Genomic DNA, 40,758 nt, shown 5'->3' with positions numbered 1-40,758 from the left:
AGTTTTGTGAGTTTTGTGAGTTTTAACACGAATTTATAAAAACAATTCTTTGATTGAGCTACAGTGAAAAACTTAGTAAATAGGGCAATATTGATCAGTTAAGAATTCTCATATTAATCTTCTTTACTTTTGAGCTATGTGCCTCACTGTTCCAAAGCCCAATCGGGGGAGAGATGATGTGTTATTAAGAATGTTGGTTACTGTGAAGAAAGAGAATAAAAAATAATAGGGTTTTAACGTTTGAGGGTCAGGCTTTGTTTAGAAAGCACTAACGAGTGCGATATTGTTCAAATAGCTTTAGTTCAAGTTCGAAGTTGAATACCGGGTTTGCTTAACTGGGAGGAAATCATGCTTGGGACGAAGTTTACCAAGGAAGAAATTTTCCTTATTGAAAAGGAGTTTCCGCCATGCGTAAGGCGAATTCAGCAATGGGAAAAATGGTTCTATAAAACAAATCATGACTGAGTTATGAGCAGACATGGAGATGAGCTTTATTATCTTGGAAGCGTGCTGAAAAACTAAGGACGAGAAAGAGAGCTACTAAAATGAAGTTGCTGTATATCTGTAGCAGTGATGAGGGTATAAAAAGTTTTGTGGGATTGATTGCATTGAATCCCACAAAAGATCACATTTATTCAGTCTAAATGCATTAAAGAAATGTAAAGCAAAGCAAGCCAATTAACGCTGAAGCTGCTAGGACATACATGACTTTAAGCTCAAAATAGAACAGTCCAATCAGGGCTGCAAATGCAATTAGTGCAGCAACAACATCAAAAGAGCCGTTAAATCCTGTTGGCCAAAGTACATGATAAGCAAAAAATAGGGCAAGGTTTAGAATCACACCAACCACAGCCGCTGTAATTGCAGTTAACGGGGCTGTAAATTTAAGCTCATTATGTGTTGATTCGATAATCGGTGCCCCAGCCAAGATAAAAACAAAAGAAAAAAGGAAAGTAAACCAAGTGACAAGCGTTGCTCCAATAGCTCCTGCTAAGAATAGATGATCTGAGCCTAAGAGTGCTTGGTTAAATGCTCCCAAAAAGCCAACAAATGCGACAACCATAATTAAAGGACCTGGCGTACTTTCACCTAGTGCTAAACCATCTATCATTTGAGTCGGACTTAACCAGCTGTAATAGCTCACAGCACCCTGATAAACATAAGGCAATACTGCATAGGCACCACCAAAGGTGAGCAGAGCTGCTTTAGTGAAGAACCAAGCCATTTGGGTGTAAGTATGATCCCATCCCAGCGTTAAGCTTAGGCTCAGGATTGGAATAAACCACAGTAGACCACCAATGAGCAGAATACTGCCCAAACGTTTCCAGCTAAAGATTGCATGTTCAGGTGTAGGAGTATCATCATCAATTAAAGCACGACCATAATCTTTTTTACTCTGCTGGTGTGCGTTTCCACTAGAAAATAGGTTTGGATATTTTTTACTGGTTAGATAACCAATGATTGCGGCAGAGAGCACAATTAAAGGAAAGGGTAAGTTGAAGAAAAATATAGCAATAAATGAAAGAGCTGCAATCAGCCATAAGAATTTATTTTTAAGTGATCGGCTGCCGATTCGATGCGTCGCATGAAAAACAATAGCAACAACAGCAGGTTTAATGCCGTAAAAGAGGCCAGCAATAATGGGTACATCACCAAATTTTACATAAACCCATGAAAGACCAATTAAAATAAATAGCGATGGTAGTACAAAAAGAATCCCAGCAACTAAACCACCGACGGTTCTATGCATTAACCAACCGATATAAGTTGCTAATTGTTGTGCTTCAGGGCCTGGTAAGAGCATACAATAGTTAAGTGCATGCAAAAATCGCTTCTCTGAAATCCAACGCTTTTGTTCAACCAGTTCTTGGTGCATGACCGCGATTTGACCTGCGGGTCCCCCAAAACTAATAAACCCCAATTTAAGCCAAAACAGAAAGGCTTGCCAAAATGAAACAGTTTGGATGTCTGTTTCTGGGGAGGGAATCTGTTCGTGTTGCATGATTATTCTCTGGATAGGTTGGCGTATAAGCCATCAAATATATGATTAGATAATTCAAATAGTTGGTCATCATTGTTTATTTGGCTTCGAAGACCTTGCATGACTTTTTCAATCCCTATTGCTTCAGGCGGTTCAATCCCACCCACATCAAGGTAATGCACAATTTCAGCAATTTTTTGGAGTGCTGGTGTTTCTAAATTAAAACTATGTAAAAGCACTTCAAAGGTGACCCAGTGATTGATGTGGCTGAATCTTGCGCCATCAAAATCGAATCCTAATGCGTGTTCTGGGCAGTCAGTTGGATGCTCTAACCAAATAAATGTAGGTGTGGCGTCAATAAAAGTCTTAATTAGCCATGCAGAAGCTAAGCGATCAATCCAAGGTCTTTGTCGGGTTGCCCAACATTGATTCTGATAGTTCGCTTTGTTTAAGACTTGAATGTAGGCTTGTCTTGCTTTGGGTTCATTGACTTCACCTAGACGTGCAATTGCGAGTTCCAATAATGAAAGTTCATTGAGGACCTGTGCTTGAGTCTCATCTGGATAATAGTCAATATCTACAAGTGCATTGATCCCTTTTCTGAGTTTACGAACTTGCTTGAGTAACTCTTTCTTTTCATCTTGAGTTAAGCGATCTTTTAACTCTATTAATTGTTTATAAAGAGCATCATATTCTTCTTTTCGACTGAAAATAGTCACAATATCCAAATTTGCAACCGATTCAGCGTTAAATACATAGGCCGTTCCTTGCTCTGAAACAACATCATGAACGATAGGATCAAATTTTTCGCTATGAGTCATAGGGAGGATATAGACGCCATCTCTAAGGGTTGCGGCCCCACTTGCCTTCAGCGATCGCCATACTCTCATGCGTGTGGTTGTGTTCTGTGTGGGAAGTGAGGATATGAGTAAGGATATTTTCATGTTATATACTCAACATATTTTGTTAAGTATATTATATTTTTTGATTGTTTAGATCATAATTTCTGCAAAGAATATCTATAAAACGAATATAGCCTTGTTTTGTTGCACAAATATTTACAAGCCACTGGTGGAGCTAACATATTCAAATTTAACTGACAAAATGGGATTTATTTCAGGTAAATGAGAGATAGCAACACAGAGCTCGTAATGGCTGATGAAGTTTTGATGCTTATAGACGATCGGTTTACAATCCAAGGTTTGATTCATTTCATTTGGTTGTTTAAACCTAAATGGTGATGTAAACGATCAGCTATCATTCAAGTTTTTCATGCTAATTGCATGATCACATTTGAGTTGTTCATTTTATTGTTCAGTAAATTTTCATCTTATTCTAAGACAGCACCTTCTTTTTTGATGAAATTAATAGACTAAATTTTAAAGGCTATACGCCATAGGATTTCGCTACGTGATTGAGCACTGTGTTTCTATTGGAATTGGAGGCTGTAAGAGCATATCTTCAAGTACTTGAGTGTTACTCGTCTTATCAGTTTGATATTCTTTAAATTTTGAATCTAAGCCTTTGTTATAAATACGCAAAACCGCAAGTGAATAGGGAAATGAAGGGAAATATCTTCCCCTTCATTTTAGTAATATTTATTGTTCAACTGTTTCAAGCAAAGGGACTGCATCTAGTTTTGGCATTGTGCGCTGCCAAGCTGAACCATAACGGGTATATTGAGAGGGAACTGTAATTGCAGTTTTTAGATCGTCTGCGGCTGTACGTGCCCAGAACGGGTCTTTTAACATCTCACGACCAACCAGAACAATATCAGCACGACCATTTTGTAAAATTTCTTCAGCCTGGCGCCCTGTTTCAATCAAACCCACAGCACCCGTCATGATCTGAAGTTCTTTACGCAATAATTCAGCCGCAGGCACTTGATAATTCGGGTAAGTATTGACTGGAATCATCGCAATACCACCTGACGAACAATCAATTAAATCAATATCCTGTTCTTTCATCCATTGACCATAAATTAGAAAATCTTGGGGTGTATTGCCACCTTCAACATAGTCGGTTGAAGAAATTCGTAAGAATAACGGGCCATCCCATTCACTACGAACCGCATCAATTACTTCTCGAACGATACGATAGCGGTTTTCATGACTACCACCGTAAAGATCAGTACGTTTATTCGCAAGTGGCGATAAAAATTCATTGAGTAAATAACCATGTGCGCAGTGAATTTCAATGACATCAAAGCCAGCTTTTTTTGCTCTTGCTGCACCTAAACGAAATGCTTCAACCACTTCTTTGATTTGTTCAATACTCATCTCATGTGGAACACGCGATTCAGGAGTAAACGGAATTGCAGAAGGGGCAATTGAGGGTAAATCAATCCCCAGTTGACGACCTGCATGACCGAGTTGCGCACCTGCTTTAGCACCAAAGCGGTGAATCACATCGACCACCCGAGCTAAACTGTCAATATGGCTATCCTTCCAGATGCCTAAATCGCCAGGGCCGATCGGACCATTTGGCAGTACAGAAGCAGTTTCTAGCATGATTAGCCCTGCACCACCTAAAGCACGTGCGCCATAATGCACGATATGAAAATCAGTGCTATGCCCATCAGCTGTAGCAGAGTGCATACACATTGGAGACATGGCAATACGGTTTTTAAATTCAGTATTGCGGATAGTAATCGGTTGGAATAACAGTGCGGACATCGTCCTCTCCAAGAATCAGTTTTACTTTGATGAGGTGATGATACATACTGTTTTTTAGTGTTTATACGCTAAAAAAATTCCTATACTTACTAAAAGGTAACTGTAAGCTGCTATGAAAAAACTGCGTAATTATGATTCTGCTCCGGGCTGTTCGATGGAAGCAGCACTGCATATTCTGGGTGGAAAGTGGAAGGGCGTAATTTTATTTCATCTGTTTAAGGATGGAACTTTACGCTTTAGCGAGTTGCAGCGTCATTTGGTGAGTATAAATCAGCGCTTACTGACCAAACAATTACGTGAACTTGAAGAAGATGGACTAGTGATCCGCCACGTTTATCCTGTTGTTCCTCCAAAAGTTGAATATTCATTAAGTGATGAAGGGAAAGAATTACAGCATTTAATTATGGAACTGAGCCTTTGGGGTAGAAAATGGCTAGAAAGGCGAGGCATGAAAACGGCGATTGATGAAGATTTGGATGCGCTAAAAGAGATGTTTGCCAAAACTGAAGTTTTGGATGAATTGGGTAAGTAAACACAGGCTTTGATGAAGATTTGGGCCAGTATATTGAAGTAAATACGGCTCAATACTCAATCCCTAGTTTTTTTAATTTTGAAATCAGTGTGGTGGGATTAATGCCTAAGCGTTTAGCTGCACCCTCATCACCAAAAATTTTACCTTCACATTGTTTGATTGCCAGTTGAAGGTTTGTCATTTCTAACTGTTTAAGCTGTTGTATTGTCAGGACTTGTTCGATTGCTGCGGCTTGATTGTGCTGTACGGTCTGAGATGGCTCTTGTTCAAGCAGATATTGAAAAGAAACAGCCCCGTGTTTGGCAGTGATTAATGCACGTTCTAATACATTCTGTAATTCACGAATATTACCCGGCCAGTCATAGCGTTGTAGTTCGAGGATATGTTTTTGTGAAAAAGGTAAATAAGGCACTTTACGATTTTCACTGATCAATTTCGTAAAGTGCGAGACCAGTAAAGGAATGTCCTGTTTACGTTCGCGTAATGCAGGAGAATGAATTGGGAATACATTCAGACGGAAATATAAGTCTTCACGGAAGTTTTTAAGCTTCACTTCTTCTTTTAATTTTCGATTGGTGGCGGCAATAATTCTGACATCAACGTGCCGTGTTTTCTCTTCGCCAATTCTTTCAAAAGTCCCTTCCTGCAAGACTCGGAGTAATTTGCTTTGTAATTCAAGTGGGATTTCACCAATCTCATCTAAAAATAAAGTCCCTTGATCGGCGAGTTCAAAGCGTCCAGCCCGATCACGAACTGCGCCTGTAAAAGCCCCTTTTACATGTCCGAAAAATTCACTTTCAAATAATTCAGAGGGGATTGCTGCACAGTTCACACGAATGAGTGGATGCTGTTTACGGTGACTGGATTGGTGGATAGCACGTGCAATCAGCTCTTTGCCTGTTCCTGATTCTCCGTAGATCATGACATTGGCATCAGTGGGCGCAACCACCTTTATTTTTTCAATAATCTGTAGAATAGCAGGGCTATTGCCTACAATTTCATGATATTGATTTTCTTGTAAAATCTCTTCTTGTAGATATTCATTTTGTTGCTCTAGGCGGCTTTTTAAATCTTGTAATTCCTCTAGCGCATGGGTGAGCTGTTTTTCAGTATTTAAACGATCGCTAATATCTCGGAAAACCACCACAGCACCAATGATTTCACTATCACGGATAATCGGTGTACTGGTAAATTCGACTGGAAAATAGCTACCATCACGTCGCCAGAAAACCTCTTGAATGCCTTCATGAACAATACCATCATGTACCGCAGCATAAATTGGACAATTTTCAACAGGGTAGTGTGTTCCATTTTCATGGGTATGATGATGAACTTTATGAATATTTTTACCAAGAACATCTTCGGGTTGTAAGCCAAGCATTTTTGCGCCGACGGGATTAATAAAGGTACATAGTCCTTGCTTGTTAATACTGTAAATACCATCACCCACGGAACTGAGTAATAAATGTTTGCCTGTATCTGAGTCAATAAACAGCTCTTGTAAGGCTTGCCATTCTTTTAGCCCTGCACGAATGACCTTGTCCGCATTTTTGTTAAATTGGCGTAATTCTAGATCTTTGACATCGACCAATGACCAAATGAGTAGATTTTTATTTTTATAAGGCAGGCGAATGGCGGTGACATCGAGTTGTATTTTTTCATGTTCTTTATCAAAAGCATATAGCTCATTGTTCCAAGCATAACCTTTACTGAGTGCTTCATCTGTAAATGCCATCAGATGTGGCAATTGATGGATGTGCCCAAAAACAGAAGTAACTGTTTTTGCAATCAATTCATGTCGTTCATAGCGTAATAATTGAGACGCGCTAATATTTAGATCAATAAAGCGATTTTGATGTGGGTCGATCACGATTAATGCTTGAGATGTATGTTCAAAAGCAAGCGGACGAATCGAATCTTCAGAAGACGCCCAATCAGAAATAAAGTCGATATTATTCATGCTATGAAAAATCGTAATCTTAACTATGAGTTTTCATAATACTATGAAAAACCGTAGTTGTTCAACACATTCTTATTTTTATAAAACCACTAAAAATAAATAATAAAATTATATTTTTCAATAATATATAAATTTAAAAACAGCATTTTAATCATGTTGGCATGGCTCTCGCAATAACACGGATAGACCAAAACAGTTGGTTGAATTGAAACCGTAGATATGAGGAACGGCTATGCCTAAAGTAGATATTGAACAATACAAAGATGGTGATTTTCTTGTCGATTATGAAGAAAAGGTATTTGAGGATGTAAAAGCTCAGCCGGGTGAAAAAGCATTGGTGACGTTTCACACCGTTGCCTTTGAAGGTTCTATTGGCTTGGTCAATGTCTTACAAGCAAAACGATTATTACGCAAAGGTTTTGAAACCAAAATTTTGCTTTACGGTCCGGGTGTTCAGTTGGGGGTACAACGTGGTTTTCCAACATTGGGTGCAGAAGCATTCCCAGGACATTTGGCGGTCAATAATCAATTAAAAGCATTCATGGCAGAAGGCGGTGAAGTCTATGCCTGTCGTTTCGCCTTGCAAGCACTTTATGGACAAACTGAAAAAGCTTTAATGGAGGGAATTCGTCCGATTAATCCTCTCGATGTGATGGATCTCAAACTTTTGATGCGCCGTGACAATGCATTAATTATTGATACGTGGACTGTTTAAGTATTTAAGAAAAAAGGGGAATAAGTCATGAACCAAATCATTAAAGCGGCGGCAGTTCAATGTAGCCCTGTGTTGTATAGCCAAGCGGGTACAGTCAAGAAAATCTGTGACACGATTTTGGAGTTGGGGCAGCAAGGTGTGCAATTTGCCGTATTTCCTGAAACTGTTGTGCCTTATTACCCTTATTTTTCTTTTGTGCAACCACCGTTTGCCATGGGTAAAGAACATTTAAAGCTATTGCATGAATCGGTTGTCGTGCCATCGGCAGCAACAACTTTAATTGGACAGGCATGCAAAGAAGCGAACATGGTGGTTTCTATTGGTATTAATGAGCGTGCAGGCGGCACGATTTATAACGCTCAATTGTTGTTTGATGCGGATGGTTCGATTATTCAGCATCGCCGTAAAATTACCCCAACGTATCATGAACGTATGGTGTGGGGGCAAGGCGATGGCAGTGGTTTACGTGCGATAGATTCTGCTGTAGGACGTATTGGGTCGCTGGCATGTTGGGAGCATTACAACCCTTTGGCTCGGTTTGCTTTGATGGCGGATGGTGAGCAAATTCATGCGGCGATGTTTCCGGGATCACTCGTGGGGCAGATTTTTGCAGATCAGATCAGTGCCACCATTCAGCACCATGCTTTGGAGTCGGGTTGTTTTGTGGTGAATGCCACAGCATGGCTTTACCCAGAGCAACAACAACAAATTATGCAAGACACTGGTTGTGAACTGGGTCCAATTTCTGGGGGATGTTTTACGGCCATTGTTTCTCCAGAAGGCAAATTTTTGTCTGAACCAATCACACAAGGCGAAGGTTATGTGATTGCAGATTTAGACTTTTCCTTAATCGAAAAACGTAAACGGATGATGGATTCTGTTGGGCATTATAGCCGTCCAGAATTACTCAGTTTATTGATTGATCGTCGTCCTACCTCAGTTTTGCATGAGTTAAAACTAGAGAATCCATCGAATAACAGCATCGAAAAAGTGTCTGAATTTGCCGAAGTACAAGCATAGACACCCCGTTTAAAAAAATAACAGGAGAAGATCATGTCTGCGATTGAATTACTCAGTGATTTGCAATGTAACGGGCTGAAATGGGAAGGTGAGGTTGGACTTTCTCGCAAAGGTGGCGCAGGTCCAAGCGATCATAAAGCCATGACCTTGGGTGGTCAGACGCTCATGATTCCAGTGTTAAACCTTGCTTCACAGGATTCTCCTTATACGGGTAAAAAAGATACTGCAACAGGTGAGGTGATTGTCTTTAAAAACCGCATACCTGTTGCAACGCTCACTTCGCCAACACGACCACGATTTTATGATTTAAGCACAGCAGAGGGCATTCCGTATGAACAGATTGCCACGCTGCATAGCCATGATGTGTTGGCAACAACGGTGTTGCAACATTGTATTCGCATGAATGATAAAGCAACGGCATGTCAGTTTTGTTCGATTGATCAGTCTTTAAAAGATGGGCGCGCCATTATACGTAAGCGTCCAGATCAATTGGCTGAAGTGGCGAAGGCAGCGGTAGAACTGGATGGGGTGACTCAGATGGTGCTGACCACAGGAACACCGAATACGCCTGATCGCGGTGCAGCCATTTTATACGACTCAGTTGTTGCGATTAAGGCACAAGTCGATTTACCGATTCAAGTGCAGTGTGAACCACCTGATGATTTCGCTTGGTTTCAAAAATTAAAAGATGCAGGCGCAGTATCCATCGGGATGCATTTAGAAGCCGTAAGCGATCGGGTGCGTAAGCAAATTATGCCGGGTAAAGCAGAAGTATCCCTTGCGTTCTATTTTTCTGCTTTTGAAGCAGCAGTGAAGGTCTTTGGACGAGGGCAAGTCAGTACTTATATCTTGGCTGGTTTAGGTGATACCGAACAAGAAATTATCAGCATGACGGAACGTCTAGCAAAAATAGGGGTTTATCCCTTTGTAGTTCCTTTTGTGCCGATACAGGGAACGGCTCTAGAGCATCACCCCAAACCTGATTCAGCATTTATGCAAATGCTTTATCCCCAAATTGGCACACAGCTTCGCCAGTATGGTTTGAATTCACAGGACACACAGGCAGGTTGTGCAAAATGTGGGGCTTGTTCTTCCCTCAGAGCTTATGAATAAGGAGTTGATGATGAAATTATCTAACTATGCATGGTTGATTGAGCTCAATGAAGAGCTGAAGCAATTTGTCACGGATGACATCATTATCAAAGTTGTAGCAGAAGATTGGGAGCGTCGCCAATATTATCAATTGCGTGAAGCAACCTTTCGTGATGAGCAGAAAATTTTAAAAGAAGATCGTGATGAACATGATTTCAAAGCTCTAGCGATTGTGGCGATTGGACAAATATTTGGGGAACATGATCGTGTCATTGGTGCAGTTCGTATTTTCCCCGAAGCTGAACAGACATGGTGGGGCGGGCGTTTGTGTGTTGATCCTATATACCGTCATCAACATGCAATTGGTAAAGCATTGATTAATGCAGCCGTATCCACTGCCAAAAATTTAGGCTGCACCACATTCCTTGCAACGGTTCAGCAACAGAATGAACGCTATTTTCAAAAGTTGTGTTGGGACACTGTACATGAGCTGAATGTTGCAAATCTTCCGCATGTGCTTATGCAGGCACAAGTTGAAAATTACCCATTACAACATGTGGTGATGCAAGCTTATAGCTATAAGGAGATCTGCTGATGAGACTTTCAGAACTACTCCCACAACTGCAAATCACGTCGGCAATGCAGTCTAAGCAAGATATTCATGCGATTAAATCGCAGTTGAATCTGAACATTCAAACTCTACAAGATTTATATGCATTGCCTGCGGATGATGCTGCTGCGACGCCATTCGGTGAGCAATATTTATTGCATGCTTGCGAAGGAATGCTACCAAGTTTTGTGGCTAATCACCCTTATTTTGCAGGATGGTCTGCGGTGATGGCAAATATGAGCGACATTGCTGCAATGGGTGGGCGAGCTTTAACGGTGGTGAATAGTTATTGGCATACCGATACGCAAAGTGGTCAACAGTTATTGGCAGGCATGCAAGCAGCTTGTGATGCCTATGGCGTAAAGCTTGTGGGTGGACACACCAATATTCACGCAGATTTTCAACCAACGCTCTCCGTTGCGATACAGGGTCTAGCTAATCATTTGCTCTCGGTCTTTCATGTTCAAGCAGGACAGAAAATCTTAATTGCACTGAATATGCAGGGCAAATTCCATGAGCAAACCACTTATTGGAAATGTTTTGAACATGTTCCTGCTGCTGTTTTAAGAGCCCAGTTGAATGTATTGCCCGAAATTGCAGAACAGCATCTCGCGTATGCAGCGCGTGACATCAGTAATGCAGGAATCTTAGGCAGTTTATTAATGCTACTTGAGGCGACAGGATCAGGAGCGAATCTTTGGCTAGACAAAATTCCGAAACCACAACATACCGATTGGCTGAAATGGCTTCAAATTTTCCCAAGTTATGGCTTTTTACTGACGGCCGATAGCGAAGAATGTGAGGACATCATTGAATTATTTGCTTCACAAGATATTGATTGTGCGGTGATTGGTGAGGTCACAGATTCTGGCAAGGTACAGGTTCAGCAGCAGGCTGAACAACAGACTTTTTGGGATTTTCAACAACAGGCTTTTACTGGGCTGAATTATCAAAAAGTCTTCGCGCAAGCTCCGTTTTCCCATCTTTCCCGACATGCACAGCAACAGGAGCCAACATTATGCCAAGTGTAAATTTTACCGTGAAATGGCCAAATGGCGAGGTCAATCAATATTACTCACCCTCTAGCATTATTTATGATTATTTGCGGGTTGGGCAGGTGTACAGCTTAACGGACTTTGTGACACAAGTGGAAAATGGTCTTGAACAGGCTTCTGAACGAGTCCGACTGCGTTACGGTTTTGCTTGCAGTGCTGCGATGGACAATCTCGCCAGTATTAAACGGCACATTAATATTTTGAGCATTCAAGCCCAAGATCAAATCGAAATTATTGAAATGACAAACGAATAAGACAGGTGATGACCATGATGCTAGTTGAACAAGCAAAACTTAAATCTGAATATCCAGTGGTGATTATTGGTGGTGGGCAGGCAGGACTTTGTGTCAGCCACTATTTAAAAAAAGCCAATATTGAACATGTGATTTTAGAAAAAGAACCAGAGTTAACCCATGCGTGGCGACGTAAACGCTGGGATAATTTTACCTTGGTCACACCTAACTGGCAGTGTTTGTTACCAGAGCATCCGTATAAGGGCCATCAGCCTGATGGATTTATGAAAAAAAATGAGATTGTTGAATATTTGGATCAGTTTATTGAAAAGCTCAATCCACCAGCAATTTTAGGTGTTGCAGTTCAGTATGTTGAAAAAGTTGCAGACCAGTCTTTTGTGATTGAGACAGATCGGGGGACGACAACTGCGAAGCAGCTAGTGGTTGCCGCAGGAGGCTATCACACGCCAATTTATCCAAAGCTTTCATCTGCTTTACCTGAAAATGTCACGGTGATTCACTCTGAACAATACTTTAATGCTGAACAATTACCCGCAGGTAATGTTTTGGTGGTGGGCTCAGGGCAGTCAGGTGCGCAAATTGCTGAAGATTTACATCTTGCTGGCAAAAAAGTGTATTTATCTACAGGGGATGCGCCACGTTGTGCACGTTTCTATCGGGGTAAGGATGTGGTGAAGTGGCTTTTTGAAATGGGCTATTACGAAACCACAGTCAAAGACCATCGCTATAGTGAGGAAGTTCGAAACAGTACCAATCACTATGTGACTGGACGTGATGGAGGTCGTGATATTGATCTACGTCAATTTGTATTAGAAGGGATGCAATTATTAGGGCGTTTTGAAGACTACAAAGATGGACAATTGGTGTTTCGTCCAGATTTGATGCAAAACTTGGATATGGCAGATGCAACCTATAACCGTATTAATGCAGGGATTGATGCTTATCTTGCTGAAAATGGTATTGAGACAGATGAACCAGCTTCAGTTTATGAGCCTGTATGGACAGCTCAAACTGAAATTACGGAAATTGATTTGGTTGCGGAAAATATTACTTCCATCATTTGGTGTATTGGGTTTCGACCTGACTATTCATGGATTGATTTAGATTTATTTGAAACAAATGGCTATCCAAAACATGACCGAGGAATCACGCTTGACCCTGATGTCACATTTATTGGTTTGCCTTGGTTACATACTTGGGGATCAGGTCGCTTTTTAGACATTGCTAAAGATGCTGAGTTTGTTGCTGCGCATATTAAACAGCAGCTCGACACGCCAAATTCAAGATTTAGCCCAGTAATTGCTGATGCTGTTGAAGTCTAAAAAGCATGGTATGTGATCTATTTTGGCAACGATAAAGCGTTGCCAAAATGTCCGCTTTCATTTTATTTATTTGAGATCAGGCAGTGAATAAAATTGTTCACGGAATCTTTTACTTTTTAAATTCGCGATTTCAGCAATGGGTCATAATTCCTTGAATTAGAAATATTTTGTATGTAGTGTTGATGTTTTTTGATAATTGAAGCTAATTTATTTTAAATATAAAGTGTTCCTATCAAATATAACGGGCTAATTGCCAACCTACTTTGAAGGAAATGAGATGAAATCAATGATAAAAGCTGCGATTGCGACCACGATTTTGGGTGTGGCTACAATCAGTTCTACATTTGCTGCGGAAACTCAAAAACCAACGGTGGTACTGGTTCATGGTGCATTTTCTGATGGTTCGGCATGGAGCAAAGTCATTCCTTTATTACAAGACAAAGGTGTAAATGTCGTTGCTGTACAAAATCCATTGAGTTCATTATCTGATGATGTGAAGGCGACACAACGCGTTTTAGATATGCAGAAAGGTCCAGTGGTTCTCGTTGGACACTCTTGGGGTGGTGTTCCTGTGACTCAAGTTGGTCAACAGGACAAAGTAAAAGCATTGGTTTATGTTGCTGCATTTGCCCCGTCTGAAGGGCAATCTGTGGTTGATGTTTCGAAAGATTATCCGACACCATCTGGTTTTAGTCATCTTGTCGCAGATAAAGATGGATTTGTAACATTAAGCTTAGAAGGTGTTCAGAAGCATCTTGCGCCAGATGTTGCTGCAAAACAAACGCGCTTAATGTTCGCTACACAAACGCCAACCAACAGTCATATTTTTGAAGAAAAGGTGACTGTCGCGGCATGGAAGACGAAACCTTCATGGTATGTCGTGAGTCAGCAAGATTATATGCTTCAACCTGCTGCACAGGTAGCAATGGCAAAGAAAATCTCAGCACATGTTACAACGCTGCAAGCAGGGCATACGCCACAGATTTCTCAACCCAAAGCAGTTGCTAAAGTGATTCTTGAAGCTGTGAATGCGGTATCGAAAGAATAGCGTTAAATTGCCTTAGATTACTAGATTATAAGTGAGGCGGTCCTACATCTGTGTACGAGTGATTCTTGTGCAGATGTGGGGACAAACACTAAAGATAGAGAATTTTACTTTATTATTTATAGGTTTGGATTAGTTTTTAATCATTGATTATTACGTTGAATGAGTTTGATCAATTCCCTAGCAACTGCTTTACTTGAATTGGGATTTTGCCCTGTTATAAAACGATTATCTACAACAACAAAAGATTGAAATGGTAACAACGCCTTTTTATAGTTTGCACCTTGAGAAATCAGTTCATTTTGTAAGAGAAAAGGCACTTGCTCCTCAATCCCTGATAATTTTTCCTCAGTGTTAGAAAATCCTGTAACATGACGATCAGCAATTAGTGCCTTTCCATTCAAATCTTGTAAGTTTAGTAGTCCTGCTGCTCCATGGCATACAGATGAAATTATACCGCCGTGATTATAAATTTCTTCTGCAATATTTTTGAGTGTCACGTTATTGCGAAAGTCCCACATTGTTCCATGCCCACCTGTAAAATAAATAGCCTTATATTCTAATGGGTTAATATCTTCGGGTTGGCGTGTGTGATTGAGAAGGTATATGAACTCTGGATCATTTAAATAGGCTTTGGCAGCGCGATCCATATATAACCATCCAAGGCTACGCTCATCTAATGGGACTTTCCCACCTTTAGGACTGACAAAATCTAATTCAAAACCAGCAGTGTCAATAATATCTATAAAATGCGTGAGTTCCGTAAGCCATAATCCAGTGGAGTCGGCTCGATGTGGATACTGAGCATGATTGGTCAGAATCACTAAAATTTTTGTAGGAACAATAGAGGCTTTAGCGTTATTTGATTGTTCGGCAGAAAATGCTGGATTAAAGCTCAAGAATGCTCCTAGGAATATACATATTCTCAAAAAGATAGACATATTTATTCACCTTGATTTAATTTTTTACAGTTTCCAAAGCTTTGGGGTTTGTGAAACGAATTTTTGAAGATGATTTTTGAGTGAGCGTACCAAAATCCATATCTAATAAGTGTAGGGCTGAGTCTGGTAAGGCCAATCCCTTTTGATAAGCAACTTTTGCTTCAGGTGTAAGATAAAGTTGAGAGAGCTTTTCATAACTACTGAATCCTAATGGAAAGTGATAATCAAAGTTTAAAGATGTTTCAATGCTAAAATTAAAAATAGGCAACTGTAGTTGTTTGATATTTTCCCCATAAGTTGCATCTGCTAATACTTGTTTATGTGCATAATCTATAGAAAAATTAGAGAGTGTTAGACTCTTTTCTGTTCCATCATCTTGATGGCGTGAGTAGACCATGGTTGTACCTTTTGCTCGTCCAAGTACAACTTTCATTTTGGAACCAATCACTATACTTGTCACAGGGTAATTAAACTCACTTGAATTTCCACCGATACTTGGTTGATCTAATGCTATTGCTGTACCTTTCGCTTGTGCTTTTATCCCAAATTTATCCCAAAAATCATGCCTTAACGCTTCTGGAAAAGTATGAATTGAATCTGATGCTGTAAAACCAACTGGGACTGTTAATCCAGCTTGTACTTTTGCTGTACCAATGAGGGCTAGAATAACAAAGCTTAATTTAGTGAATAATGCTTTCATATATGCTCCAACGAGAGTTTTTTGGTCATATGTGAGTAGATTTTCTACTCCGCTTGAAAGGCATCTTACTACTCGCAAAATTTTAGCTGTAGTGGCAAACTAACCCTATATTATTGTCATTTGTGGCCATGTTGTTTTAAAGGAATTGAAAATGAAAGGGGGGCATAGGTTAAAGATTTCAGGGGTTTTTCCTGTAGAATACTTAATGATAGCTAAAGAACAAGGTGTAGATATCAATCACTTATTAAGTTCTTTGGGTATGAGCCCCAACGTTAATATTTTAAGAGAACATGGGATATTGTTTGAGCAGATGTTGCAAATGATGCATGCATTATGGCAGGTGACTAACCATGACTTATCTATTGGTTTCCAAGCAGGATGTCGTATTACACCAACCGCATTTGGTTATTTTGGGCAAGCAATATTAAGCTGTAACACATTTCAAGAAGCGATTGTATTTTGTACTCAATATTGGGAATTGATTGGAAAAGGTATACAAACCACTCATCAAGAAAACGATAAAGAACATCTCATTATTATTGAAACTGAAATGCCGACAGAAGGGTATTTACAACAGTGGATGATTGAATCTGCAATATTTTCCTTTTGGCGTACATTGGTTGCTATACTACCAAATGCGAAACATGAACTAAAAATAACCTTAACTTTTGCTGAACCACCCCATGCTATAGACGTTTATAAAGAGGTTGGTAACGTTAAATATAACTATCCAATCAACAGTATACAAATCCCCATTCAATATTTGTCAGATAAACTCCCTCTCAGGAGCTCATCAGCTTTTGCTATTGCAATAGCACAATGTGATGCACAGTTAAACTTTGAAGATCAATATTCTATATTAACAAAAAAAATTAAAAATATTATAGGTTTGGATAAAAATGGATATCTTTCATTAGATGAAATGGCTGCATATTTATCTATGTCAGCGCGAACTTTAAGAAGAAATTTAGCTGACGAAGGGAGTAAATATTCTGAATTACTCAAGCAAGTAAAACTAAAAGATGCGACTCGCCTATTGCAAAATACACAATTAAGCATTGATGAAATCGCTAGTAAAATGGGTTATGAGGATGATGCTAACTTTTGCAGGGCCTTTAGAAAATGGTCTGGGCAAACACCAAGTGAAGTTCGTAAAATTAATTAATCTGAATCTTGGATAAAATTTAATTTGAAAGAAGATAACTGAACTTCGACTAACAAACTGAATTTTATATATTTTTAATATTGATTTGGAATGTTGTAGATCAAAATAAACCATCAAATGGTGCGCCCTGCGGGACTCGAATTTTTAATGTATGTATATGAAATATAATAATAATATATTTTGCATATTTCTTTTTTACCGTAAAAATTACCGTAAAAAAGAAATATGCTTTTTTTGATTTCAGATAAGAAAGAGCAAGATGATATTTTGATAATCTCTCATAAATCGGCAATTATTTAAATACTAAAACTTAACGGATTACTGATATAGCAATAGGGGGGGGCTTAATCTATTAAGCCAATGATCTCGTTGTTTACTTTTTTAGCTCATTCATTCTAATCGCTGAATTAATTTTTATCGGTACTAGAAGCCTATAAAATTTTAGTTCCTAATGGTAGTAGATCAATTGCCAAGTTTCTTGTTTTCGGATGTAGTAGTAAGCCGATGTTTACTACAGCTAAAAAGCTAAGAATTCTATAAGTTTCCTTATCCATCTTTTTTGGTATCAAAATGGCTTGCGCAGCCACCCTTTCATTTAGCTGAGTGATTTCATCTCTTAAATGTTGAATTTCAACATCTGTCTTATTGCAACTGGTTAGTAGTTCTAATTGATTTTGAACTTGAGCTAGCTGCTCTTTTAATTGTTGAATTTCTACATTTGACGGATTGTCGATATGTAGAAGTTTCAACATTTCCTGTTCATCAAATTTATTGTCTTCATCTTTTTCAATGTTTTTGAGTTTGAATTGATAATTCAGTTTGTGACGCTTAATATCATATTTTGTACAAAACTCAGCAACAGTTATTTTGCACTCCATGGATCAAATCTCATTTGCTCTAGTGTGTAAAATTCTACACTGAATAGCGATTAGCCACCAACTCAAGCATAAAGTTATGAGTTTATATGGTTTGGATTTATGATTAAAAAGTTCTTGAATATTAGTAAATTAGGGTTGGAATAATATGCTTATTTTTTAACTTTGTATTATCATGAAAGCCATATTTAAAGCGCATTTTAGAGTATTTTCATGTTTGATAACAAAAAAATTACTGATGAAGAAATGTTTTTACTTTTTAAACACAAGTATCAGTATGAAATATGCGCTGGAAAGGATGATGAAATCTCCATTTTTAAAGATTGGTTTTGCTTATTTGATGCGTTGAATCAATTGAAGCAGATGTCTACTGACAATGCATTTCTTGAAGAATTTTTTTTTCAAAACTCAGAGAAATTGCGTGAATTATTTTTTACCCTTTGCCGTGCTAGTCAAACTATTTTTAATTACAAGCATGAAATTCATTTTGATTTATTCAACATTTTTAAAAGTAGTCTAGATGAATACGATAAGGAAAATGTCGCAACTTCAGAGAATGCGTTTCTTCATTCGCTTCAACGTTCTTTAGACACTGGAGTGCGACTTCCAGTCGAACAATACCTACACTTTTATTCTATTTTCAAGAATCAGTTGGCTATACGTCCAATAACTAACGGTATGTATTCACTAAGGGATCAGACACTTTTTTCTGCTCAACAAAAAATAGGAGAACTTTTTAAGAGATATGGTGGCTTGTATGTATTTAATGTCAGTTATCAATTTAGACATGCTTCAACAGTCACATCAAAAGATAAAATTTTGGAGCTATTTAAAGATGTAGAACTTATAGAGCAGAACATCGTTTCAGATCGCGGATTACTTAAAGTTCTGTTCAATTTTGAGGATGATGGTGTTCATGGCTGTCTGTTAAATTGCATCGTGATTTATCCCTTACAGCTCTATAAAAATACGAATGGAGCTCTAGCACAATTACAAAGGGTCGCTGAAAATTGCGCAGAAAATAGTAATGTGCGGTTTCAAGACCTAGGTCCATTGTTTAAAAAAATTTGCGGCAAAGACATCGTTGGTGTCATTGACGATAATGAAAAACTTGAAAATTTTTTGTATTGGTCGATTGGTTCATTTTATCGATATGAAGATTTTTTTCATTACTGTATCCCATCAATACGCAATGATTATATTCATAAACAAGTCATGACACCTTGGACGATTATGTCTCAAGTTTCGAGAATTGGAGTAAAGCCTAAGCCTTTACAGCTCACTCAAGATAAGTTGATGAATTTCATTAAAGATAAAAATAAGGTGTGGTCTATAAGTGTTTTACCAAAAGTCCAAAGGCAGCAACTAATAGTTGATGAGGTCCTTTTGGTTGAGATGTCTTATGAGTTTGGGGATGGTAAAAATTTAACTGGAGAGATTCTTTATTTCTTAGATGTGTTTTATGCGTACCTCAAAATAAATTCTGAAGCATTTTTCCATTTTGAGGTATTGGACGATGTCATTGTTGACATGAAGCTTAGTAGGATGGGGAGGCAATTAATCTATCTTATAAGCTTATTCAGCCAGCAATCAAATCTTATAAATGAAATTGAAGACTTTAAGTACAAGTTAAATATCCAATTTCACTTGCTTTTTAAAACGGCATTATGGGAAAAAATCAAAGAATTAGCACATAGGGGAAGCGCCGTTCTAACTCAAATAGAGACTTTTGGGCGTTTAAATCAATTTAGTAAATCCTATAAAACAGGTGAATTAGGCCCTATGCTATTACAAATGCCTTCTACTTACCTTTCTATAGACCTTGATAAAGAGCTTGATAAAGATTTGATTTCGTTCCGACGCAGATATAAAGATGCGCAGGAGAGCTTTGCGGAATTGCTTAAGTCTGATCAATTAATATGCAGATTTAAGTTTTATGCAGATGTTAGCGGAGAGTCTTTTTTAGATAAAAAAGAAGTATTTGCCAAGAACTTTACTGAGTTTTTAAGGAAATACAGACGAAATAGCGTCTTAAGAAACTTGAAAGGATATTTTTTAGTTTGGTTGAATAATCCGCATCGTGAAGTTTTCGGAGATAAATCAATTGAACCTTATGTAGATGTAATCTTTGTCATGGAGTGTGAGTATAGATTCGATATCCAATCTTTTTTGCAGGAGCTTAGTGATAAATGGATAAATTTCAAAGGAAAGAGTTCTTGTACCGATGAAGATGGAAAGCTTTTTAGAGCACTTAATTTAAAGTGTGAACCTCTAATGTATTCTGATGAGTCTTTGAATTCAAGACCTATACTTTTTGATAAAAAGAATAGGAAATTAAAGAAAGCCTTGTTAGAAAAATTGCTCCTCTATTTTACTTATAGGCATTTTTATTTACCTAAAGTTTATGATGATCTAACAGATAAAAGGACCAAAATGTTCAGTAAAGGGCATTGATTAGAAACTCATGGCTAAATGTTCTACTGAGGTAGTTTAACTTTAGCTTCACTCAGTTTCTTAAAAATAGCTGCATGACAGGTAGGTTTGAAATAGTTCTTGCCCGTAAAGGGTTGAAACTGTTTCAACAAGTTAGTGGGTTATTAATACAATGATAATTATATAAATAACTATAAATACAATAGCCTATAACACTATCTAACATATGATCTAACTATTGGTAAAAGATGAATTCAATCCGAGTGATATGAACTAAACCATCACTTAAGAGATCATCATGAATTTAGACCCTTGTCATACCAATGAATCAGAAGTACTGATTGCTATCGACTCATTCATACAGTCTGTTTGTAGATATGATGTATTTAATCCGAATGACTTTAGATCAAGATTGAAAGAGCTTATACCTCTATTTAAATTGATTTATCGACCGAGTTTTAAATACAGCCATAGTGTTCTTCTCTTCCAGAAAATGGTCTATGACTTAGACTACATAACTGACATCAATGATATTGATCAATTATCTAATACACAAATACTCACCCTATCAGATAAAGCTCAATATCATGGTTTTGATGTAGAGTACGAGTTACGGTCTTTACAGGCACAAGAACATAAGAATAAAAATAGTCTGAAGGAATATCTCAAAGACCTGATTTGGCATTATTCCAAGCTGTTGTTTGTCAGAGTTGATTTGTCTATCCATAAAGATTTTCAGCATGAGGTTAACATTGAGACCTTTAATCAATACCTTAGAACCTTTATCAATAGAATGCAGAATAAGGATACGTGCTTTAAGGATCTACAAGGTTATGCATGGGCTGTAGAGCAAGGGGAAAGGAAGGGCTACCACTGTCATGTGCTATTAATCTACGATGGGCATAAACGCCAGTCTGACTATGGATTAGGTATGCAAGTCGGTAAGTGTTGGGAAAAGATAACAGATCAGAAAGGCTATTTCTTTTTATCCAATACCTCTGAATATAAAAAGAAATTTGAACAAAAGGGGATGTTAGGCATTGGAATGATTCACCGCAAAGATTTTCTGCAAGTTGATAATGCAATCAATGCAGCAATGTATTTGGTGAATCCTGAAAAAGAAAACCAGTACTTAAGAGTGAAGGTCAAAGGCATGCGTACTTTTGGTAAAGGTGTTTTTGAGGTGGACTGGAGACGTCCACGAAAACAAGTCGCTTCAGTTGAAGATTAGCCTAACAAATAAAGTGCTCAACTTATGCAGAGCTCCCAAAGGCTCTGCATAACTTTTAGTTAAAATTATAAGTGTAAGTGCCTGAATTGGTATTCACGCTCACTTCCCGAATATGTGCTGCATTACAACGCGGATAGGCCAGAGCAACTGAACCATAGCGCATGTTGTGATGATCGTACAAACTAATCACTCGACAATTGCCTCGATTGACCACGACACTTTTAATGGTCGTTGGGTGATCATTGAGTGAGAGAATGTCAATCTTATCAATATAGCCGGTCATGGTTGATTCAGTCATTTCTCGATAGGCTTTGAGTTCAAACTCTTCCTTAGGCTGAGGCGCTGCTTCGACTAAGTCCTCATCCACGGGTTCAGTTTCTTCAGGCATCCAGTGCTCTACGCTTGCCGGATCTATTTCACTGATAGGAGTGTTGAGGACTGCTTCTAATTCAGGATCGGAGGCAGCAGTAGAGTTGTTTTCTGAGCTCGGTTCAGCAGGTTTATCCTGACAAGCGCATAATGTGAATATGAGGCTTGCCAATAGACATGTTTTAAAAAGATGCATAGGACTGTCCAGTATTCAAAAGTGAAGCTTCAAGCCTCAGACCTTTAAAAAGGATGTTTGGTCCGAGGCTAAGCTAGGGTTATTTACATGCACCTTTCTTTACGGCATTGACCATTTGAGGCGAATTTGAATAAGCATCGAGTTCTAAACAAATTTTCTGTTTTGATTTCGCTGATTGCTGAATCAAAGCTTCACCTTTGATCGGGCTTTCACCACCAGCGTTGTACACCATGTAGCGTTTGCCTGATTGAGCTTTAAAGGTAAAGGCATCGCCTGATTCCCCAAAACCTTCAATCTTCTGAACGACGACGGTGACTTGGGTTGTTTTCGCTAACGTAAGTGGTGCGAAAGCTACAAGGCTAAGTGTCAGAATGATTTTTTTCATGTCGTGTCCTCTTATTTTTTATTTTCTAGATAAAGTAAAACCGCTAAGCCTTGCGCAAAGATGCGTTCGTCCGCTGCTGAGTTGCTCCCACCACTGTAAAACACTGCATCACCCGCCTCGGATAAGTCTATAGAACGGTTGCTTTTCAGCGTAAAACCTTTCCAAAGTCCATAACCATCGCCTGATTTGGCATAAGGTTTTAGCTTGATCCCACTGATTTTGAAATTATCAGGTATAGATTGCCATTGTTTAGAAAGGGCATAAAAGGCGTTGCAGTTCTGATTACCTTTACAGCGCTGAACTTTTGGAGCGCTTTGTGGGTGGTTATATATTTGCGTCATGCTTTTTACGTTGGCATGACTTAGGCTTGTGGTGAATAAGCAGACCGATATGGCACTGCTGTGTAAAACTGTTTTTATCAAAGTGTTCATATTAAAAAATCCCCAGATTGTTTTAAAAATAGTGGGTGGTGGATGACAACTTAAACTCAGTTGAACATCGAGATCGGCCAAACTACAGCCTTGCCTAAGTTGTAGGCATAGCTTTGATGGGCGGTGTCACTGCATCCTTTTAAGTAGAAAGAAAACAGCAGGGCAATCGCGATATAGCCCCCAATTACATAATGTTTAATTTGCATATGCTTTCCTTTAGCGAGATTGGCAGTACTGTGCAGCAAGCGCCATGTTTTCAATGAAGTCCTGTGGAAGATCAAAATTGCTAAGGTTTTGTTCACCAAGCTTTTGCATGACCGCAGGCGAGTATTGGCCTTCGAGTTGGTCATAGACACAGGAACAGGTTGAGCGATCTGTACCACCTGATTGGCAGCCAGCATTGAACTCACGTTTAGATTTGCTTTCACAACCTGCCAAGGAAACAGCAAGCAGCATGGCACTGCCCAGAATAGGCATTGCAGATAAAATAGACATGATGATTCTCGTCTGAGTAGAGGATGATCAGTGCCTGATTCGCAACAAAAATTGGAGTGATGTGATTTTTAGCGACGCGGTGGATTGTCCCAACCTGCGAATGAAACCAGTAGCCAAAAGATCATCATGATCAAGACAAAGCCAATCACAGCAGGGCCTAGCCAGATCAATACCCCAAGGATAAGAATCAGACGTGCAAGTATCTTCATTGCTTAAGCAAAGAAGGATGATCCTTTAGCTCAAAGAGAGATGGTGTAATAGGGATATGGTTTTTGATAAGAAAATTGAAAACAGTCATGATTGACTCCTTAGGTATTTAAGAAGTTCTACCGAATCACTGTCAATTGATTATGGTGGCAGAACGAAAAGGGGTTGACAGACTGAACCTAAGAATCAGCACACCCGAAGGTGTCCCCCTCCCGTTCTACCGCAGAGGGAGCACGAGGGCATACACCAAAAGAAAGGATCTTTTAGTGCACTTAGGAAACGGTCTGTCAAAACCGACTGGCAATGTAGGCCAGCACGCTCATCATAATGCGAAGTAGGGATGGGGTCAATTTGATTTCAGTTTGGCATAAGCTCAAAACTCTAAAAATTAATCAGCGATCAGATTGCAAATAATTTCAGATACATAACACCTGAATGAAGCAGAAACAGGGCATCCGTTTAATCAAGCGGATGCTCTGTATATGCACCTATATCTTTTCAGGAGTTTAGTTATGCCGTTTCGAGATTTTGATCAAGACGAAGATTTGATGTTCACACGACCTGAGGCGGTAAAGCCCATGATTCAGAACTTGGGTTTAAGCAACTCTCCAACGACTTTAGCGGTATTGGGCATGTCACTGGCTAAGTCATTGGGCTACTCACCGTTTATTGGTGGGGTCGCAGGCGCGATGCTCGGCGGTGTGATTCTGGTGATTGCTGATCAAACCCGTGCACCTGTCCGACCACCTTTTAGTAAGTCCTAAAGATAGCTTTTACAACACTTTATCTATCAAAAACATATTCATGATTTAAATGAGGACATCTTTTATGGCACATCAAATTGAACACATGGCTTATGTCGGGGAAACCCCTTGGCATGGCTTAGGCAATCCACTTACCCAAAATCAACCAATTGAAGTCTGGGCACAGCAGGCAGGCATGGACTGGCGGATTGAATCCTCTAATGTCAGTTATATGGCTAAAAATGATCGTGGGCAAAGCATCATCATGCCTTTTGAAGAACAACGTGTGTTATATCGTTCCGACACATATGCACCATTGTCTGTGGTCAGTCAGCGTTATCAGGAAGTACAACCGAAACAGATTTTAGAATTCTATCGTGATCTGACCGAGCAATCAGGCTTTGAACTGGAAACCGCAGGCGTACTGAAAGGCGGGAAGAAATTCTGGGCATTAGCCAAAACAGGACAGACCTCAGCTTTAAAAGGCAAAGATGTCAGCAATGGCTACATTCTCTTAGCTACGGCTTGTGATGGAACGCTTGCAACCACGGCGCAATTCACCAGTATTCGTGTGGTGTGTAACAACACCTTAGCGATTGCTTTGAAAGGTCAAAACTCTAGTGCAGGTGTAGTCAAAGTTCCGCATAGTACCAAGTTCGATGCGCAGAAGATTAAGCAGCAACTCGGTATTTCAGTGCGTACATGGGAGGATCACATGTATGAAATGAAACAACTCAGTCAACGGAAAGTTACCCAGACTGAAGCAGCAGCTTACTTTGATGCGGTGTTTAACAACACTAGCCTAAGCAATACGGAGCAGGACGAAGGCATTATTCAGTTCTACCGTAATGTCGCCAGCCAAGCCAACCACACAAATAGAGCTGAAAACAAGACCGAACCGAATGGACGAGCCATGTCTAAAGTCATGACCATGTTTAATGGGCATGGTCGTGGGGCAGAACTGAGTTCAGCCAAAGACACGGCTTATGGCTTGCTGTGCTCAATCACCGAGTTCGCCGATCACGAACGTCGTGCCATGAGTCAGGACCACCGTTTGGATTCTGCATGGTTCGGTGCAGGTGCAGGCCTCAAACAACGAGGACTCGAACAAGCACTGCGTTTAGTTGTTTAAGCTTCAATTCAGATTCAGGTTTTAAGATCAGGACATGAGATCAAGATAATCCTGTCGGTCTTATTCAATTTGAACACCTCTTTGCCACATCACCAGATGTGGCTTTTTTTATGCCCAAAATTTAACAATGACAGGAAATCGTTATGAACTCAGCACTAATTCAACCAAACAACATAACCCCGAATATTCATGCCGACCGTCCAAAATTGTTTACCGCAAAACGCTTCGTAGAAACTAAAAACATGACTCAAGCCGAATGGCTCGAAGTAAGACGAAAGGGCATTGGTAGCAGTGATTGTGCCGCAGCCTGCGGACTCAATCCTTATATGTCGATGCTTGAACTGTGGATGATCAAAACAGGACGTATTCAACAAAACATTGAAGATGAAAGCGAAGGACATGCACCTTTGTATTGGGGCAAGCAGTTAGAGCCACTCGTTGCTGAATACTACAGCATTCGCACCCAGCATAAAGTCCGTCGGGTCAATGCAGTCCTGCAACATCCTGATCCAGATAAACACTTTATGTTAGCCAACTTGGATTACTCCGTGGTGGGTAGCGATGAGGTACAAATCCTAGAATGCAAAACCGCGGGGGAATATGGCGCTAAGCTCTGGCGAGAGGGTGTACCACTCTATGTACTGTGCCAAGTGCAACATCAATTGGCAGTGACAGGCAAACAAGCAGCGCACATTTGTGTGCTGATCTGTGGGCATGAAACGCGCATCTTTAAAGTCACGCGTTCAGAGTCGGTGATTCAGCATATCGTCAATGCCGAACGTTACTTCTGGGACTGTGTAGAAAAGGATACACCACCTGAAGCCGATGCCAGTGAATCTGCAGCCAAAGCTTTACAACTGTTGTATCCAGAACATATCCCCCTGAGCACAACCGATCTTTCTGAAAATGAAGATGCCAATCAACAGTTTGAACAACTGATCCGAGTGCGTAATCAAGTTGAGAAGTATCAACAGCAATTCGATCTACTCAAACACCAATTGCAAGGCCAGATGCAAGAGGCTGAACGAGCGACCTTTAAAGCGGGTTCTGTGACGTGGAAGAAGTCGAAAGACTCGATCAGTTTAGACACGAAGGCTTTGCTGAAGTCACACCCTGAATATCTCAGTCAGTACCCACAAAACAAGCAGGGTACACGGCGTTTCAACATCTACTGCAATGATGATTAAAAACAGATTTAGCCTAAGTGTAATTTACAAGTCGAACTCCCAACCACCAATAAAAAATCCCATGTCTAAGCGTATGGGATTTTTTATAGCAGTTTTCAATTTTAACCAAGCATAGCAATTCATTTAAACAGAAGAGGAAAATACCATGATTAAAGGTTTAGCAATCACCCCGCCAATACTCGGACGAATCAGCATTGGTAAAGTGGTGGAGAAGAATGGTAAACGTGTCCCTGAAAAGGATGACCAATTTACCTTAACCTCGCAAATCCAAAACAAAGAGGGTTGGATAAAACATCCCTTAGATGAACAGCTCCGTGCCAAAGCACCTAATCAAAAACTCCGCTCAATACCAGTACGCATGATCTTTAATGATCCAGAACTGAACTTACGTGCAGAGTACAGCCTTTTCGACCGTCAGACAGGCCGACCAGTGTGTATCGGCAACGGTGAGACTTGCCAACGACTGACCAATCAAGGCGTTGAGCATCACCCCTGTCCATCTCCTGATCTATGCTCTTTGGCACAAGGTGGACTGTGTAAACCGTATGGCAGACTGTATGTGAATCTCGATGAGTCGGATGAGTTTGGGACTTTTGTTTTTAGAACCACAGGGTTTAATAGTATTCGGACTTTAGCAGCACGACTCAGTTATTACCATGCTGCATCGAATGGATTGCTGTCCTGTTTGCCTTTGCAACTGACCTTAAGAGGCAAGTCCACGACACAAAGTTATCGTACTCCTGTGTATTACGTGGATTTAACCCTACGTGAAGGTATTCATTTACAAGATGCGATTCAAACAGCTAAGGAGATTGATCAGAAAAGTAAGCTGTGTGGTTTTAATCAGGCAGCTTTGGATCAAACCGCCTTGCAGGGTTTTGCCAATGCGCAATTTGAAGTGGATGGGGAGGATGGGGAGGCACTTGTTGAGGAGTTTTATACGCAAGATTTAAAGCAACAAGACCAGAAACAAATGCATGATTTAACGCAAGTACGAGATGTTCAGAAAGGTTTACAACAGTCTGTCAGTGTAGTGAATTGATACTTCAGCAAAACGCCAAAGTTAATTTTTACGAATCGCTCAATCATTTGAGCGAATTGCCGCTCGCATTAAAGATCAGGAGTAAACATCATGAATGCGATCACAGGCCAAACTTTTGTAATGAATCAAATTATTAATTTGAAAGAAGTCATTCTATTCACGGGACTAAGCCGCGCAACGATTTATAATATTATGGATGAGCGTCACAAACAGTATGACCCAACATTTCCTAAACAAGCTAAGTTTACCGTTGGTCGTGTCGGTTGGTCTGCTTTTGAAATCAACCAATGGATTGAGTCTAAGCTGGCTGAGCGTTAAGTATGTGGGAGCGTAGGCTCCCTTTTTTTTATTCAAAACGTCTAAGTCAGGCTGTGCCTTGAGAGTGTTTAGATAGAATTCCAGATATTCCAGCCGTATTAGATTTTGCAGTCAATGAGGGAAGCAATTGAATTACTGCCCAAGTACTTCGGGTCAATGATGGGATTATTTAATCTATGAGACAGTGACTACTGATTGGAGGCTGATGGTTTCTTCAATAAAAATTGATTGCTGTACTAGAATTTTATTAATAAGGTAGTTCTATGCGGGGATTTCAAGTATATACGGAAACTTCAAAAATATGCTTTCCTTTTAATAATGATTTAATTAGACCGAGAGTCTCTTACATCCTTGCAGGTCTAATAATCTACTTCTGTTGTCAGTTATTGCTCCTTACCTTGGTTGAACAGCATACCAAAAAAAGAATAGATCAGAATTAATACAATACAACTTGTGATACACAATACAAATAAAACAAAGATAGAACTAAGATTGGATGGTTTGTCATGAATACATTCGTTTGAAGGCATAACTAGGCTGCTTCCACAATTCTGACATACACCAAGACCTGTCCTACGCCATATTTCATAAAAAAATGCTGGAAATATAAAAAGAAAAATTAAAACAATAGTAACCAAGAAATGTCCTCTTGGTTTAGACCAGCCTATATGACGGCAAGTTTTACAATTAATACAGTGAGTCATTTTATTCTCAATAACGCTTCCAAGTAATCATAGATACAAGACCTGCCTCAAATTGTAACAACAACATTTTATAGTTATTTCCAAATATTAGGTTTAGTTGTATCGATTAAAAATGACAAATTTGTCATTTTCTAGTCAGGATCTTGTTTACGTCATCAGATCATAATGGTGTTTTCATTTATGGTGAGCACTTCTATATGATCAAATTATTTCAGATATTTTTTATCAGCCTTGGTATGATATTTTCAAGCCTTAGTTTCGCGGATGGAGGCTTAAGATTTTTAGAGAAGAATAAGAGAGCAGTACAGGAAGTTAATGAAAAGAACCCTAAGCAATGTGAATGTAAATGATTAAAAAAACCTACTTATTGTAGGTTTTTCTTTGTTTGCTCAATGACGCTAAATGATCTCTATAGCATTCAAGATGCATTAAGGAGAAGTAGAAAATATGTATTTTAAGTATTGGTAAATTTTGATAAAGCAAGGCGACAGTTAATTTTTTGAGAACGCTTGCTGAATGAGATTGCTTAAAGCTTATAGAGGATAAAATTCGCATTTTGTAACCCATTAAAATGTTGTAAAAATGTCTCGTAAGAAATGAGTTACAAAACTGAGAGAAAAGAAAAAGTAATGTTAGGGTACAGATGAGTATTATTTGATGCTTGCAACCTGTATGAATGTTGCAGTGTGCTACTAAAATTATCTGGAAGGCTTGTAATTTTGAGCTCTGAAGAGCCAGTTGTACGCTGATGATGAATGTTAGCAATTTGGTACTGCTGTATTTCATTAAGGGTATATAGGTTTTTCATTTTGTATCTGTCTGCTTTGTACTTGGATAATTAGCATTCTAAGTTTCAAAGACAGACATAAACGGGACACGAAAATGACAAATTAGTTCAATTGATTTACTCCACATAAGGGGGGAATTGAATTTCAAAAACAATAAATTGTTGTTTGAGCTGAACAGAAATTAATGCATGGTGCAATTCAAAAATTGAGCGAGTGATGGCTAATCCTAAACCAGTACCATCCTCTGTTCGTTGCCGAGCAAAATCGAGTCTATAAAAACGATCAAAGAAGCGGTTTAATTGATCTTGTGATAAATTTTGCATATCTGAAGACACTTTATTTTTGACTAAAATACGACAGCCTTCCTGATTTTGGTTAAGCTCAATGTGTAATATCGAGTTTGGCTCTCCGTATTTAATAGCATTGGAAATTAAGTTGCTAAAAGCTCTTCTGATCATGGACGAATCAGCTATGACTTTGGCATATCCATAATATTTCAACTGAATATTTTTTTCAGATGCCCAAGCCTCGTAAAATTCATATAAAGCGATAATTTCATTTGATAACTCTATATTTTGTAAATTTTTTAGTTCGATAAGGTGATCTGTTTTTGCTAGAAAAAGCATATCCGATACCATTTTTGCTAAACGTTCATATTCTTCTAAATTAGAAAAAAGAACTTCACGGTATTCTTCGATATTACGTGGTTTGGTTAAGCTGACTTGAGTTTGCATCATGAGGTTATTAATAGGGGTTCGTATCTCATGTGCAAGATCACTTGAAAAGCTGGATAATTTTTCTACAGAAATCTCTAGTCGTAAGAGCATGTCATTAAAAGCAGCTGCCAATGGAATTAATTCACTTGGTGTATTTTTTAACTCTATACGTTTGGATAAGTTATTTGCCGAAATATTTTCGGCAATTATTGCCATTTGTCGAATAGGTTTTAGTCCGTGCCATGTAGCTAACCAACCTAAGCAAAGTAATGCAAGAGTACCGAAAATTCCAATGAGAACTAATTGTTGCTTAAAAAAATGTAAGAATTGAAAATTATCGCTCACCTCCATTGCAACAATAATTTCAACTTCTTGTGGAGAGTTATCAATGATTAAAGGACGCTTAACTATAATTCCTTGATAGGTATTATTATCATTGTTCCAACTCACTAGGGGGGAGGTCTTCGTATCCTCAAAGTTCAATATATCAATTTTATGATGTCGAGTTTGATAGAGTATTTGCTTTGATTGAGTTTGAATTTGAACAATTAGATTGTCATGTCCAATTAATGCTTTATTAAGACTTTCTTGAAATTCATTAGGTTTTTTTAGCAACAAATTTTCAATAAGTTGGAGTTTACCTTCTATTTGGTTTTTATTCTGGGTGGAGAAGTGAGAAATAACGTGCTGATGAATAGTGAGCCCCATGATTATGAGTACTAGAATAGTAAAAATGATGGAAAGAAAACTAATTCGAAAGCTAATCGAATTTAAAATTTTAAGTTTCATCTTCAATCTCTAATACATAACCCATGCCACGAATGTTTTGAATGAGTTTAGGATGAAAGTCTTGATCGATTTTATTCCGTAAACGTCGAATCGCAACCTCAACTACATTGGTATCGCTGTCAAAATTCATATCCCAAACAAGAGAAGCAATAAGTGATTTCGGTAAAACCTCACCTTGACGTCGCATAAATAGTTCTAAAAGGGCAAACTCTTTGGCTGTTAAATCAATTCGTTTTCCAGACCGAATTACCCTACGTTTTATTAAATCTAAATGTAAGTCGGCAATTGCAAAGAAAGTTACTTCTTCTTTTAACATTCCTCTACGAAGTAAAGTTTTAATCCGTGCAAGAAGTTCTGCAAAAGCGAAAGGTTTAATTAGATAATCATCTGCACCTAATTCTAAACCTTTAACACGATCTTCAATTTGATCACGTGCAGTCAAAAAGAGTACAGGCAATGTTCTATGTGTTTTGCGTAATTCTGTTAAAGTTTTCCAACCATCAAGTTTGGGGAGCATGACATCTAAAATGATGAGGTCATAATTTTCTGTCACTGCTTGATGTAAGCCTGATAGGCCATCTTGCACCCAGTCTGTAATGTATCCTGCTTCAGTTAGACCTTTTTGCAGGTAATCCCCCGTTTTCTGTTCATCTTCAACAAGAAGAATTCGCATAATTAGATTTTCCTAAAGCTGAATAGCAAAATCTTACCTTTAATTAGTGTTCAAATTGTATAAATGACAAAATTGTAATTTTTAAGTCAGTAACGTGTTGATCGCCTCTGTATAAAATTTTAGTAAATTTAATTTTGGAGAGGCTAATGTACGCTTTACGATTTTCACTTAAGTATTTAGTTGCCTTTATAGCCAGCATACTTTCAGTATCTTTGTTTGCTATGAATACAGAGAAAGAGCAGGTGCCTAGTAAAGAAATTACACTTTCTTCTCATGTGAATAAGGAGAATAATCAAAAAAAGGAGTCAATACTAAAACGACCTGAAGAGCAATCTGTAAAAACTAGTTCTTTGTTAAGTGAACAGCAGATGGAAGCATATCAACATAAAATAGCTGCAATCGGGGAAAAGTCGAAATAAAAATTTTACATTCGAAAAGAAGGTTTGCTGGTCATAAACGTACACAAAAATTGAAATGAAATTTTGATTTTTAATATCCCTTTAGGTGAGGCTCTAAATGCGAATTTTAAATACACTTGAACCTGAATTTGAAAAGGCTTTGAAACACTTATTAAGTTTTGAGGCAGTTACTGATCGAGAGTTGGTTAAAACGGTTGATCAAATTATTGATGATGTGCGAAAAGATGGTGATGCTTGTTTATTAAAATTGACGCAACAATATGATCAACATCCTGCAATAGAATTTAATCACTTATCTTTAGATCAAGTTATTTTAAAACAAGCATTCGATGGCTTAGAAATTGAAGTTAAATCTGCACTTGAGTTTGCTTCCTCACGCATTTGGAATTTTCATCGAGCTCAAATCCAAGAGGGGTGGTCGTTTAAAGATGAATTTGGAAACATCTTAGGTCAAAAGATTACACCTTTAGATCGAGTAGGTATTTATGTCCCAGGCGGATTAGCATCATATCCATCATCTGTTTTAATGAATGCTATACCTGCTAAAGTTGCTGGTGTAAATGAAATTATTATGACTGTTCCTGCACCTCAGGGAATTTTGAACCCACTTGTACTGGCGGCGGCATATTTAGCTGGAGTTGATCAAGTATTTACGATTGGGGGAGCACAAGCAATTGCTGCTTTAGCGTATGGAACAGAAACAATTCATCGAGTTGACAAAATTACAGGACCCGGAAATAGATTCGTTGCAGCGGCAAAAAAGGCGGTATTTGGTCAAGTAGGAATAGATATGATTGCTGGGCCTTCAGAAATTGCTATTTATGCTGAATCTGGAACAGATCCTGATTGGCTTGCAATGGATTTATTATCACAGGCAGAACACGATCCCATTGCGCAAGCGATTTTCATTACTCCTGAACCAGATCTCGCTCAGACTGTACACGAAGCCTTACATAAACATTTAGCCGAATTGCCTAAACAAAACATTGCTAGATCGTCAATTGAAGCTAGGGGGGCCATTATACTTGTCGAAAATCGCGAAATAGGGATAGACATTATTAATAGAATTGCTCCTGAACATCTCCAGCTTTGTGTTGATCAGATTGTTGCAGAAGAGATGACAGGAAAAATTCGTCATGCAGGTGCTATCTTTATGGGACGGTTTACTGTTGAGGCCTTTGGAGATTATTGTGCTGGTCCAAATCATGTGTTACCAACTTCTGGGACGGCAAGATTTTCTTCACCTTTAGGTGTGTATGATTTTCAAAAAAGATCGAGTTTGATTATGTGCTCGGAGGAAGGGGCTAAACCTTTGGCCCAAATCTCTGATCTTCTTGCACAATGTGAAAGCTTAGAAGCTCACGCACGTTCAGCGAGATATCGGACTTAATAATGTTATGCGGTATTGAAATAAGTTTGTGAAAGATTTACTTTTAAAAAACGATTCAGTATTCTTTGCCAATCATAAGGTGATGTGATCAGTATGCCAGTTAATAAGTTTTCAAAGCTTATTCTTGTATTTATCCTGTTTTTGTTTGCTATAACAACTACGGGTATTTATACATGGGCACCTGTAATTGCAAAAAATTTAGACCACCATCATGAACTTAGTATTCTTGTAGAGACAGAAGATTCTAGCCAATGGTCATTGATTCATCATGAAGATAATCAAAAAGTTGCGCTTGAGGATACTAAAAATCACAAATGGAAAAGCTATGATGAACCGCCTTTTCATCATTCAGTAAAGCCAATACAAGCTAATGATCATGTATCTAGTGATCCAATATTTATGCTTAGTTTTGCTTTACCTTTAATCCTTTTTTTCCTTAGTTTATTTGAAAGACCTATTCGATCTTTTAAATTAAGGAGAAAGGTTTATTATCTCTGTAACTCCTATACATCTACGAAAGAATTAATCGTTCTAAGAAATTGATTTAACTATACAAAAATATTTCTCATTTTTTGTATAGGTATAGTCATGTCTAAAAAATATCAGGTAATTATTACTTGTGGCTTGATAGCATCAGCGACACAATTGTTTGCAGAAACAAATTACGCTCAGCTTCAACAACAAGTTATTTCAAACGATTCACTTTTGAAAAGTTTGCAACAATCTCAGCAAGCATATGATGTAAATCAAAAATTTGCTGGACGCTTAAATAATCCAACTTTTAATGTTGAATTGGACAATCTTGGTAACTCGGATTTAAAAGACCTAGATGGGCCAACAACGATGATTGGCTTATCACAGGATATTCCTTTAAATAATAAGCTTGTATTGCGTAAGCAGTTGGCAGGCTTTCAGGGGAATACCAATCAATTCACTGTTGCTAAAAGACAAGCGGAATTAAAAGCCGATCTGCGTATATGTATGTCTAATTGGTATGTTGCTTCGCAGCGTTCAAAAATTTTTGAAAACGAAAGTAAATTAAGTGCAAGGCAAGCCAATGTTTTAAATGAAAAATTAAAATATGGGCGGGTGATACCATCAGACGTGCAACTTAGTTCTGCTTTGTTTTCTGAGTCTAAATTACGGCATCAAAACGAACTAAAAAAAGTTCAGTTCCAAAAGAATCTATGTTCGAAGTTCATACCTTCTTTGCCAAGTTCTGCCGTCGAAGTGCCATTGAGTTTTAACTTTTCTGACAAGGTTAGTTTGTCTGAACAAGAGGCAACTCTCAAAACGCAGTTAACAAAAACGCAATTTGATTTAGCAAAAAAAGAAGCTGTTCCTGATATCACACTTGGTGTTGGGGTAAGGAATTACCAAGAAACAAATGACAAAGTTTTTTTAGTTTCAACGTCTATTCCACTATCCGTCTTCAATCGTAATAAAGGCAATATTGCTCTTGCTCAGGCTGAACATGCGAACGCGGAATCACGTTATGAATTGATTAGTCGTAATTCTAAAGTTGAGTTAGAAAATAAATCAATCGAAGTATCAAGCTTAATTGATCTAATTAAGCAATATGATCAAACCGTCTTACCTGCAACAAAAGAAAGCTTACGGGTAGCTGAAATGGGGTATCAAGCAGGAAAAATTTCATTATTAGAATTCAATAGCATAAAACAGATTTGGTTGGATAAACATCTTGCTCGTTTTGATTTGTGGTTGGCTTTGCAAAACCAAATTGCAGAGATTGAACGAAATTATGTGACTCATTTAAATCAAGAATAAGGAGAAGAAGATGAATAAACCAACCAATACTGTAATCGCAACTGGGATCATTGCTTTGCTTGTAGTTCTATGCGCAATAGCTTGGTACAAGACAGGTAATAAATCACAGTCTTCGGCACATGGAGTAGCTACAGAAGAAAAAGTAGTTGTTGCAGGTGATGAGAAAGGACCACATGGTGGACGTTTATATCGTGATGGAGATTTTTCCGCAGAGGTAAAGATTTTCGAAGAGGGTGTAGAACCACATTTACGGGTCTATGGTTTTTACAAAGATAAGCCACTTAAGCCAAATGAGATAAAAGCTAATATTTTCATCAAGCGTTTGGATGCTGAACAGACGATTACATTCAAACCAGAAAGTGATTACTTAATCGGGAATGAAATTGTTTATGAGCCACACTCATTTTTAATGGTTATCAATGTTGATTATCAAGGTAAAAAGCACAGTTGGAAATGGGATACCAAAGAAGGTCGGGTGACTATGCTAGATAGCAGTATCAAAAGTAGTGGGCTAGAGCTTTTAAAAGTTGAGCCTATGATGTTTGAAAATGCACTTGAACTTAAAGGAGAGCTTAAATTTCCTGATAATTTTGAAAGCTTTATCACTCCTAAAGCAAGTGGAACTCTTATCAGAACATACCGCACGATTGGGGATAAGGTAAGCCAAGGTGATCTATTGGCAACTGTCCAAAGTCAAGATTTGATTCGCCTTAATGCTGAACGTTCTATTGCAATGGATAACTTGCAGTTTTCACGTAAAAAGATGGAACAAGAGCGTACATTATTTCAAAAACGTGTTTCGCCTGAAATAGATTTTATTAATGCTAAACGTGAATTTGAAGATGCTCAGACTCGTGCTAATGAATTGAACAGTTTAATTAGCTCTTATGGTGGTTCAGGTAATGGGACTATTGAAATTCGGGCTGCGATGTCTGGTACGGTTTTACAAGTTCTAGGAGCTGTCGGATCAAACGTTACACCATCTTCACCGATATTTAAAATTGCTAATACATCTCAATTGCTTGCAGTTGTAAATGTACCAGCTGATAAGCTCAATGCTATTAATTCAAATGCTAAAGTCACTGTTAAACCTCAAGTGCAAACAGGTACAGAAGAAGTATTAGGCAAGATTAAATATATCAGCGATGTTATTGATCCGAAAACGAGAACAGCACAAGTCTTTATTGACGTTGCTAACCAATTTAAGTGGCGTTCGGGACAACTCATTACTGCACAAATTTTTGAAAATCAAAATATGAAAGCGATAGTTGTTCGTGAAGATGCATTACAGAACTTCCGAGATTGGGATGTTGTATTTATTCGTGTTGGGAATGATTTTGAAGCACGCCCTTTAGAGTTAGGTGATAAATACAATGGTTTTGTTGAAGTTAAATCTGGCTTAAAAGAAGGTCAAGTTTATGCAGCAGGTAATTCTTACTTATTAAAAGCAGAGCTAGGTAAATCTGGCGCTACTCATGATCACTAAGGAGTAGCGACTATGTTTGATCAAATTGTTAAGCTTTCGATTAAGAATCGTTGGTTGGTATTGATAGTCTTTTTATTTGTAGGCGCATTTGGAGTTTACAATTATTTTAAACTGCCAATTGATGCCGTTCCTGACATTACTAATGTACAAGTTCAAATCAATAGCGAAGCTCAGGGCTTATCTCCGATGGAGATGGAGTCGCAGGTGACATATCCGATTGAAACAGCTCTTGCAGGTATTCCAAATCTTGAATACACGCGATCTGTTTCAAGATATGGTTTATCTCAGGTTACAGCGATCTTCAAAGAAGGAACGGACATCTATTTTGCCCGTCAAATCGTCAATGAAAAATTACAAGGGGTAACACCAGCTTTACCAAATGGCATATCGACATCTATGGGACCTGTATCTACTGGTCTTGGAGAAATCTTTATGTATACAGTGGAGAATGCTAAAGATAATCCAAATCCACTTTCAGCTACTGATTTAAGAACTCTTCAGGATTGGGTCATTAAACCTCAGCTTCGAAATGTTGAAGGTGTGAATGAAATCAATACCATTGGTGGATATTTAAAACAATTCGTAGTACAGCCTGACTATGCATATTTGCGTAGCATAGGTTTGGATCAACAAGATATTTTAGATGCTATTTCAAAAAATAGTATGAACAAAGGTTCTGGGTACATTGAGAAGAATGGTGAACAATATTTGATTCGTTCGGACTCTCAAATTAATTCTATTGACCAAATCCAAAATATACCGATTACAACAAGTAATGGATACATTTTAAGATTGAAAGATGTTGCCAAAATATCGATTGGTCATGAGTTACGTACAGGTGCAGCGACTAAAGATGGTCAGGAAATTGTACTTGGCACGGCATTTATGCTGATTGGTGAGAACTCTCGAAATGTTGCACTTGCTGTAGATCAAAAACTACAACAAGTCCAGAAATCTTTGCCTGAAGGTGTAGAAGCAAAAGCTGTATACAATCGAACCACTTTGGTTGATGCGACTATCCAGACAGTAAAGAAAAACTTATTGGAAGGTGCAATTCTAGTCATTGTCGTACTTTTTCTTTTTCTAGGACATTTCCGCGCCGCTTTAATTACAGCAATGGTTATTCCATTGTCGATGTTGATGACGATTACAGGCATGGTCAATCAAAAAATCAGTGCCAATTTAATGAGTTTAGGGGCACTAGACTTCGGGATTATTGTCGATGGGGCAGTAGTTATTGTCGAAGCATCCCTTGCTAGGTTGGCGTTGAAACAAAAAGAACTAGGGCGAATCTTGACTCGACAAGAGCGTTTTACAACTGTATTTGAAGCAACTAAAGAATCACGTAAGGCTATTCTTTATGGTCAACTGATTATTATTCTGGTGTATCTGCCTGTTATGACACTTACAGGTGTTGAAGGAAAAATGTTCACGCCAATGGCTGCAACCGTAGTCATGGCATTAGTTGCTGCCATGATTCTATCAATTACTTTTGTTCCTGCGATGGTGGCATTGGTCACAACGGGGAAAGTAAAAGATGAGGAGTCTAAGATTGTTCATGTTATTAAGAAATTTTATAGCCCAGTTTTAGATTGGTCCTTAAGTAACAGGTACAAATTAATTGCATTTGTCGCTGTTTTTTTTGTATTTAGTGCAAGCCTTTCAACCCGCCTTGGCTCTGAGTTTATCCCATCTTTAGATGAAGGTGATGTGGCTTTACATGCGCTTCGAATTCCGGGTACGTCTTTGACTCAAGCCATTGAAATGCAATATACGCTTGAAAAAGAAATCAAAAAAATCCCTGAAGTTAAAACCATTTTTGCCAAAGTTGGAACAGCTGAGATTGCAACAGACCCCGTTCCGCCAAATGTGGCAGATAACTTCGTCATGTTAAAACCTCGTAGTGAATGGCCAAATCCAGATAAAGAGAAATCTGCTGTCGTTGCTGAAATTGAACGTGTGTCAAAAGGAGTTTATGGAAACAACTATGAATTTACTCAACCTATTCAGATGCGATTTAACGAGCTGATTTCTGGTGTGCGTACCGATGTTGCTGTCAAGATTTATGGTGATGACTTGGATCAGTTGCTTGAGTCTGCGAATGCTGCTGCCAAGATTCTTGAAGGGGTTAATGGTACAGCCGATTTAAAAGTAGAGCAGATGTCAGGTCTACCTATGGTTTCTGTAGAACTTAAAAGGGACATGATTGCAAACTATGGATTGGATGCCGAAGATGTTCAACAACAAGTCTCTAGTCTAATTACAGGTCAAACAGCAGGGAAGGTTTTTGAAGGCGATCGTAAGTTCGATATTGTAGTTCGAATGGATCAAAATTCAGTTACAGATTTAGAAAAGCTATATCAAGTACCTGTAAATTTACCTGATGGTTCGAGTGTACTTCTGTCTGAATTAATAGAATTGAAGAATGCCCAGGGACCAAACCAAATCTCCCGTGAAAATGGTAAGCGTCGTATCGTAATTACTGCAAACGTACGCGGTACAGATATAGGTAGTTATATTGCTGAAGCTCAATCCAAGCTTAATGCTGATTTCCAATTACCTGAAGGATATTGGCTGACATGGGGCGGTACATTTGAGCAAATGGAATCTGCTTCTAATCGTTTGATGGTTGTTGTACCGATTGCATTAATCTTGATTTTTGCAATGATTTACATGGCCTTAGGGAATGTTCGAAATAGTGTTCTGGTATTTACTGGTGTGCCATTTGCTTTAACTGGCGGCGTAATTGCCTTGGCATTGCGTGATATTCCATTCTCAATATCTGCAGCTGTAGGCTTTATCGCCCTCTCGGGTGTGGCTGTGTTGAATGGATTAGTTCTTGTTTCAGCCATTCAAAGACTTAGAGTGCAAGGCGAAAGTGTCATTGATGCAGTGAGACATGGTGCAATGGAAAGACTACGTCCCGTGTTGATTACAGCTTTAGTTGCTTCATTAGGCTTTATTCCAATGGCTTTAAATGTGGGTATTGGTTCCGAAGTCCAACGTCCAATTGCAACTGTTGTAATTGGTGGAATCATTTCATCTACCTTATTGACGTTAATCATCTTACCTACACTTTATGTTTGGTTTAACCAAGGGCGAAGAAAGAAGGTAGATGATTTTGCCGAACAGCATGAAGCGTAGGTGATCTTTAAATGGTAGGCGTAGTCAGAGATCAGAATCTTAAGTTGTTGATGATGTGGCTGGTTTGCATTGTCAGTCTCTCTCTATGTCTACACTTTAACACCCATGTAGTTGAAGCAAATTATCAAGAACATACTGCTTATGAAACTGAGCTTGTACATTTCCATGATGTACAGCAAAAGAAAAACCATGTCCATCATGATAATTTTCATGAGCATTTTAAAGAGTATCAATCTAACTATGAAATAGGATTGTTATTCATCATCTTAAATATATTGATCATAGACTGGCAAAAAGCTTATCTGTATCTAATGATCAGTCGTATTTTCAAACCTCCAAAGAGTGCTATTAATTTTAAATTTTTAATTAACTTTGGAGTTTGATTTACATGCAATTTATTGATTCACATTGGGTGAAACTAAAAGCATATTTAAAGTTGTTTATCACTTTAAGTACTGTTTTGATGAGTCCTGCACTTTTTGCTCATGGTGTTGCAGAAGGTGATAAGGGATATATACAAGAAATTTATGGTGTTCACATTATTCCCTTTATTTATTTAGGGGCAAAACACATGGTCACTGGGTATGACCATTTACTATTTCTTGTTGGGATTATTTTCTTTTTGTATCGAATGAAAGATATCGGCTTATACGTCAGTCTTTTCGCGATAGGCCATTCAATAACAATGTTGATTGGCGTGTATTACAACATATCCATGAATGCATACATTATTGATGCAATTATTGGATT

Annotated in this window: 40 protein-coding genes; 25 read left to right on the top strand and 15 right to left on the bottom strand. The window is 38.5% G+C overall.

Translation table 11 applies throughout. From position 1 onward, the window contains the following. Positions 1-649: 649 nt before the first annotated feature. The 3 genes from chrA to namA all read right to left on the bottom strand — a co-directional run bounded on the left by chrA (position 650) and on the right by namA (position 4,656). Positions 650-2,002 carry a chromate efflux transporter gene (gene chrA / locus B4F08_RS07530; protein WP_291374007.1) on the bottom strand — a complete coding sequence of 451 codons (1,353 nt, stop codon included), beginning with the start codon at positions 2,000-2,002 and terminating at the stop codon, positions 650-652. A 2-nt stretch (positions 2,003-2,004) separates the two neighbouring features. Continuing rightward, positions 2,005-2,925, bottom strand: a complete 921-nt coding sequence (locus B4F08_RS07525) for a chromate resistance protein ChrB domain-containing protein (protein ID WP_086208589.1) — start codon at positions 2,923-2,925, stop codon at positions 2,005-2,007. A 654-nt stretch (positions 2,926-3,579) separates the two neighbouring features. Next, complete coding sequence (namA, locus tag B4F08_RS07520) at positions 3,580-4,656, bottom strand: NADPH dehydrogenase NamA (protein WP_291374006.1); 1,077 nt, start codon at positions 4,654-4,656, stop codon at positions 3,580-3,582. A 112-nt stretch (positions 4,657-4,768) separates the two neighbouring features. Between namA and B4F08_RS07515 the strand changes: the two genes are divergently transcribed. Next, complete coding sequence (locus B4F08_RS07515) at positions 4,769-5,188, top strand: winged helix-turn-helix transcriptional regulator (protein ID WP_291374005.1); 420 nt, start codon at positions 4,769-4,771, stop codon at positions 5,186-5,188. Positions 5,189-5,237: 49 nt separating this feature from the next. Here B4F08_RS07515 and B4F08_RS07510 read toward each other — a convergent pair whose 3' ends face one another. Further along, entirely contained in the window at positions 5,238-7,148 is a 1,911-nt protein-coding gene (locus tag B4F08_RS07510; protein ID WP_291374004.1) for a sigma 54-interacting transcriptional regulator, read from the bottom strand. 232 nt (positions 7,149-7,380) lie between these two features. On the opposite strand from B4F08_RS07510, the gene B4F08_RS07505 reads away from it, so the two are divergent. The 8 genes from B4F08_RS07505 to B4F08_RS07470 all read left to right on the top strand — a co-directional run bounded on the left by B4F08_RS07505 (position 7,381) and on the right by B4F08_RS07470 (position 14,264). Beyond that, positions 7,381-7,863: an MSMEG_0572/Sll0783 family nitrogen starvation response protein gene (locus B4F08_RS07505; RefSeq protein ID WP_004638761.1), complete on the top strand. Its 483-nt coding sequence runs from the start codon at positions 7,381-7,383 to the stop codon at positions 7,861-7,863. A 27-nt stretch (positions 7,864-7,890) separates the two neighbouring features. Continuing rightward, positions 7,891-8,883 carry a Nit6803 family nitrilase gene (locus B4F08_RS07500; protein WP_291374003.1) on the top strand — a complete coding sequence of 331 codons (993 nt, stop codon included), beginning with the start codon at positions 7,891-7,893 and terminating at the stop codon, positions 8,881-8,883. Positions 8,884-8,916: 33 nt separating this feature from the next. Continuing rightward, entirely contained in the window at positions 8,917-9,996 is a 1,080-nt protein-coding gene (locus B4F08_RS07495) for an MSMEG_0568 family radical SAM protein (RefSeq protein WP_291374002.1), read from the top strand. A gap of 10 nt (positions 9,997-10,006) precedes the next feature. Beyond that, on the top strand, positions 10,007-10,570 hold the full coding sequence (locus B4F08_RS07490) for an MSMEG_0567/Sll0786 family nitrogen starvation N-acetyltransferase (RefSeq protein ID WP_291374001.1): 564 nt from the start codon (positions 10,007-10,009) through the stop codon (positions 10,568-10,570). Next, positions 10,570-11,616, top strand: coding sequence for a sll0787 family AIR synthase-like protein (locus tag B4F08_RS07485; protein ID WP_291374000.1), 1,047 nt, complete (start codon positions 10,570-10,572; stop codon positions 11,614-11,616). Before B4F08_RS07490 ends, B4F08_RS07485 begins: the two co-directional genes overlap by 1 nt. After that, positions 11,604-11,894 carry an MSMEG_0570 family nitrogen starvation response protein gene (locus B4F08_RS07480; RefSeq protein WP_291373999.1) on the top strand — a complete coding sequence of 97 codons (291 nt, stop codon included), beginning with the start codon at positions 11,604-11,606 and terminating at the stop codon, positions 11,892-11,894. Before B4F08_RS07485 ends, B4F08_RS07480 begins: the two co-directional genes overlap by 13 nt. 8 nt (positions 11,895-11,902) lie before the next feature. After that, positions 11,903-13,216: an MSMEG_0569 family flavin-dependent oxidoreductase gene (locus B4F08_RS07475; RefSeq protein WP_414632463.1), complete on the top strand. Its 1,314-nt coding sequence runs from the start codon at positions 11,903-11,905 to the stop codon at positions 13,214-13,216. A 277-nt stretch (positions 13,217-13,493) separates the two neighbouring features. After that, positions 13,494-14,264 carry an alpha/beta fold hydrolase gene (locus B4F08_RS07470; RefSeq protein ID WP_291373997.1) on the top strand — a complete coding sequence of 257 codons (771 nt, stop codon included), beginning with the start codon at positions 13,494-13,496 and terminating at the stop codon, positions 14,262-14,264. Between the two features lie 140 nt (positions 14,265-14,404). Here B4F08_RS07470 and B4F08_RS07465 read toward each other — a convergent pair whose 3' ends face one another. Both B4F08_RS07465 and B4F08_RS07460 read right to left on the bottom strand, forming a co-directional pair. Next, the gene (locus tag B4F08_RS07465) at positions 14,405-15,202 is read right to left on the bottom strand and encodes a type 1 glutamine amidotransferase domain-containing protein (protein ID WP_291373996.1); all 798 of its coding nucleotides are present in this window, start codon (positions 15,200-15,202) and stop codon (positions 14,405-14,407) included. Positions 15,203-15,218: 16 nt separating this feature from the next. After that, on the bottom strand, positions 15,219-15,902 hold the full coding sequence (locus tag B4F08_RS07460; protein ID WP_119064300.1) for a hypothetical protein: 684 nt from the start codon (positions 15,900-15,902) through the stop codon (positions 15,219-15,221). Between the two features lie 151 nt (positions 15,903-16,053). Between B4F08_RS07460 and B4F08_RS07455 the strand changes: the two genes are divergently transcribed. Continuing rightward, positions 16,054-17,067, top strand: coding sequence for an AraC family transcriptional regulator (locus B4F08_RS07455; protein WP_291373995.1), 1,014 nt, complete (start codon positions 16,054-16,056; stop codon positions 17,065-17,067). Positions 17,068-17,498: 431 nt separating this feature from the next. Here B4F08_RS07455 and B4F08_RS07450 read toward each other — a convergent pair whose 3' ends face one another. After that, positions 17,499-17,945, bottom strand: a complete 447-nt coding sequence (locus tag B4F08_RS07450) for a hypothetical protein (protein ID WP_291373994.1) — start codon at positions 17,943-17,945, stop codon at positions 17,499-17,501. 210 nt (positions 17,946-18,155) lie between these two features. Here B4F08_RS07450 and B4F08_RS07445 point away from each other — a divergent pair, with 210 nt between their 5' ends. After that, complete coding sequence (locus B4F08_RS07445; RefSeq protein WP_291373993.1) at positions 18,156-20,396, top strand: hypothetical protein; 2,241 nt, start codon at positions 18,156-18,158, stop codon at positions 20,394-20,396. 277 nt (positions 20,397-20,673) lie between these two features. Then, the gene (locus B4F08_RS07440) at positions 20,674-21,606 is read left to right on the top strand and encodes a YagK/YfjJ domain-containing protein (RefSeq protein WP_291373992.1); all 933 of its coding nucleotides are present in this window, start codon (positions 20,674-20,676) and stop codon (positions 21,604-21,606) included. 55 nt (positions 21,607-21,661) lie between these two features. Here B4F08_RS07440 and B4F08_RS07435 read toward each other — a convergent pair whose 3' ends face one another. From B4F08_RS07435 to B4F08_RS07410, 6 genes are all read right to left on the bottom strand, one after another. Then, positions 21,662-22,171, bottom strand: coding sequence for a hypothetical protein (locus B4F08_RS07435; protein ID WP_291373991.1), 510 nt, complete (start codon positions 22,169-22,171; stop codon positions 21,662-21,664). Between the two features lie 79 nt (positions 22,172-22,250). After that, a complete protein-coding gene (locus tag B4F08_RS07430) occupies positions 22,251-22,556 on the bottom strand; it encodes a hypothetical protein (protein WP_291373990.1) in 306 nt (101 codons plus the stop codon). An 11-nt stretch (positions 22,557-22,567) separates the two neighbouring features. Then, entirely contained in the window at positions 22,568-22,987 is a 420-nt protein-coding gene (locus B4F08_RS07425; protein WP_291373989.1) for a hypothetical protein, read from the bottom strand. Positions 22,988-23,043: 56 nt separating this feature from the next. Continuing rightward, positions 23,044-23,193: a hypothetical protein gene (locus tag B4F08_RS07420; RefSeq protein ID WP_171264474.1), complete on the bottom strand. Its 150-nt coding sequence runs from the start codon at positions 23,191-23,193 to the stop codon at positions 23,044-23,046. Between the two features lie 10 nt (positions 23,194-23,203). Next, the gene (locus tag B4F08_RS07415; RefSeq protein WP_291373988.1) at positions 23,204-23,482 is read right to left on the bottom strand and encodes a hypothetical protein; all 279 of its coding nucleotides are present in this window, start codon (positions 23,480-23,482) and stop codon (positions 23,204-23,206) included. A gap of 68 nt (positions 23,483-23,550) precedes the next feature. Further along, positions 23,551-23,691 carry a hypothetical protein gene (locus B4F08_RS07410; protein ID WP_291373987.1) on the bottom strand — a complete coding sequence of 47 codons (141 nt, stop codon included), beginning with the start codon at positions 23,689-23,691 and terminating at the stop codon, positions 23,551-23,553. Between the two features lie 546 nt (positions 23,692-24,237). Here B4F08_RS07410 and B4F08_RS07405 point away from each other — a divergent pair. The 5 genes from B4F08_RS07405 to B4F08_RS07385 all read left to right on the top strand — a co-directional run bounded on the left by B4F08_RS07405 (position 24,238) and on the right by B4F08_RS07385 (position 28,111). After that, complete coding sequence (locus B4F08_RS07405) at positions 24,238-24,453, top strand: hypothetical protein (protein ID WP_291374018.1); 216 nt, start codon at positions 24,238-24,240, stop codon at positions 24,451-24,453. A 64-nt stretch (positions 24,454-24,517) separates the two neighbouring features. Beyond that, positions 24,518-25,564, top strand: a complete 1,047-nt coding sequence (locus tag B4F08_RS07400) for a DUF932 domain-containing protein (protein ID WP_291373986.1) — start codon at positions 24,518-24,520, stop codon at positions 25,562-25,564. Positions 25,565-25,707: 143 nt separating this feature from the next. Then, a complete protein-coding gene (locus B4F08_RS07395; protein WP_291373985.1) occupies positions 25,708-26,751 on the top strand; it encodes a YqaJ viral recombinase family protein in 1,044 nt (347 codons plus the stop codon). A 145-nt stretch (positions 26,752-26,896) separates the two neighbouring features. Beyond that, positions 26,897-27,793 (top strand): hydrolase or metal-binding protein, encoded by an 897-nt coding sequence (locus tag B4F08_RS07390; protein WP_291373984.1) that lies wholly within the window; start codon positions 26,897-26,899, stop codon positions 27,791-27,793. A gap of 90 nt (positions 27,794-27,883) precedes the next feature. After that, positions 27,884-28,111 carry an AlpA family phage regulatory protein gene (locus tag B4F08_RS07385; RefSeq protein WP_291373983.1) on the top strand — a complete coding sequence of 76 codons (228 nt, stop codon included), beginning with the start codon at positions 27,884-27,886 and terminating at the stop codon, positions 28,109-28,111. A gap of 1,608 nt (positions 28,112-29,719) precedes the next feature. Here B4F08_RS07385 and B4F08_RS07380 read toward each other — a convergent pair. Beyond that, positions 29,720-31,108 carry a heavy metal sensor histidine kinase gene (locus tag B4F08_RS07380; protein ID WP_291373982.1) on the bottom strand — a complete coding sequence of 463 codons (1,389 nt, stop codon included), beginning with the start codon at positions 31,106-31,108 and terminating at the stop codon, positions 29,720-29,722. Further along, positions 31,098-31,781 carry a heavy metal response regulator transcription factor gene (locus B4F08_RS07375; RefSeq protein WP_291373981.1) on the bottom strand — a complete coding sequence of 228 codons (684 nt, stop codon included), beginning with the start codon at positions 31,779-31,781 and terminating at the stop codon, positions 31,098-31,100. The genes B4F08_RS07380 and B4F08_RS07375 overlap by 11 nt, the downstream gene beginning before the upstream one ends. Before the next feature lie 146 nt (positions 31,782-31,927). Here B4F08_RS07375 and B4F08_RS07370 point away from each other — a divergent pair, with 146 nt between their 5' ends. The 8 genes from B4F08_RS07370 to B4F08_RS07335 form a co-directional block, all read left to right on the top strand. Further along, positions 31,928-32,200 carry a hypothetical protein gene (locus B4F08_RS07370; RefSeq protein WP_291373980.1) on the top strand — a complete coding sequence of 91 codons (273 nt, stop codon included), beginning with the start codon at positions 31,928-31,930 and terminating at the stop codon, positions 32,198-32,200. A 97-nt stretch (positions 32,201-32,297) separates the two neighbouring features. After that, a complete protein-coding gene (gene hisD, locus B4F08_RS07365) occupies positions 32,298-33,590 on the top strand; it encodes a histidinol dehydrogenase (RefSeq protein WP_291373979.1) in 1,293 nt (430 codons plus the stop codon). Between the two features lie 93 nt (positions 33,591-33,683). After that, a complete protein-coding gene (locus tag B4F08_RS07360) occupies positions 33,684-34,133 on the top strand; it encodes a hypothetical protein (protein WP_291373978.1) in 450 nt (149 codons plus the stop codon). 45 nt (positions 34,134-34,178) lie between these two features. Next, on the top strand, positions 34,179-35,378 hold the full coding sequence (locus B4F08_RS07355) for a TolC family protein (RefSeq protein WP_291373977.1): 1,200 nt from the start codon (positions 34,179-34,181) through the stop codon (positions 35,376-35,378). Positions 35,379-35,388: 10 nt separating this feature from the next. Continuing rightward, positions 35,389-36,864: an efflux RND transporter periplasmic adaptor subunit gene (locus tag B4F08_RS07350; protein ID WP_291373976.1), complete on the top strand. Its 1,476-nt coding sequence runs from the start codon at positions 35,389-35,391 to the stop codon at positions 36,862-36,864. Positions 36,865-36,876: 12 nt separating this feature from the next. Then, positions 36,877-40,008 (top strand): efflux RND transporter permease subunit, encoded by a 3,132-nt coding sequence (locus B4F08_RS07345; RefSeq protein WP_291373975.1) that lies wholly within the window; start codon positions 36,877-36,879, stop codon positions 40,006-40,008. Positions 40,009-40,019: 11 nt separating this feature from the next. Next, the gene (locus B4F08_RS07340; protein WP_291373974.1) at positions 40,020-40,391 is read left to right on the top strand and encodes a hypothetical protein; all 372 of its coding nucleotides are present in this window, start codon (positions 40,020-40,022) and stop codon (positions 40,389-40,391) included. A 5-nt stretch (positions 40,392-40,396) separates the two neighbouring features. Further along, a partial coding sequence (locus B4F08_RS07335; RefSeq protein WP_291373973.1) for a HupE/UreJ family protein occupies positions 40,397-40,758 on the top strand: 362 nt, incomplete at its 3' end.

The sequence above is a fragment of the Acinetobacter sp. UBA6720 genome (genome assembly GCF_002454215.1).
In the GTDB taxonomy this organism is placed as follows: domain Bacteria; phylum Pseudomonadota; class Gammaproteobacteria; order Pseudomonadales; family Moraxellaceae; genus Acinetobacter.
This window is presented reverse-complemented; position numbering and strand designations above follow the sequence as displayed.

What these genes read in the sequence shown, in the direction of transcription:
- B4F08_RS07350 (WP_291373976.1), top strand. Translation starts at nt 35,389, where the DNA reads ATGAATAAACCAACCAATACTGTAATCGCAACTGGGATCATTGCTTTG.
- B4F08_RS07420 (WP_171264474.1), bottom strand. Translation starts at nt 23,193, where the DNA reads ATGCAAATTAAACATTATGTAATTGGGGGCTATATCGCGATTGCCCTG.
- B4F08_RS07370 (WP_291373980.1), top strand. Translation starts at nt 31,928, where the DNA reads ATGTACGCTTTACGATTTTCACTTAAGTATTTAGTTGCCTTTATAGCC.
- B4F08_RS07500 (WP_291374003.1), top strand. Translation starts at nt 7,891, where the DNA reads ATGAACCAAATCATTAAAGCGGCGGCAGTTCAATGTAGCCCTGTGTTG.
- B4F08_RS07470 (WP_291373997.1), top strand. Translation starts at nt 13,494, where the DNA reads ATGAAATCAATGATAAAAGCTGCGATTGCGACCACGATTTTGGGTGTG.
- B4F08_RS07395 (WP_291373985.1), top strand. Translation starts at nt 25,708, where the DNA reads ATGAACTCAGCACTAATTCAACCAAACAACATAACCCCGAATATTCAT.
- B4F08_RS07455 (WP_291373995.1), top strand. Translation starts at nt 16,054, where the DNA reads ATGAAAGGGGGGCATAGGTTAAAGATTTCAGGGGTTTTTCCTGTAGAA.
- B4F08_RS07480 (WP_291373999.1), top strand. Translation starts at nt 11,604, where the DNA reads ATGCCAAGTGTAAATTTTACCGTGAAATGGCCAAATGGCGAGGTCAAT.
- B4F08_RS07380 (WP_291373982.1), bottom strand. Translation starts at nt 31,108, where the DNA reads ATGAAACTTAAAATTTTAAATTCGATTAGCTTTCGAATTAGTTTTCTT.
- B4F08_RS07355 (WP_291373977.1), top strand. Translation starts at nt 34,179, where the DNA reads ATGTCTAAAAAATATCAGGTAATTATTACTTGTGGCTTGATAGCATCA.
- B4F08_RS07390 (WP_291373984.1), top strand. Translation starts at nt 26,897, where the DNA reads ATGATTAAAGGTTTAGCAATCACCCCGCCAATACTCGGACGAATCAGC.
- B4F08_RS07450 (WP_291373994.1), bottom strand. Translation starts at nt 17,945, where the DNA reads ATGGAGTGCAAAATAACTGTTGCTGAGTTTTGTACAAAATATGATATT.
- B4F08_RS07345 (WP_291373975.1), top strand. Translation starts at nt 36,877, where the DNA reads ATGTTTGATCAAATTGTTAAGCTTTCGATTAAGAATCGTTGGTTGGTA.
- hisD (WP_291373979.1), top strand. Translation starts at nt 32,298, where the DNA reads ATGCGAATTTTAAATACACTTGAACCTGAATTTGAAAAGGCTTTGAAA.
- B4F08_RS07525 (WP_086208589.1), bottom strand. Translation starts at nt 2,925, where the DNA reads ATGAAAATATCCTTACTCATATCCTCACTTCCCACACAGAACACAACC.
- B4F08_RS07340 (WP_291373974.1), top strand. Translation starts at nt 40,020, where the DNA reads ATGGTAGGCGTAGTCAGAGATCAGAATCTTAAGTTGTTGATGATGTGG.
- B4F08_RS07465 (WP_291373996.1), bottom strand. Translation starts at nt 15,202, where the DNA reads ATGTCTATCTTTTTGAGAATATGTATATTCCTAGGAGCATTCTTGAGC.
- B4F08_RS07435 (WP_291373991.1), bottom strand. Translation starts at nt 22,171, where the DNA reads ATGCATCTTTTTAAAACATGTCTATTGGCAAGCCTCATATTCACATTA.
- B4F08_RS07415 (WP_291373988.1), bottom strand. Translation starts at nt 23,482, where the DNA reads ATGTCTATTTTATCTGCAATGCCTATTCTGGGCAGTGCCATGCTGCTT.
- B4F08_RS07510 (WP_291374004.1), bottom strand. Translation starts at nt 7,148, where the DNA reads ATGAATAATATCGACTTTATTTCTGATTGGGCGTCTTCTGAAGATTCG.
- B4F08_RS07475 (WP_414632463.1), top strand. Translation starts at nt 11,903, where the DNA reads ATGACCATGATGCTAGTTGAACAAGCAAAACTTAAATCTGAATATCCA.
- B4F08_RS07485 (WP_291374000.1), top strand. Translation starts at nt 10,570, where the DNA reads ATGAGACTTTCAGAACTACTCCCACAACTGCAAATCACGTCGGCAATG.
- B4F08_RS07440 (WP_291373992.1), top strand. Translation starts at nt 20,674, where the DNA reads ATGAATTTAGACCCTTGTCATACCAATGAATCAGAAGTACTGATTGCT.
- B4F08_RS07375 (WP_291373981.1), bottom strand. Translation starts at nt 31,781, where the DNA reads ATGCGAATTCTTCTTGTTGAAGATGAACAGAAAACGGGGGATTACCTG.
- B4F08_RS07400 (WP_291373986.1), top strand. Translation starts at nt 24,518, where the DNA reads ATGGCACATCAAATTGAACACATGGCTTATGTCGGGGAAACCCCTTGG.
- B4F08_RS07430 (WP_291373990.1), bottom strand. Translation starts at nt 22,556, where the DNA reads ATGAAAAAAATCATTCTGACACTTAGCCTTGTAGCTTTCGCACCACTT.
- chrA (WP_291374007.1), bottom strand. Translation starts at nt 2,002, where the DNA reads ATGCAACACGAACAGATTCCCTCCCCAGAAACAGACATCCAAACTGTT.
- B4F08_RS07425 (WP_291373989.1), bottom strand. Translation starts at nt 22,987, where the DNA reads ATGAACACTTTGATAAAAACAGTTTTACACAGCAGTGCCATATCGGTC.
- B4F08_RS07505 (WP_004638761.1), top strand. Translation starts at nt 7,381, where the DNA reads ATGCCTAAAGTAGATATTGAACAATACAAAGATGGTGATTTTCTTGTC.
- B4F08_RS07460 (WP_119064300.1), bottom strand. Translation starts at nt 15,902, where the DNA reads ATGAAAGCATTATTCACTAAATTAAGCTTTGTTATTCTAGCCCTCATT.
- B4F08_RS07445 (WP_291373993.1), top strand. Translation starts at nt 18,156, where the DNA reads ATGTTTGATAACAAAAAAATTACTGATGAAGAAATGTTTTTACTTTTT.
- B4F08_RS07405 (WP_291374018.1), top strand. Translation starts at nt 24,238, where the DNA reads ATGTTCACACGACCTGAGGCGGTAAAGCCCATGATTCAGAACTTGGGT.
- B4F08_RS07360 (WP_291373978.1), top strand. Translation starts at nt 33,684, where the DNA reads ATGCCAGTTAATAAGTTTTCAAAGCTTATTCTTGTATTTATCCTGTTT.
- B4F08_RS07410 (WP_291373987.1), bottom strand. Translation starts at nt 23,691, where the DNA reads ATGAAGATACTTGCACGTCTGATTCTTATCCTTGGGGTATTGATCTGG.
- namA (WP_291374006.1), bottom strand. Translation starts at nt 4,656, where the DNA reads ATGTCCGCACTGTTATTCCAACCGATTACTATCCGCAATACTGAATTT.
- B4F08_RS07495 (WP_291374002.1), top strand. Translation starts at nt 8,917, where the DNA reads ATGTCTGCGATTGAATTACTCAGTGATTTGCAATGTAACGGGCTGAAA.
- B4F08_RS07385 (WP_291373983.1), top strand. Translation starts at nt 27,884, where the DNA reads ATGAATGCGATCACAGGCCAAACTTTTGTAATGAATCAAATTATTAAT.
- B4F08_RS07490 (WP_291374001.1), top strand. Translation starts at nt 10,007, where the DNA reads ATGAAATTATCTAACTATGCATGGTTGATTGAGCTCAATGAAGAGCTG.
- B4F08_RS07515 (WP_291374005.1), top strand. Translation starts at nt 4,769, where the DNA reads ATGAAAAAACTGCGTAATTATGATTCTGCTCCGGGCTGTTCGATGGAA.